We start from the raw sequence: 57377 nt of genomic DNA on the forward strand, positions 1-57377 counted from the left end.
CGGTCCAGGACTTTCCGGAGGGCGAGATCCGTCCCGCGACGATGCCCGATGGCACTAACCTTGCGGTCTACAATGTCGGCGGCACGATCTACGCCACGGCCGACCTCTGCACGCATGGCGAGGCTTCATTGTCCGAAGAAGGCATCCTGACCGGAAATATCGTCGAATGCCCTTGGCATTTTGGTACATTCGATGTCACCAGCGGCGCGCCGACCGGCATGCCGTGTACGGTTCCGTTGAAGACCTTCCCGGTCAAGGTGATAGAAGACAGCGTCTATGTCGAATTCTGACGAACCAAAGCCCTCCTCCCGCCGCAGCGCCCCGGCATCGCGCGGGCCCGCAACCCGACAGAAGCTGAGATCGCGCCGGGACAGCACGGCTGAGCCGAAATACGCGCCACGACGAACCCAGGCGGAGCGGAGTGAAACCACGCGCAAGCAACTGATGGACGCCGCGGTCAAGCTCATTCGCCGCAACGGCTATGTCGGGCTGCGGACGATCGAGGTCGCCGACCTCGCTGGCGTTTCGCGCGGCGCCTTGATGCATCATTTCCCGAGCAAGCATGAGCTTGTCGTGGCCGTGCTGGCCTATGTCAACGAGATCACCTTCACCCAGAGTATGCGCCGCGCGCAGTCGGCGCGGCATGACGGCGGCGATCCGATCGACAGCATCATCAAAGACGCAGAGGACTTCTTCTTCGGCGACTATTTCTTCATCGAGCTCGCCATCGCGATGAGCGATGACAGCACCCGGCAGATCAAGCGCGAGACCCGGCAGTTCGCCCGGCAGACGCGCTTCTCGATCGAGGCGACCTGGCTCGACACGCTGATTTCGTCCGGAATTCCTGAACAGCTCGCCAAGGATGTGCTCGCTTTGACGCTGAGTGTGGTCCGCGGCTTCTCGGTCAGAATGCTGATCGAGAACGATCCCGAGCACTTTTCGCGGCTGCTCGGTGTCTGGCGCCAGATCGTGCGGCAGCACATCGAGAGTTCGATGCCCAAGCAGTCGAGAAAGCGGACATGACGGGCCAAAGTTCATCCGAGAGGGTGCTACAACGCTCCCTGATCGGGCTCTGCTACGTTAGATTGGCCGTCCGCGAGCCGCAACCGGCAGCGGCGTTCGCCACCGACATTCTGGGCTTGCAACCAGTACCTGACAAACAGGCTCTACTCTTTCGATCGGACGATCGCTATCACACGCTGTCGCTGATACCGGCAACAGACTCGTCCTCAATCGGCATCGAGGTTTCCGACGAAGCGGTACTCGAACGCGTCGAGCACGCGCTACGGAACGACGGATTCACCGCACGTCGAGGAAGCCCCGACGAGTGCAAGCAACGGTTCGTCCGAGATGCATTGATTGTGCAGGATGCCACCGGCAACGAGATCGACCTGGTGCTGCGGCCCTCGCAAAGCGGACGCCGCTATTTTCCTAGCCGCGACGCCGGCATCACCGGGCTGGAAGGCGTGGGACTACGCAGCGTCAAGCCGAAGGACGACCAGAAATTATGGACCTCGATTCTCGGTGCACGCATCAGCGATTGGGCCGGCGACGTCGCTTATCTCGGGATCGACCGGAAGCATCACCGCATTGCGCTCTATCCATCCGACCGGCCCGGCATCCTCTATGTCAGCTACGGCGTCGAGAGCCTGGATTCGATCATGCAGGGCCATTATTTCGTGCAGGAGCGCCAGATCAAGATCCTGCATGGCCCCGGACGCGAGCCCGCGTCCGGGCAGATCTTCCTGAGGTTCGAAGGGCCTGAAGGATACGTCTTTTGCTATACGCACGGCCTCAACGACATCGATCCCGATCATCACCCCCGGCAGTTCGCTGCCCATCCCTCCTCGCTCTGCGAGTGGGGCAGTCAGTGCCACGGCATTCCCGAACTGCAGCCGGCCGGCGACTAACGAGTACCGAAGCAATGGAGGCGCCACATGATTGAATTGCGGGATCTCGCTTATGTGCGGCTGGGCGCTTCCAATCTTGAGGACGCGCAGAGCTTTGCCACCAAAAGCCTCGGCCTGCAGGTCGGCGAGCAGGCGAAGCAAGCGCTCTATCTGCGCTCCGACGACCGCGCGCACACGCTCTGCTATTTCGAGGGCGATCCGCGGGACCAAACCGTCGCCTTCGAAGTCGACGATGCGGACAAGCTCGATGCCGCCGGCGCAACGCTCGATGCGCTCGGCCATGCCGTCCACGCCGGCACGCCGGGCGAATGCGCGCTCCGCAAGGTCAAGGCTTTCATCGCTTTCAAGGATCCGACCGGCAACCAGATCGAACTCGTCGTGCGGCCCGAGCGCAGCGGCAGGCGATATTTTGCCACCCGCGATGCCGGGATCACCGGTTTCAGCCACGTCGGCCTGTTTACGACCGATCCAGTACGGGACGAGCAATTCTGGACCCAGGTCTGCAACGCCCGCGTCAGCGATCGCATCGGGGACATCGCGCTGATGCGGGTCAACACGATCCATCACACCGTGGCGCTGGCCCCCGGCCGCCGACCCGGCGTGCATCACATCAACCACCAGGTCGAGAGCAACGACGACGTGCTGCGCTCGTACTATCATTTGTCGGGCCAGCGCGTTCCGATCGTCTTCGGCCCAGGCCGTCATCCGACGTCAGGCGCTCGCTTTCTCTATTTTCAGGGTCCAGACGGCATGGTGTTCGAATATTCCGTCGGCGTCGACGAAATCGAGGATGAGCAAACCCATAGACCCCGACAGTTCGGCTTTGAGCCATCAAGCCTCTGCATGTGGGGCGCGAAATCAGCACGTCCGCGTTAGCTCGTCCGGAGTTTGAACGCCCCTACTCACCTCTGAAGGCCCGCTCAAGTTGGCTGCAGCGAGATTTTCTCGGCTTTTCCGGTGCACACGTCGTGCACACGCGGCCTTCTAATTCATTGAAAAAATTGAACTCTCGTTCCAATCCATCATGGGCAAGTTTGAGCTAGCTCCAGCGATCGATGTCGGAATTGCGCCAGTTTGCGCAAGATATGCCACGCGAAGTCAGTCTTTGCGTGGCGGCTAGTTTAAGGGACGAAGAGTGCGGGCGGAGAGAGTGCCCGTCGACCCACCTTGACGTACAAACTGTTTTTCATTTCAGCGCGGGAACCTACGGTCCCGCCCACCAGCCGTTTGGCCCATTCCGTGCGCCTACCACGCCCCAAGCCTCGGCGCCATCTTCCTTCCCGCTGTGTCCATCTTGGTCTCGGGCACCTGCTCATCTTCGAGTCCGAACGGAAGATTCAGCTCCGCAACCGTGGCACACGATTGCGCCGTAGCACCGGACGAGAGCCTCGACCGGCGGCCTGGCGATCAACTCAGCGACGCATTGGGCGTTGCTGCTAACCGCAGCCGAGCGCCGTTCCATAGACGGTCAACAGGCCGATGCCCACGGCTACGCTCCCGATGGCAAGTTGCAAGGCTCGATTGGCCCACGTCAGCATGCGTGCCGACATGACCAGCGGGACGGCGATCACCGACGACAATGCGGCCATGCCAATCATTGAGCCCACCCCGAACAGAAGCACGTATAGCAGGCCATCGCGATGGCTCGGAGCCTGGGCGACGGTCAGAACCAGCAGCGCCGCCGAGCCCGCCATTCCATGCATGAGGCCAACGGCAAGCGTCCGCCATCGCACACCATGGCTGTGATCGTGCGAGCTCGCGCCGTGGCTCAGCGACTCGCTCGCGTGGCTGTGAAGATGAAGATGAGTAACACCACCGCCATGTCGATGATCGTGGAAATGGACGCGATCGCGCCATAGACGCCACAACACGTTACCCCCCAGGACCACCACCATAACGCCTACGGCTGTCTCGAGCGGCTGAGTTAGACGCGCCGGAATTGCATACCCAAGAATCAACGCTGCGCCTGAGAACAGGAACAGGGTTGTCGTGTGACCTAGTCCCCAGGTCAGACCATGCTTGACGATTTCGGCAGCGTTCGTACGCCGCGCGGCGATGCTCGACACCGCTGCAATGTGATCGGCCTCGAGCGCGTGCTGCATGCCCAGCAGCAGTCCCAGCCCCAATATTCCGAACATGGCAATGTCCAATCGTCACGAAGCAAAGACGGTCTCTTTCACCAGCTGGCTTTGCCGCCGAATCCAACTGTACCACTCCTCAAATCCCGCACCGCTTCTGGCCGAGAGCTGCAGGACCTCGATGTCCGGATTGACCTGTCTGGCGTGAGCCAGCGCACGGTCGACATCGAAATCCAGATGCGGCAGCAGATCGATCTTGTTCAGGATCATGAGATTGGCTGACCGGAACATGTGCGGATATTTGAGCGGCTTGTCCTCGCCTTCGGTTACGGAGAGGATGACGACCCTGGCACGCTCGCCGAGGTCGAACATTGCGGGGCAGACCAGGTTGCCGACGTTCTCGATCATGACGACCGCTCCGGGAGGCGGACGCAGTTCTGAAACGCCGCGGGCGATCATGTCGGCCTCCAGATGACAGCCCGTTCCCGTATTCACCTGCACGGCCGGAGCGCCGGCGAGCCGGATTCGTTCGCCATCGTTGGCCGTGGCCTGGTCCCCTTCGATGACGAAGATATTGGCGTCGTGATGCAGGTCGCGGATGGTCCGTTCCAGAAGCGTTGTCTTGCCCGCTCCCGGCGAGCTGACCAGGTTCAGAGCAAGGATCTCGCGGCCTGCAAACCAAGCCCTGTTCTTGGCCGCCAGCGCGTCATTCTTGGCAAGAATTCGCTCCTCGAGGTCTACCACCGTGCTCGGAGCATGCGCGCTGTGATGTTCGGCATGCAGGTGCTCGTGAGCATGATCATGATCGTGATGGTGATGGTGATGGTCATGATGGTGATGGTGATCATCATGGTGGTGGTGATGATGGCCCGGGTCGGCCTCAAGGAAGTGCCCGTGATGGTGCTCATGCGAATGGGTGTGCGCGACGCCATCAGCGTGGACATGGTCGTGATCATGCGAGTGTTCGCCGGCCTCCGGCCGGCCAAGGCTGGTCTCACGCCCCGTCTGGAGGTTGAGAACCGTGGCGCCTGCCTTGGCGCCGCAACCGCAGTGTCCGCACATCAAGCAGCCTCCTCTTCAATCTCCATGCTTCTGATGCTCAGTTCCTCGCCCTGCAGGCGCGTAAACTGCCCCGATCCGCAGGGACACGGCGCAAACAGGCTCGCCTGATCGAACTCCGACCGGCACGAAGCGCAAAGGGCCCGTCCAGCAACGCGCCTGATGTCGAGTGCCGCGCCGTCAAGCGGCGTCCCTTTCGCCACGGTCTCGAAGCAGAACGCGACCGCCTCTCCCATCACACCCGAGAGCTCTCCGATATCGACGGTAACGCGGCGCACCTTGCGCCCCCTGGCGGCATCGCTGACGATCGCCACGATATTCCGGGTAATGCCGAGTTCGTGCATGGGGCCTCTCAGCAGATTCGCGGCAGCTGTTCGCCGACAAGCATGTCGACGATCCGGCGGCCGCCGAATGTGGTTCGCATCGTCACGCGGCAGTCCTGCCCGGAGATCATTCGGCCGATACAGGCAGCGTCCGCGCCCAATGGATGTCCACGCATGGCCGCCAGCGCGCCTTCGGCTTCGTCGGGAGGGACGATCACGACGATCTTGCCCTCGTTGGCGAGGTAGAGCGGATCGAGCCCGAGAACCTCGCAGAACGCCTTCACTTCCTCGCGGATCGGCGTCATACCCTCCTCGATCTCGATCGCAACTTGCGAGCCCTCCGCAATCTCGTTGAGCACCGTCGCGATCCCGCCGCGGGTCGCGTCGCGAATGAAGCGCGTTCCGGGTGCGGCGGCGAGGATCGAGGCAATCAGCTCGTGCAAACACGCGCAATCGCTCGCAATCGGCGTGTCGAGCGCCATGTCGCCGCGCGCACAAAGGATCGCGGCGCCGTGATCGCCTAACAGGCCATTCACAAGCACAACATCACCTGCGCGAGCCTTGTCCACACCAAGCGCATATGAAGCAGGAATGATCCCGATGCCGGTCGTGGTGACGAACATCTTGTCGCACGCGCCGCGAGGTACGACCTTGGTATCACCCGTGACAATCCGCACGCCGGCTTCCGATGCCGTTCGCGCCATGGAACGCGCGACCTGGCGCAACAGATCGATCGAGACGCCCTCCTCGACAATGACCGCGCAGGAAAGGAACATCGGCACCGCCCCGCCGACGGCGAGGTCGTTGACGGTGCCGCAAACCGCAAGCTTTCCGATATCGCCGCCGGGAAAGAACAAGGGATCGACGACGAAGGAATCGGTCGTGAAGGCGAGGCGGTCGCCATGCGCCTCGAAGCTGGCAAGTTCAAACCGCGCCTGATCCTCGAGCGGTTCGGCAGCGTCGCCGAACGCCGCCACAAACACGTCGTCAATCAAATCCTTCATCGCCTTGCCGCCGCCGCCATGAGCGAGCGTCACGGCACTGACGTTGACCTTGCCGAGCGTGCGAGCCTTGACGAACGGGACGATATTCATACGACCTCCGCTTGCCGCTTCAGGCCGCCATATTGGTAATAGGCCGCACAAGCGCCTTCCGAGGACACCATCAGCGCTCCAAGGGGGGTTTCGGGGGTACAGGAGGTGCCGAACACCTTGCACTGCCAGGGCTTGAGCGCGCCTTTGAGCACCTCACCGCACTGGCACGACTTCGGATCAGCGATCCTGACGTTCGGGATCGCAAATTTTCGCTCGGCGTCGAAATGCGCATAAGCATCGCGCAAGCGGACGCCGGAATGATCGATCGATCCGAGGCCGCGCCATTCGAAGAACTCGCGCAGTTCATAAACCTGGGCCACCGCATGTAGCGCGGCGTTGTTGCCCTCGTTCGGCACCACACGGGCATACTGGTTCTCGACCTCGATACGCCCCTCCCGGATCTGCTTCAAAAGCATCCAGATGGATTGCAGGATGTCGAGCGGCTCGAACCCGGCGATCACCATCGGCTTGCGATAGAAATTGGCGATGAATTCATATGGCGCGGTGCCGATGACCATGGACACATGGCCCGGCCCCAGAAAGCCGTCGAGCTGCAGGCCGGGACTATCGAGGATCGCCTTGATGGTCGGAACGATCGTGATGTGATTGCAGAAGACGGAGAAGTTCCGGATCTCCTCGCTTTCCGCCTGCAGGATCGTCAATGCGGTCGACGGCATCGTGGTCTCGAACCCGAGGCCAAAGAACACGATCTCGCGGTCGGGATTGCGTCGGGCGAGCTCAAGCGCATCCATCGGCGAATAGACCATGCGCACGTCGGCGCCTTCGGCCTTGGCCTGCAAAAGGCTCTTCTTCGAACCGGGAACGCGCATCGCGTCCCCAAAGGTGGTGAAGATGACTTTCGGGTCCTCCGCGATTGCGACGCAGTCATCGACCCTGCCCATCGGCAGAACGCACACCGGGCAACCAGGGCCATGAACCAGCTCGATCGCCTTCGGCAACATGCCTTCAAGCCCATAGCGGAAGATCGAATGGGTGTGTCCGCCGCAGACCTCCATGAGATAGAGCGGCCGGTCCGCCGGCAGCGTCATGCTCGAAACCAGCGCCTCGATTTCGCTGAGCAGAACGCGCGCTTTTTCGCCGTCGCGAAACTCGTCGACATACTTCATGCTGCGGCCCCCCTCGTACGTGCCGATCCCCGGTCATCGGCCAGCAGCGTGTGAACGAGATCCCAAAGGATGTGGTAGGCGGTCACATGGCATTCCTGCGTGCGATGGATCGACGTCGTCGGAACGACCAGGCAATAGTCCACAACACCCGCGGTTTTCATCTTCCCGCCATCGCCACCGGCGAGGCCTATGGTCACAATGCCCATCTCCCTCGCCTGGGCGAAGGCGGCCATCAGGTTCGACGAATTGCCGCTGGTGGAGATGCCGATCAGCGCGTCGCCCTTCCGCCCCTGGGCCACGATCTGTCGAACGAAGACGTGCTCGAAGCCAAGGTCGTTTCCGACAGCGGAGATCATCGCAAGATCCGCGACAAGATTGGTCGCAGCCAGCGCCGGCCGGCCCGCGGTGATTGGATGGACGAACTCGACGGCGACATGGGAGGCGTCGCAGCTCGACCCACCATTGCCCATGGAAAACAGCCGCCCGCCGTTTCGGTAGACATCCGCGATGGCCTTCGCCGCCGCGACCAGCACTTGCGCGTTTTCGGCGAAGAAGCGCGCATTGGTCTCGCGCGAATCGCGCGCTTTCTCCTCGACCGAAAGCATGAGAGCGGCATCCAGCCGCGCCGGCTCCTGCTGCCCGCCATGCAAGAACGGATAGAGTGCCTTGAGATCGCTGTTGCCTGACATGGCGTTACCCTCCTGGTTGGGCTGCCGAACGCCTCATGGCTTCGATTTCAGCCTGGGCTTCACCTAACTCGGTGAGAATCTTCAGGGTTTGCGCGGCCTCCTCTTCGTCGATACGGCTCATCGCAAACCCGACATGCACGAGCACCCAATCGCCGAGGCAGGCCGCGGGGGGATGATCCTCGTTGACGATGCAGGCGATATTGACCTGCCGCCTGACGCCGCTGATGTCGACGGTTGCAAGCTTGCGCGTCTCGTCGTCGATCCTTACGATCCGCCCGGGAATACCGAGACACATGACTGGTTTCCTTCCCTCGAGTTCTTGTTCGATTCCATAAGACGTGCGGCGCCGATTACCGCCTGGCCCAGGGCCAGCCCGCCGTCGTTGGCAGGGACACGAGCATGCGACAGCACGCTGAACTGCTCTCGCTCCAGCCGACGCACGACGTCATCGAAGAGAATGCGGTTCTGAAAGCAACCGCCGGTCAGCGCGACGGTGGAGAAGCTCCGCTCGCCGTCCTCTGAGTGGCCTGCGAGCCTGCACGTCATCGCGACGATGGCCTTCGCCAGCCCCTTGTGGAACCGCATCGCCATGATCGGAGCCGGCGTCTTCAGGATCAGGTCGCCGAGGACGGCATGCCACATCGCGAGCGGCTCGATGTAGGGCATTCCGGACCCGGCAAGATTTGGGATCGTCAGCGGATAAGCGAGCGCCTCGTCCTCTTCGGCAAGAAGCTCCTCGTCGACCAGGGCCTCCAGCCGGGCGGCGGCCTCGCCTTCATAGGTCTGCTTATCCCGGCAAATACCGACCGCTGCGGCCATTGCGTCGAACAGGCGTCCGCAGGACGACGCCAGTGGCGCGCTGATCCGGTTACGCGCCATCGCATCCAGCATCGCGCGCGGCTTCGCCTCCAGATACGAATAGAGTTCAAGCTCGCTGAAGTTCATCGTCAGCTCGTACCAGCTCATCTCCGCCATGAGGTGCGCATAGAGATTACGCCACGGCTCACGCGCCGCCTGGGCGGCGCCCAGCATCGCGACGGGCTTGAATGTTCCTCCGCGCTGATACGAGCGGTAGTTCGCGAGCATGAACTCGCCGCCCCAGAGCGCGCCATCTTCGCCCCATCCGAGGCCATCCAGGACCACGCCGAGGACGGGAGGCCCGTCGAGCGGATATCCGTTCTCGGCAAGACAGCCGGCCACATGAGCGTGATGATGCTGCACTTCCATCAAGGGGAGAGCGCCGCCGGCTGCGCGCTCGCGGGCGAGCTTCGAGGACAGATATTCCGGGTGCATGTCGGCGATCACTGCCGCAGGCTGGTGCTCGAACAGCGAGGCGTAGAGCGAGAGGTTCTTTCGGTAGTCATCGAATGTCGACGCATCCTCCAGGTCGCCCTGGTGCTGCGACAGGACTGCAGCTCCATCCTTGAGGAGACAGAATGCGGCTTTCAGCTCTCCACCCATCGCGAGCAGATCGGGCGCTGCCTCGAAGCCCTTGGGTAACGATATCGGCGCCGGCGCATATCCCCTGGCCCGGCGCAACAGCCGCGGCTTGCCGTCGACGACCCGGACCACGGAATCGTCGACGCGGTTGGCGATCCGCCGATCGTGCGTGAGCGCGAAGGTTGCAATTCCGACGAGGCGCTCCGTCATCTCCGCATCGGCCGTCACCTGCGGCTCGTTCGACAGATTGCCGCTGGTCATCACGACCGGCCGATCCATCCGCCGCAGCAGCAACAGATGCAGCGGCGTCGTCGGGAGCATGAACCCGAGCGTGCGCAGTCCGGGTGCGATCTCGTCAGGCAGACGCTGCGGCCCATCCGCACGCAACAGGACGATGGGAGCCGCCGGACTGGTCAATTCGGCCAGTTCGTGTTCGTCGAGGCTGCAGAATCGGCTGACGATGGCGCCGTCCCTGGCCATCAGGGCAAACGGTTTGCCATCCCGCCGCTTCAGCTTTCGCAGCAGCCTCACAGTGTCCGCTCGCGTCGCGTCGCAAGCGATCTGATAGCCGCCGAGCCCCTTGATCGCGACAATCTCGCCCTTCTGAATCAGGCTGCATGCCGCGTCCACGTCGTCGAGCATGGAAAACTGCTCGAAAGTGAAGCTGCGCCCATCAAGGCGAACCAGCTTCGCCCTGGGGCCGCAGACGTGACAGGCTACCGGCTCGGCATGAAACCGCCGATCGGTGGGATCGCGATATTCGTGCGCACAATCGGCGCACATCGCAAACGGCGCCATCGCGGTCTTGGCGCGATCGTACGGGATGCCCTCGACGATGCTCAGACGCGGTCCGCAGTTGGTGCAGTTGGTGAAGGGATATCGGAAGCGGCGCGCGAACGGGTCGGTCGTCTCGCGCGCACAGTCGGCGCACAGTGCCGCGTCCGGCGAGATCTCGGTGTGCGCGGCACCCTGCATGCTCTCGGCAATGACGAAATCGTCACGCAACACTCCCGGATAAGGCCGCATCTCGACGCCGTCGATCCGGCTCAAGGCTGGAGGGTCGCCGACGACGCGGTCCACGAGCATGTCGATGATCGATCGCTCGCCTCGTGCGCGAACCAGCACGCCCTCTCCGTCATTCAATACTTCCCCGCCAAGCCCGAGCTGCTGCGCATGGCGCCAGACCGTCGGCCGGAATCCCACACCCTGCACGCGGCCTCGGAACCGGATTTCGATCGCCTCCACAACCGCCTGCCGTGTGACCGGGTTCAGCCTGCTCATGGCGCTTTCTCCCAGAGCAGGATTCGGTTGTTGCCGGTGTCGGCGATCGCAAGGGTTCGGCCGCAAGCCGATGCATCGTAAGGCCAGCAAAGGCTATCGCGACAGGCCGCGCGCCAGCGATTATCGCCCTTGTCGGCAAAGCCGTGCTGGGCTGCAAGGCCCGTTGCCGGAGCATCCATGGCGAGCTCTTCGAGATCAAAACCAAGCAGCCTCGAATTTGCGGTGTCGCAGACCACAAGCTGGTCGTCCCAGACGGCAAGACCATATGGCATGCTCATCGCGCTCGACGACGGATCGTATGCGCTCCGATTGTGATCGATGCTGACGAAATCATCCTGGCCGAGCACAAAATCACAGGGCGTGCCATTGACCGCGGGGAAATGCCGCCACGCCATGACGCGATTGTTGCCGGCGTCCGAGATCGCGAGCACGCCGTTGTGGGACGCAATTCCGTGCGGCCATCGCATGCCGATCGCGCCGGCATCACGGCCCGCATTATCGTCGCGGGTCACAAAATCGCTCTGACCAAGAACCAGGTCGGCCGGCACGCCATTGGTTTCCGGAATCTCGTTCCACACCAGAACACGACGATTGCCGGTGTCGCAGACGACCAGCCGCCGCTCGCAAATGGCGATGCCATAAGGCCAGTTCAACGTGTCGGCGCGCGGCGCCGCGCTGCCGCGATTGGCAAGGCCGCACGCGAAGTCCGCCTGGCCGAGCACCACGTCTGCGGGCTGGTTTGAGCGCGACGGATAGCCATGCCAGATCAGGACACGGTGATTCCAGGCGTCGGCCACAACCAGGATATTGTCCGCGGCGGCGACGCCGGTCGGGAAATTGAGCGTCTCGGCGCCGACATCGCGCTTGGCGTTTCGGCCCTCGCGCGAGAAGTCGTCTTGTCCGATCAGAAGATCGGCCGCCGCCTGATCCTCGGACGGACAGCGGCTCCAGATCAGGAGGCGGTGATGGCCGCTGTCGCAGACAAACAGGGGGCCATCCTTCGCGACAAGACAGACCCCGCGCGGGCCAAACAGCGTATGCGCCGATGGAACGATCGATCGTGCAAGTCCGTCCGGCGTCATATCTCCGCCGAGCGTCACGCGGGCACCGTTCGCCGACAGGAACCGGCGCGGCACATGGTTGTCGCGCATCTCGGCACGTGGCCGGTTCAAGCGAATGGTCGTGGCTGACGTGACCATGGCTATGCCGTTATCCTCACCTCGACCTTCGTCCCGACGATCCTGACGGCATGCGGCTGCAATTGCACTTCAGGCGCCGTCAGGCATTCGCCACTGGCGAGGTCGTATCTGAAACCATGATAGGGACAGGTGATAATGCCGCCCTCCACCTCGCCGTCATGGATCGGAAATCCGAGATGCGCGCAGGCATTTTCAAAACAGGTGACTGACGCGCCGTTGCGCGTGACAATGACCTTTCGTCCGCCCAATTCCATTGCGCGGACCACGCCGTCCGGAAAATCCGACAACGTCCCTGCCGGTATCCAGTTTCCCTGTGCATTCAGCGCAAACGGGCTGATGAATCGAACCGCGCCTTCGCCGGTGTCAGCGCCCAGTCCCCTGACCTGAACGACGTCGGTGATTTCGGGGCAGACGTCCTGAAGCGCCTTCTTCACGCCGGCGTGGAACGTCAGCGTCGAGGCCGGGCAACCGTCGCACGCCCCCTTGAATCGAACCTCCACCGCCGGCGGGCGCACGGTGACGAGTTCGACATCACCTCCGTGCGATTTCAACATCGGGCGGACGCCTTCGAGCGCCTGCTCGACGCGCTCGTTGAGGCTCGCCTTCAACAGGTTGTAGCGCCGCAGCACCGCGTAGACGAGTTCGTCTGAAGCCGCATTCTTCATGGCGGCGAATGCAGCCGGATCGGCCTTCAAGGCCCGTATCAGACGCCGGAACGCTTCGGCATTGAGCGCTTCGATCGCAACCTTGTGGGCGGCAACCACCGATCGCGGCGTATCATCCCAGGTCGCAACGATCGACTCCAGCCGCTCGATATCGCCGATGAACTCGGCGAGATCGGTTCGTACCGTGGGCGTCAATTCGTGAGCGTTCATGGGATCTCGCCAGCCAGCGTCTCTTTAGCGATAGCGCAGATTACGGAAGAGATAGGGTTGCAGGCTTCCGCCAATTGCGGCCGCCAGTAGTGAGGCGACCCACACCGGCGCGCCAATCAATGCGAGAAGCACGAGCAGTATTGCGGTCACCGCCACTCCGATCGCGATTTGCCGATACGCCTTGGCCGGTTCGGCGAAGAGCTTTCCGCGAAAGAACAGGGAGATCGAGCTCTGCGTCATTGCCCACATGGCCCGCTCCTTAACCGATGATTGAAAGGACGATGAGCCCGACGAGAACGCCGCCGACCCCGGCCAGCGGGCCGTAGAAGCCGCCGAGCAACGCTGCCAGCTCTCTGCCGAGCACTTTACCGCCGACGACGAGGCCGCCGACCATTCCACCGGCGATGGAGGCGATCGCCCCCAGACACAGGCTCAAGGCGAGGATCGCCGGAGAGAGAGAGACGCTCATGTGCAAGAAGCTCCTTTGGCTGGACGGACTAGGAATGCAGGACGGAAGGGCGATCGAGGACGGCCGACAACTCCATAAGCTCGCGCTCGATCTGCATCAGGGCCTCGCCGACGATCTGGGCTCTTCCCACGTCTCCATGGGCGGCGAAGATCTCGCGCGCTTCCCGGTAGTACACGAGCGCCATCGAGAGATTCATGCCCCTGCCGGTTTCCGAGGTCGCCACATGGCCAGGCAGATTCCAGAGGCAGTTCGCCTTGTTGGAAATCGTGTTGGCGTATTCGATCGGCATCGTCTCGCGAGTGCGGACCTTGAGTGCTTCGTCATAGGCCTCGATCGCGCGAAGATTGTTCTCGAGCACGTGACTGGACGAGACGTATTGCAGCGCATTGCCGAGGTTGTTCTGCAACATCGCGTATTCGATCGGATCGTCGACGATCGTGACGACCTTGAGCGCTTCTTCGAACGCCTGCACGGCGAGAGCTTCCCGCATCTTGCCGCGCTCGTCCGTCATCGGCATCGACAGAAAGGCCGTCGCCAGATTGTTCTGGAGGATGACGAACTCCTTTGGGTGAGCGCTGCGGGTGAAGGTGCGAAGCGCACGCTGATAGGCGGCAATCGCATCCGGAATCTTCGCGCGGCCGGCACCGACAAGGCTCTGCAGGCACAGGCCGAGGTTCATCTCGGCTTCCGCAACCTCCTCCGGCGCGCCGATTTCACCGAGCACGGGAATGACGTCTTCGAAGAGACCACGCGCATTCTCGAGGGACTTCGTGCCTTGCTCCGGCATGGCCTGCAGCGCAGTTGCCTTGCGCGCGAGAATGCGCGCTCGCAGCAAGCGCATCTCCTGCGGACAGATCGTCAGTGCCTTGTCGTAGAGCTCGATCGCGGAGTTGATCTCATCCGCCGATTTGGGGCGCGTCTGCAGCCCCATCGCGATTTCCATGAGCATCTCGGCGCGGTCGGCAGGGGATGCCGCTTCGGCTTCCGCCGCTTGCAGGGCTGCACGTACCTGGTCGCTGGTGAGACCTGCTGCCACGGCGTCCTCCCGGACTGAGCGCATGCGTTGAATTTCGAGCGCGTCTTTGATGCGGATCGATCTTGCAGCGATTTTTGCGATCTGTCTACTGAATAAGCTAATTGCAAACTTAGTTTACATGTAGAACGCCCGGGGGATGATGAGCGCGCCGTGCATGTCCGACCATTCGGCCGAGAATTCGGTTCGGACATGCGCGGGAAAATCGCTTTCCCGGAAGAAGTCGGGAGCGTGAACGACGCGATCTCCGGCCATGTTGCGCAGCTTCAGCAGATATCCGCCGGCAGCCGCGTGCCGGACTGGAAGGATGCACAGGTCCTCGCCTCGTCGCAGCAGAACGACGGAGTGAAGGTCATCGAAAAAGCGCTTGCAGACGTCACTGGAGAGATACAGTGAACCGTCCTGGATGATGACCGTGCAGTCGGACATCAGACCCTCCACGCCGCGAAGAGCCGCATCCGAATGAGCTCCTCGATCCGATCAGCCACCTTCGGCACTGCCCCGGACACGGCTTCGGAAAGCGAAAGACCAAGGCCGAGCTGCTGCGCCTCGATCAGAAAAACCACCACGTCGTCTGGAAACGCATCGCGAAAGATCGCCTTTCCGGAGAACAGCGCGTGATCCCAGCGAAAGTCGTGAAGGTTGAGTCCCGGCTGATACCGCAGCGTCAGCTCGCTTCCAGGCACCTCGAAGATCGCACCAGGCTCCGAGCCTGACTGGCAGGCATCGACGATAACAAGCGTTCGGCAGCCGCGAGCCGCAAACATCGCCGCCATTCCATCGGTGCCCGCATCGAGCAGACGCACGCCAGATTCTTGATTGAGATCACGAGCCCTGAGCAGCTGGAGAACGGCGAGTCCCGCTCCATCGTCCGAGCGATTGGGATTTCCACACGCGACGACGGCTATCATGATACGGCGCCTTTACGGGGCCTGTTGCCCGGCCATGCCGAAGGACAATCCTGCCCGCATCCGACGAGCATGACAGCTTTGCCGATCGAATGCGATAAGGTCAGGGCATTCAGATCCGCCAAAGCCTGCACGACCAATCCGGCTCGACGGGCAGATTAAGCTCGGGCAATTCGCAGAAGCGCCGATGCACCTTGTAATACATGCACGTTTCGCAAAGCTGGCAGATGTCGTGTTGCATGATCGGATAAGACGTAAATCCTGCGATCCTGAGCTTTGATTTCAGATCATCACCTGCAAGGCGCAGGTCGGACACAAGTTGCTGCACCCGCTCATGGCTGTCCGCCCGGGGGAATACGTCGGTGACGAATCCGGAGGTCAGGAGGTGAGCGATTTCGCTGCGTAGTCCATCATCGCTGACGGCAGCCATCATACGTGCCTCGGGGGTCGTTCAGATACGCCATAATCGGCACCACCAGTCCGGTTCGACCGGCACCGAAAGTTCGGGCAAATCGCACCATTTCCGGTGCACGAGATAGTACATGCACTCCAGGCAGCGCTGCCTGTCAGGGCCGTAGGGGTGATCGACGAAGCCGGAGATCACCAGCCTGGCCTTGAGGTCCTTCGGATCGAGCTGGCGCAGCTGCAGCAATATCTCTGCAAATTCCTTATCCGTCTCAGGAAAGGGCTCAACCTGAGTCTCGAGCCCGCCCGCGAGCATATCCGCGATAGCTTTCAGGATAGCCCCGTTATCGGACGCCATGTGCGACCCCGCCTTTCGACGTAGTGATCCACCTTGCTTCGTCGGCCCATGATATTGGCCGAACGAAGCCCGCTGATGCAATCCAGTACTGAAGGGAGTGTGATCAGGCGGTTCTGAAGCGCGCCAGCTCCTCTCCTGTCTTGGCATCGTGAGCATGCACGGTGCAGACCAGGCAGGAATCATAGGAGCGGCAGACATGCCCGACCTCGACCGGATCGCTGGGATCCTTGATGGGCGAGCCGATCAAGGCCTGCTCCATCGGTCCTCGCGTGCCGTCGGCCGCCCTTGGTCCGACGTTCCAGGTGGTCGGCGCAATAATCTGGTAATTCTTGATCTTGCCGTCCTTGACCTCGATCCAGTGGCAAAGCGCTCCGCGGATCGCCTCGGTCGCCCCCCAGCCGCGCCCATCGCGTTCGCTCGGCTTGATGTACCAGGGATCATTCAGGCGAAACTCGCGAAGCGCGTGTTCGGCCTGCCGATACAGCTTGACGCCTTCATGCATGCGGGCGAAGTGCCGCAACATGACGCTAGCGCCGCCCAGCCTCTTGTACATGTCGAGCACCAGCGGATCATAATGCTGCCAGGACTCGCCATGCTTGCCGCCGGCGATCAGCTGGCGTGACAATGGTCCGGCTTCAAGCCGGCCATTTTCGTCGTGGCGCACGGCCGTTGCCCAGGAATACTTGCCGCCCATGTCGACGGCGTTCTTCAGGGTCGGCACGGTCTTGCGATCGAAGGGATGCAGGCCACCCGGCTCATCGTACCAGGCGTGCGCGGTGTCCTCCCGCGTGAATTTCTGGTCCATCAGCTTAAACGTATCGGTATGACCGTCGTACACTCCGCTCTTCATGATCACAGCGGCATTCCGGCCATCGATCGTCGGCTTCTGGTACTTGTCTTCGTGAGGGAGATATCCCCAGGACACGAAACGTCCGTGGCCCTGACCAAACTTATCCATGCCGCAGTCGAGGCTCATCCGCCAGAACATGCCAAGGTCGGAATTGGCATGTTGCGGCTTCTCGTCGAGCCAGGCCATGAAGTCGTCATAGCTCTGGATCTGCTCGTATCGCTCGAGCGAACAGCCGAGCCAGACCTTCTCCATCCACTCCCGGCGGAAGTATTCGAGGATCGACCAGGCCCGCGTCACATCGGTGAGCGTCGGCGCGCACATCACGCCGCCCGGCACCATGTAGCTCGAGTGAGGCCATTGACCGCCGAGGAGTGCATAGATCTCGACAGGCTTGCCGGAAATGGTCACGCCGATTTCGTAGTTGGTGCCGGTGAATGGCGCGTAGCGCCGGACGGCTTCCTCGTAATATTTCGAGCCCGAATAGTTCTTGTGGGTGTAGTCGATCATGAAGAGCCCGTAGTGGTGACGCGGAAGGCTCTGCAAGCTCTCGACCAACTGGCCGAGATTTCGTGCCAGGATCGCATTGCGCGGCACTTCGGTCTGCCAGGCAGTGTCGAGAGCCCACGCGGCGCATGTCAGATGCGAGGCGCCACAGATGCCGCAAGCCCGCGGCGTGACCACAAGACCGGCTTGAGGATCCTTGTCGCGCAGGATGATCTCGAAGCCGCGAAACAGTTCGGCTTGCGTCCAGGCGTCGACGACGACGCCATCTTGAATATTGACGCGGACGTCGAGGTCGCCTTCGACGCGACCGACCGGTGAAATGTCGAGGGTTTGCACTGCTGTTGGCATGAGAGTCCGTCCCTAAAAAACCAAAAACTGGAGCGATGAGCCTGCGGGCAAGCGGGAGACATCCTCGTCAAACGACGAAGATGTCCTCCTCGGCCCATGCAGGAGACGCCGCCTTCGCGGCCGCGGTCAGCTTGATGTAACCGGACTTGTCGACGCCTGACGGAAGGTCCTTCGGCACGCCCATCAGAGTCTGGGTCTTGAACACCGTGCCCGGCGCGAGCTCAAAGAACGGAAACTCCGGCTCGGTGCAGCCCATGCACGGCATGCCGGCGCGCGTCTTGGACGATTGACGATTCCACAGGATGCGGTTGCAGGGCGAGTGCGTCATCGGACCCCGGCAACCGAGGTCGTAGAACAGGCACCCCTTCCGTTGCCCGTATTCCGTGGCCGAGACCTTGTAGGCAAAATGCATGTTGCGGGTACAGCCGGTCTGAGTGAAGCTCGTGAAGAAAGTCTTCGGACGCTGGAATTCGTCGAGAGAAAGGTCGCCGCCTCGACCCGTGGCCACGGCGACCACGATCTGCGTAATCCAGTCGGGATGCGCCGGACATCCCGGCACGTTGATCACGGGCAGGCCTGCCTTCGACCTGTAACTTGCGCCGAGAAATCCGCCGTGCTGGCGCTTGAGGAATTGCAAACCCTGGCTCTCTGACGGATTCGGCGCCGTCGCCGGAATGCCGCCCCATGTCGCACAGTCACCGATCGCGACGGTGTAGCCAGCCACCTTCGCAAGATCGCTCACCCAATCCTTCATCGGCCGGCCAGCAAAACGATTCCACTCGCCGGTGCCGTTTGGCGCGTTGACCACCGTGCCCTCGAAAACGAAAATGTCGAGCGGCATCTGTCCTGACTTCAGCGCATGCAAGAGCTTCTGCAGATTTTCGCCGAGCTCAAGTCCAAGCGACGGATGCCACAGGACGTTGATGCCGAAATCAGTCACGAGATCGCAGGCGCTTGGCTCCTCGGCGTTGAGAAACGACATCGTGTTGCCGGAGCACGCTCCCCCCTGGAGCCAAAGAAGATTAGCCATCATTTCCTCCACCAAATAAGACGCACTGGGCGGCATCTTGGTGAAGGAGTAGCAAGTCCCGTGCCGAACGCTTCGCGCGCCAAAAACACGCGCAGATTCAGCAATATTCGGATCAGGCCTTGTTCAAGCAGCAATTCACGCCTGATGAGACGTGCATACTAACTTTGCTATGCATAGATGGTTTTCAAATTGAGAGCTGCGGACGAAAGCCGCCTTGCTCTGCAGCATGCGAACGGCAGAAACTGCGAATCTGCCGCGCGAGTTGTCGGCAACGCTTTCGGAATCGATGTCGCTCGATGGCGAGCGCAACCTTGATGCCGTGCGAGTCTAGCCGTGGCGATTCCCGCACGCAGGACAGTCGACCTCGAGCAGGTATCCGTACCAGATCCCCTCGCAGCGGCTGCACCAATGCCCCGTCATTTGGCGTTCCGGCAAGCCAAGGTCTTTTGACAGTCTGCTCAACCCAAGCTTCCGCGCTGGCACCCTGGCGCCAGGTGGCGAAACCCGCGATTGGGGGAATGGCAAGAGGTTGATCGACTGGTCTGGCTCGGACGGGTCCTGGCTATCCGGCATCGTCGCCTCTCATTCAGCCTCATCGAGGCTATATCGTTTGATCTTGTTCGCAAGCCCAACGCGCGACAGGCCGAGTTCGTTCGCCGCCTTGCTCTGATTCCATCGATGGCGCGAAAGAACCTCGCTGACGACCTGCTTTTCCAGGCATTCGACCTTTTCCTTCAACGTGCCGCCCTTCACGACGTAACCACCCGCGGGATTAAAGCGAGCGCGGGGCGGGGCAGCCAGGATGGCCGGCGACATATGCTTGGTGGTCAGGTATTCCCCTTCGTCCGTGAGCGACACCATGCGGCGGATCTCATTCTCCAGCTCGCGGACGTTCCCTGGAAAGCCGTAGGCGACCAGCTTCTCGAGCACGGCGGCCGAGATGCCGAGAATCTTCCGTCCCATCGCGTCACTGTGCTTGGCCGCAAAGAACTCGGCCAGCACTGGAATATCGTCGGGCCGATCGCAGAGTGACGGCACCTCCAGCTCGAATCCGCGCAGGCGGAAATAGAGGTCCTGCCGAAACTCGCCCGCGGCGACCAGCGCCCGAAGCGGCCGGTTGGAAGCAGCGATGACGCGAACGTTGCTGGTCACGATCTTGTCCGAACCGAGCGGCTTCACCTCCCCTTCCTGCAGGAAGCGAAGCAGGCTCACCTGAAACGATTGCGACACCTCGGATATCTCGTCGAGAAAGACCGTGCCCCTGTCCGCGGCTCGAAACAAACCGAGCCGATCCGAGACCGCACCGGTAAACGCGCCGCGCTTGTGACCGAACAGCTCTGACTGCAACAGCTCATCGGACATGCCGCCGCAGTTTTGAACCAGCAAGGGGCTATCGCGACGCATCGAGTTGTAGTGGATGGCGCGCGCAAGCAGCTCCTTGCCGGTCCCTGTCGCTCCCTGGATCAGGATCGGCAGCTCCGTCTTTGCTGCCTTCCGCGCGACTTCGCACAGATCGTGCAGCTTCTCGCTGACGTAAACCAGCTTTTCGAACCGACGGCTTTCGGGGGGCAATGGCAGAGTTTGCCGGGCGTGAATCCCAACTGCATTGGCCGGAAATTTGAATTCGCGCGTGAGGAGACGATGGCGTCGAGCGAGCTCGCGGGCCTCGAGACCACGTTCGACCATCAATCCGATCTGCTTGGCATCGAGCGGCTTTCGGATGAGCTGATAGATGCCAGCCGACGCCATCTCCCGTTGACCGACCTCCGTCTTCGCGTCGAGCGCGAGAATCCGGATCACGTCGGGATGCGAAATCCGCAGTTCAACCAGGAATTTGAGCCCCCTTCCCTCGGCGCCATATTCGACGAGGGTGATGTCGACATGGGCGTCGGCGAGCGCGGCCAATGCGCCGTCCACCGAGTCAACCGTCAGGACCCGGTAGTCATATTCATCGGACAACGTCTCGGCGATGGCAGCCCATTCCGGGCCGCTCCGCGCGACGATCAGCACTGTTCCGAGTTCGCGCATGCAACATTCTTTTCAAATTGAAAACTAGGTTAGCTATGCCGGCAGAATAAATCAATGCCGGCTCGACAGGCCGGTGGCTCCGCATGGACAACTTGTCGGAGCAGAAGCGACTGCTCGGTCGGCGGAGGGAGCCGATGATCCGCAATCGGCCGAGACTTCGACGAATCAGAACTGGCCCGCCACCGTTACGCGAAAGCTGAGCGGCTCCACCGGATGCACGATGTAGTCCATTACGCCGTTCTGGCATACGGCAGCCGGCACCGTCTGGACCGGATAGCAGAGATTGTAGAGCGTGTCGGTCTTCAGCAGCGAACCATAGGCATAGCTGATCTGGTTCGCCCTGGTGTTGGACAGGTTCAGGACGTCGAGTTGAATGCGCCAGCCATTGTCGGTGCGGTAACCGACGCGCCCGTTGAAAATGCTGGTCGGCTGTGAACGAAACGCGTTGTCTTCGGTGAGCGGGCTGGCGGCAAGATAGCGCCAGCGCAGGGCGCCGAACCAGCCGGTCTTCTCGCCCAGCGTGACGCCGGCCGAAGCCACCATCGGCGGCGCGTTGGGAATGGAGTTGCCGGGTGCGTTGCCGATCTGGGCCTCCGGAAATCCGGCAAGCGAGGCGTAGGTCGCGGCCTGGTCGCTGTCATCGCCGCGAAACCGCGCATGCGTCATCGCAAGATTGGCGTCGATATCAATCCAGGATTTCGGACGATAATGGCTGGTCCACTCGAAGCCGTAGCGGCGGCTCGGCCGGCTTGCCGAGGTGTCACCGGCATCGCCGTTGAAGACGATTTCCGAGTCCTGATCCAGAATGAAGGCGCTGAGCGACGTGTCGAGGTCAGCGACGATCTTGCTGCGGACGCCGACCTCCGCGCCCCTGGTGCGCACGAGGAGCGGCGACGGCGTGAGCCTCGTGGTGGGATCGACCGGGTCTTCCGTCGTGGTCGCGCCGCGCGCGTCGTTGGAGTGCATGCCGTAGCCCGCGCCGAGGAAGAATTCGGTCTTGTTGAAGGGCCCGAGCACCATCCTGAATTTGGGGCTGCCGATCGCAGCATCGACATGACCGGAATTGCTGGCGTTGAACAGCGAGGTGACGTCGGCCGCATAATAGTCGCCGCGCCAGCCCACCGTGGTCCTGAGCCAGTCGGTCCAGCGTACGGTGTTCTCGGCATAGAGGCCGACGCTGCCTTCGCCGACCTTGTCGCTGCGGACGTTGGCGAGGAATGAGCGCTGGAACGTGTCGGTCAGCGCAAGGTCGATGGCGTCGTAGCGCGATTGCAGGCCGACGATCGTCTCTATCGGCAGCCCCGCGAACGAGCCCGTCAGCGTCCGCGCGACATTGGCGCCCGCCATCAGCCGGTCGTCATGCTGGTGAAACTGATCGCCGAGCACGGGATCGCGCAGGAAGTAGGTGAAATTGTTGAAGAGATCGAGCTGGCTCTTCACGACATAGGCGTTCGCCTTCCACGTGCCGGCATCATCGCTCTGCGCCATCCGCGCCGAGAGCGCAAAGCGATTGGTATTGCCGCCGTCGCTTGGATCCTCCGACCCGAACCGGTCGAGCGCACCGCTCGTGATCGCGCGCTGCGGCACCTGGTCAGTCGAATTCCATCTGTTGACATAGGCCATGCCGGTCATCGACAGTCCATCGGTCGCCGTGCCCTGGCTGTAGCGGACGAGGCCGTTCAGCTTCCGCACATTGTCCGGATTGTCCCAGGGGCCGTTGTAGGTACCGGCCTCGCCGGCGACGAGCAGCGCGCCCTCGCCGAACTTGAACGAATCCATCCCGAGCAGCCGGCGATAGCCGAAGCTGCCGACGGTCACCTGCGCGAGCCCCTTGGTCACGCGATCGATCAGGCCAATATGCGCGCTGCCGACCGAAGAAAAATCGCCCTCATCGGCGAAGTAGGGGCCCTTGCGCACGTCCATCGCGGACACTGTTTCCGGGATCAGCCAGTTGAGATCGGCATAGCCCTGGCCGTGCGCATGTGTGCGCATATTGACCGGGACGTCGTCGACATAGATCGCAAGGTCGGTGCCGTGATCGAGATTGTAGCCACGCAGAAAATACTGGTTGGCTTTGCCTTCGCCGGAGTGCTGGGTCACGATCAACCCGGGGATAGCTTCGAGCAATTCACCCGGCCGCGCCACCGGGCGCGTCCGCAGATCCGCGCCCGACACCCTGATCTCGCTCGCCATGCTCGTCGGCACCGTCGGGCCGGCGGCCACGCTGCCCGCCTCGGCGCCCGCAGCCGGTACAGAATGCATCACGGCGGACGTATTGGCTGCGGTGGGCTTTCTGGTGCGATGGAGCGCGCGATCCAGCGGATGCCGCGCAACCTCTCTACGGGTCACTCGGATTGCCGGCAATTCGTGGACAGCGATACCTAGCTCGGCCAAAGCCCTGTCCGCATTCGTCAGCGCGATGAACGCTCCCAGCAGCATCGGTGCGCAGCATCCGCATGCACAGGCCATGTGATTGGCTCGATGAAGCCGCCGCAGCGCGGGCTGCCGCGTCGCCTCTTGAAGATCGAAGTCTGTTCGCTGGGACATGAATACTCAGCGCGTCTGGAGCCAGGAAGCAGTCCAACAAGCAGTGCAAACTTGATGAGCAGAGGCTCGTTACCCGCGCAAACTCACAGCCTCACTCCGTCATGCTGAACCAGACGGTATGACGGCGTCAATGAATCCTCATATCCTGTCCGCTCATCTATGCGAGGTGCAAACTCGGTTTGCAGCCTGGACTGACGAGATCTGTAAACCTGCTTAGCTAATTCCATAACTGTCCGCAGGTGATGTTGTCGCGCGCGTCCTCGTCGACAGGATTCCCGACGAGTACAAGAGCTCCGGAATACGTCGAAGCCCCTCTTCCGTGTCGTCGGATTGAACCAACTGCCAGCCCCCTGCAGCACTTTCGCTGCCACTCTCGGCTTTCGCCCATGGATCGGCGAGCGATTGAGCGTACGAGATCGCACAAAATCGTGGTCAGGCGTGGAGGATCGTGCAAATGGCGGAGAGAGTGAGAGTCAAACCCACGAATATCGATCGTTCCACATCGAACAACTGAGACTGCTCGTAAGCACTCGCCCGCCTCCGGCCCTCGGAAATTCAGACTCTGCACATGCACTACAAGGCTGCTCACGTTGGCTGTGACAAGATTTTTCTTGATCTCCCGGTGCACACGTCATGCACACGGCGTCATCTAACCAATTGAAAGACTTGAACTCTCGCTCCAATCCATCATGGGCAAGTTTGGGCTAGCTCCAGCAACTGTTGTCCAATTAGATCCAATCAGAGACAGTGCGCGGCGGAGAGAGCGTCAGTCAATCTCCATTGAAAACAAATTGGACTTTCGACCTTTCCTCACCAAAACCTACCGTCCTAGCTACGGCCAAAAATGGGGGTTTCGCTTCCGACAAAGCCAATTCGCTGATCGTGGCGCTCGGCAGTCGGACTGCGACAGCCTCACTGATCAAAAACTCAATTGTACCTTCATCGACCGGCTGCGGTCTCCGGCAAGTTCAAAGGCCGTCTGGACCTCATCGAGGCCATAGCAGCCCGTCAGCAACGGCTTGAGATCGACGGCGCGCCGATTGATGAGATCGACGGCGAGGCCGAACTCCTCGTGGAAGCGGAAGGTGCCGCGAACCTCGATCTCCTTGGCGACCACCGTGTTCTGGGGAATAGAGACGTCGCCGCCAAGTCCGAGCTGCACCAGCACGCCGCGCGGCTTCAGGACGTCGAGACCCGATCGGATCGCCCGCTCGTTTCCAGATGCCTCGAAGTGCACGTCGAAAGTGCCCTTGTTGGCCGCGTATCCGGCAAGCCGTTCCGGCTCGCTCGCAACATTGATGGTGCGATCGGCTCCGATTGCTTCCGCCTTCTTCAGTACGGCATCCATCACGTCGGTCGCGACGATCTCACGGGCGCCGTGCACGCGCGCGGCGATGATCGTCAGTGCGCCGATCGGACCGCAGCCGGTGACGAGAATACGTTTTCCGAGCAGCGATCCCGCGCGCGCGACCGCGTGCAGGGTGACAGCGAACGGCTCGGCGAAGGCAGCCTCGTTGATCGAGATGCCGGACTTGACCTCATGGCATTGCCAGTTCTCGACGACCAGGCGCTGGCGAAAGGCGCCCTGAATATGCGGCATCGGCATGGCACTGCCGTAGAAGCGCATGTTCAGGCAATGGTTTTGCTGGCCCTGCAGGCAGTAATCGCAGGCGTTGCAGGGCCGGCTCGGGGAAATGGCGACCCGGTTGCCGACGGTGAATTTCGACACGCCGGCGCCGACCGCCTTGATCGTGCCCGCGATTTCGTGGCCCAGAATCATCGGCTCCCGAATCCGCACCGTCCCGAAACCGCCATGGTTGTAGTAATGCAGGTCGGAGCCGCAGATGCCGCCCGCCTCGATCGCCACCTCGACCTGGCCCGGCCCTGGCGTCTCCGGCTCGCGTTCCTCGACCCGCAGATCCCGGGCGGCGTGAATGACGACTGCTTTCATGGCTTTCTCCTCAGACCGCGGGAGCTACAGAGAGGTCGTGATACCACCATCGACATAGAGCGTATGCCCGTTAACGAAGGACGAAGCATCGCCCGATAGAAAAACGGCGGCACCGATCAGTTCGTCGACATTGCCCCAGCGCGAAGCCGGCGTCCGCTTTTCGAGCCAGGCCGAGAAGGCAGGATCTTCGACCAGCGCCTGGTTCAGCGGAGTCTTGAAATAGCCGGGCGCGATTGCGTTGATCTGCAGGCCGTGCCTCGCCCAGTCGGTACACATGCCGCGCGTAAGATTGCGGATCGCGCCCTTGGTTGCGGTGTAAGGCGCAATGCCGGGACGCGCCAGCTCGCTCTGCACCGAGGCGATGTTGATGATTTTGCCTTTGCCGCGCGGAATCATGTGCTTCGCGACGGCCTGCCCGACATAGAACGCGCTGGAAACATTGGTCCTGAGCAGCAGCTCCCACTTCTCCGCCGGAAAATCCTCAAGCGGGCCGCGGAACTGCATGCCGGCATTATTGACCAGAATGTCGATCGCGCCCATCGTTCGTTCGATGCTGGCAACGCCCTCGCGAACGGCATCCGCGACGGTCACATCGAATCCCGCGACGGCAATCCTGTGCCCTGCTCTCGTCAAATCGGCCGCTGCTGCGTCCAGCTTGGCGCCGTCGCGTCCGTTCAGGACGACCGAGGCGCCATGCTCGGCAAGCCCCTTCGCAATGGCAAGACCGATGCCCTGGGACGATCCCGTGACGAGCGCGCGCCTGCCTGCCAGATTGAATAGTTCAAATGCCACGGGCGAACTTTCCTTTTTGCCGGAGCTGATTTGATTGCCGCCCGAACATCTTCCTGACATTTGCCAGTCCAACGCGAAGGGACGGATCCGAATGGACGTAGAAATGCCGCACCCCGTGCTCCAACCAGGACGGCAATTCGTCAGATGTAACAAGCGTACCAGCGATCTTGAGGGCAACCTCCAGCGTAGGGAAGTGCGGAAGATCGTAGGCCGTCGCAGAAAATCGTGCAAATGGTGGAGAGAGGTGTCAGTCAACCCTCTTTGAACGAATGAGCATTTTTGGCTTTCCGAGGCCAAAACCCACCAATTGAGCTACGGTGAAAACTGCCGGTTCACCGCTAAGTCACCGTGGCAACTCTGCCGTAATCATTCGCTCAAGCACCGCCGAAAGCCAAGTCATCCCCCTCTCGAGGTCTTCCTGCGATGTCCATTCATCGGGATGGTGGCATAGGCCCGCCCGGCTCGGCACCGTCAGCATGACGGTTGGACAAACGGCGGCCATCATGATCGCGTCGTGGCCCCCCAACGTGTCAACCGCCACGGCCTCTTCTCCGTTGCATTTCGCAACCTCGAAAGCCAATTGACTCAGTCCTTCATGGAATTTTCCCGGTTCTCGCAAATCATCTCGCGTGATCGCGTACTTGACTCGGGCCGTCGTCGCCGCGAACGACGCGCACGCGAGCAGATGATCATAAGATCGTTTGATGACCTCCGGATCCAACGACCGAAGCTCGACACAGGCGGTTGCGCCGCACGGAACGACATTGGGTGAATTTGGGACTACTTCGAGTTTGGCAACTGACGTATGTAGGCTTCCGATCTCGGCACTGTCACCAAGCGCGCGCATCGCAACGATCACCTGCGCAGCCGCGTAGAGCGCGTCTTGACGCGCCCGCATTGGCGTGGGGCCGGTGTGGGCCGTCTTGCCTTCGAACGTAAGGTCAACCTTGTGGGCGCCCCACCACCGGGTAAAGACACCAAGTGACTTTTTGCGAACTTCGAGCTGCGAGCCGCATTCAACGTGCAGTTCGACATAAGCCACGGGCAGCTTGGGGGCGGTGTCCGTCCCAAGAAAGCCAATACCAGCGAGCGCCTCGCGCGCACTGATCCCCTGCATGTCCTTGCCGTCGAGCGCAGATTGAAGCGTCCTGGCGCCGGTGTAGACTCTCGATCCCATCAGTGGTCGAAAACGAGCACCTTCTTCACCCATCCAAGCGACGACGCCCAGATTGGCTGAGCTTGGTTTGGATTGTTTGGCTAGCCGGTCGCGAACGGCGACTGCAGCGTCCAAGCCTGCAATCACGCCGTATGCGCCGTCGAAGCATCCACCACGCGGCTGGCTATCAATGTGCGAGCCGGTCAATACAAGTGGGGCGCTCTCTCCAGCCACGTTCAGTAGTCCAAAGATATTGCCGATTTCATCGACAGATACGTTAAACCCCAACTCTTTCATCCATCGAACAAGCTGCCGACGCGCCTCTCCATTCGCTTGGCTTCCTTCGACACGGTCTACGCCACCGTCACCGGTAGATCCAATACGCGAGAAGTGTGCAAAGCGATCCAAGAACGTCTCAGCATAACCCACGGCATCCACCTTTTCAGACGGGCTCAGCGACAGGCATAGAAAGCCTCGCAACGCGGCTCCGTAAAAGCAGCCCCGCCGTCGTGAGACGGCAGGGCTGTGGCCGCGAGCGTGCGCCGCGGCCAAGTCTAGGGAGGAACGGCAACCGGAGCACCACGATCGATGCTCGCTGTCGCCTAGTCACCGTTCGACCACTTTGAAAGCCGAACGGATTTCGCCGTGATGCCTGATCGAAGTCGTGCGCGATTCGCCTAGCCGGCGGTGTTGCCGCCATCAATGGTCAAGACCGAGCCATTGCAATACGACGCTTCATCGGACGCCAGGTACAGGCATCCGTTTGCAATCTCCAACGCCGTTCCGGGGCGCAGCATCGGAGAAAGGGATTTGGCGACCTGAGGATCGTCGAACATGTGCATCACGTCCTGGATCATGTCAGTCGCGGTCCAACCAGGAGCAACGCAATTGGCGCGAATGCCTTGTGCGGCCCAAGCCATGCAGAGTGAGCGCGTCAGGTTTTCTACACCGGCTTTGGTGGCGCAATAGGTGTGCCCGTCTGCCAGCCCCTTGACGGCCAGAATGCTGGAGATGTTGATAATCGATCCGCCACCGGTGGCCAGCATTTTTGGAATTGCCAACTTGCACATGTAGAATATCGAGTCCAAGTTGATGGCCATGACTTCGCGCCATTTGTCCACGGGCGTATCAACCACGTTGGCCATCGAGCCTGCGCTGACTTTCGCCCAGCTGTAGCCAACGCCTGCGCTGTTGAGCAACACATCAACGCGTCCATGCGCTTTGAACGCGGCGTTGAACGCTTCACTGGCACCTTCCCAGGTTGAAACGTCCCCGCCAACGATATGACATTTCAGCCCCTTGTCCTGGAGCTGCGCTTTGGTCTGTTCGAGTTTTTCATAGGTTCTGCCGATGCCCACGACAAGCGCGCCTTCCTCTGCAAAGCGCTCCATGCTGGCGCGACCGATTCCCGCGCCAGCACCGGTGATGATGGCTACTTTCCCCTCTAAACGGCTCATGGTCTCTCCGATCATTTCAACGGATTGGATGCTGACAGCGGGTGCTGAAACTACGCCGCCACGGTCGTTTCTTCTTGATCAAGCAGGTGACAGGCAGCGAGCCTTCCAGGTTTGTGCTCGCGCAGCAGAGGCGTCTCGATCCGGCAGCGCGCAAACGCATGCGGGCACCGCGAGGCGAAACTGCAACCCGGCGGAATGTCGATCGGGCTCGGCGGCTCCCCGTCAAGCAGGCACTCCTCCGGCTTATACGGATTGGCGTCCAGCGTCGGCACGGCGGACAGCAGCGCCCGGGTATAGGGATGTGCGGGATCGTAGAACGTTCCGCTGGTATCGGCGACCTCGACCATTTTGCCGAGATACATGACGGCGATGCGCGTGCACACGCGCCGGACCATGGCGAGATCGTGCGAGATGTAGAGATATGTCAGTCCGTGCTTGGCCTGCAATTGCTCGAAAAGGGCCAGCAGGCGCGACTGCTCCACGGGGTCGACCGCCGAAAGTGTCTCATCGAGGATCACCAGGCGCGGCTCGAGCACCAGCGCGCGCGCGATGTTCACGCGCTGGCGCTGTCCGGCGCTCATGCCCACGGGCAGTGAATGCAGATCGTCCGCCGACAGCCCGACCTCCCGCATCACGTCGCGCACGCGTGAGGCGATCTCCTTGCGGCCGACGCCGTGAACCTCGAGTCCGAGCCCGATCGAGCGGCCGACCGGCAGATGCGGCGGCAGGCAGTTGTAGGGGTCTTGCAGCAGGAGCTGGAATCCGTTGCGCATCGCTAGACGCTCCCGCCCGCTCATGGTCGCAATGTCGCGACCTTCGAACATGATCGAGCCCTGATCCGGCTCCTCCACCCACGAGAGGAGCCGCGACAGCGTCGACTTTCCGCAGCCGGATTCGCCCACCAGACCAAAATTGTCGCCGCGGAACACATCGAAGCTGACGCCACGGACGGCCTGCACATTCTGATAGCCGAAGAACTTGAGCCGGTCCTTCTTGAGATATGTCTTCGTGACATCCTGCACCTGCAGGATCGGCCGTTCGTGGTTGTGGCGGGGTTCGTCGGCGGTCTGGTCGCCGGTCCAGATGCGCGGTGTGCGGGCCACGAGTTGGCGTGTTATCGGGTTCTTGGGGCTATGGGCGATCTCCATCGGCTCGCCCTTTTCGACGATCCGGCCACCGGCGAGCACCAAGGTCTCGTCCGCCACTTCGGCGACCGACGGCACCGAGGTGCTGATGAAGACGATACCGGCCGATATCCGTCCGCGCAGTTCGCGCAGCAGCCGAACGATCTGCGCCGCGACCGTCACGTCGAGCGACTGGATCATGTTATCGCAGATCAACAGTTCAGGCTCGGCAATGAGCGCGTCGACGATGACGGCGCGTTGCAGCATGCCGCCGGAGTACTGGTTCGGAAACTCGGAATAACGGCTCTTCGCCGAGGGGATGCGGACGGCGTCGAGCAGTTCGACGACGCGTTTCTGCGCCTCGGAATTGCCGATGTCGGGGCGAACCACCCTGAGCTTCTCCGCGATCTGGTTGCCGACGGGCAGCGTCGGGTCAAATGCGTTTCCGGGATCGGCGCCGATGAAGCCAATCTTCGCCCGTACCTCGCGCTGGACTCGAACGTCACGGAGATCGCGGCCGCGATAGAGAACCTCGCCGCCGGTAACGTGCAACGGCTCGCTCACCCAGCCGACCATGGCCTTGGCCAGCGTCGTCTTGCCCGAACCGCTTTCACCGAGAATACCGAGGACACGATCGCGGGTGACGTCGATGTCGATGCCGTCGAGGATCCGGCGGCGATCACTGCCGCGAACGAACTCGATCGAAAGGCCTCGCAGCGAGAGCAGCGTCTCACCCATCAGACAATCCCTCCAAGCACCTTATTGCGCGCCTGTTCGATCGACGTGCCGATGAGGTTGATGCCGAGCAGGGAAGCGAACAGGAAGGCACCGGGCATCGTCGCGACCCACCAGGCGTTGATGATGTATTTCTGGCCGTCGGCAATGATGTTGCCAAAAGTCGGTGTCGGCGGCTGGACACCGATGCCGATGAAGCCGAGGATCGCCTCGAATATCATCATCCGGGCGATGTCGAGCACGGCGACGAAGGCGATCGGCGGCAGCACATTGGGCGCGATCAGCTGGAAGATGATCCGCAAGTCCGAAGCGCCCAGGATCTTGGCCCCCCGGACATATTCACGCTGGCGCTCCGAAAGCGTGACGGAACGGGTCACGCGCGCATAGGCGGGCCAGCCCGACAGGGCGAGCACCAGCGTGACCGTCTCCACGTTCGGTCGCTGCACCGTGAGGATCGTGATGGCGAGCACGATCACCGGGACGGCAAGCTGCGCGTCCGTGACACGCATCAGCACCGTGTCGATCCAGCCGCCATAATAGCCGGAAAAAAGCCCGAGCACCGCGCCGAAGACGAACATGATGATGACGGCGGTCACGCTGATAACCAGCGCGTTCTGCAGGCCAATCAGCGAACGCAGGAACATATCGCGGCCGAGTTGATCGGTTCCCAGCGGATGCAGCCATGTGCCCCCGGACAGGAAGACCGGAGGCTTGAAGCGGTCGAGCACTGCGATCTTGGTCGCTGACAGCGACGTCAGATGCGGGTAGATCAGGGCCGCCCCGATCAGGAGAATGAGGAGTGCGAGGCCGACGCGAAACTGCGGTTCGGCATAAACCGTCCGCCAAATGCGCCGTCCGGGACTGACGGCAGTGGTCCGGGTCGCGGGCGTCTCGGTGGACACAGCTTCAAGCGACATCAGAAATCAAGCCTCGGATCTATCCAGGTGGAAGCCAGATCAACAAGGATATTGATCAGGACGAAGAGTACCGCGGAAAACACCGCGATGCCCTGTATCACCGGAAAGTCGCGCTGAAGCACAGCCTGAACGGTCAGCAGACCGATCCCGGGGTAGTTGAAGATGAACTCGACGACCAGGATGCCACCGAGCAGAGCGCCGATCTGAACGCCGAACAGGTTCAGGACGGGTACGGCTGCATTGCGCAGGACGTGGCCGAAGAAAATGCGCCGGCGCGACAATCCGCGGATCTCGGCCAGGCTCACGAAACTCTGCCGCCGTGCACCGGCCACCGACGTTGACAGGCTGCGCATGAAAATCGGCGACATTTCTATCGCGATCACGAACGCAGGCAGGATCGTATAGGAAAAGCCCTGATAGCCGATCGACGGGATCAGATGGAGCTGGGCGGTAACGACCAGCGCCAACACGATCGCCAGCCAGAAGTTCGGGATCGAGACGAAGGCCGAACCGAGATAGAGGACAACCTTGTCGGGCCATTTTCCCGAACGCATCCCGCCGGCAATGCCGAGCGGGACAGCGATGATCACGGCGAAGAGCAGCGCCAGCGCCGCCAGTTGCAAGGTATAGGGCAAGGCGCTGCCGATCAGATTCAGCACGTGAGCCTTCTCGGCCTGGGCGACCCCGCCCTGCGATTCCGCGATCTGCGAGCCGTTGAGCGCGCGGATATAGGACTGGCCCAGATTGCCCTGCAGAGCCGCACCGAGCCAACGTACATATTGGATCGGTATCGGATCGCGCAGGCCCATCTCCCTGGCTGTCGCCTCCACGACCTTGTCGGTGGCCATGGGGCCGAGGATCAGCCGGGCGGGATCCCCCGGCACCATTCGCAGAACCGCGAAGATGCCGAAGGACACCAGGAGAATGATGAGCACACCCTGGAGGATGCGCCGGACGAGGAAGCTGACAAGCGAAACCACTGCCGGAAGCCCTCAAGCGTCTTTGTAGTAGGCGCGCGTCGCGTCCATTTGGCCGTTGGGGTAGACGTACAAATCCGTCAGCCCGGCCCGGCAGGCATTGAGATTGACCGAGGTGAACAGAGATAGCGACGGCACTTTGGCGGCGATCACCTCGGTTGCCTTGCCAACCGCGACCTTGCGCTTGGCCGGATCACCTTCCGCACGCTCGTTGTCGAGCGCCGCATCGATGTCCTTGTCCTGGATGCCGTTGATCAGACCACCGCCGGAGCCGGCCTTCGAATAGAACATCGCGCGCAGCACGATGTCCGGCTCCGGCGAGCCCGACATCCAGCCGCAGTCGATCATGTGACCTTCGGCCACGCTGCCGGCTTTCTGGTAGAGGCGGGCCTCCCATGCCGCGGGATCCATCACGGTCAGTTTGACGTTGAAGCCCTGCTCCTGCATCAAACTCGTAATGACCTCGCCGTACTCCTTGGTCTTCGGATAGAAGCCCGTCGAGGTGAGGTATTCGATCTCGGGGAGCCCCTTCCCCTTGGGGAAGCCGGCCTTGGCCAGCAGCTGCTGGCACTTCTCGGGGCTGTATTCGGGATAGCCGGGCACGTCCTCGTAGCCGAATTTCAGCTTGCTGATATAGTCGTTGTTGGCCGCGCCGGCGACGTCGAGGACCGCTAGGATCTGCGAGCGGTCTATCGCGTGCGCCGCCGCCTGCCTGACCAGCGGATTGTCGAAAGGCGGCTTGTTGCAGCGGAAGTGCAGGTACTTGTTTTCCGTCGACAGCGCTTCCCAGCAGTGCAAGGCCTTGTTCTTCTTGACCGTCGCATACTGCTCCGGTTCGAGACGCTGGAGAAGATCGATGTTGCCGGACATCAGCCCGAGAACGCGGGCCGTGGCGTCGGCGACGTAGTTGAACTCGACATTCTCGATCTTCGGCTTGCCGCGGAAGTACTTGTCGTTGGCGACGAGATAGCTCGTGTCGCCTTCCTGCTTGACGAACTTGAAGGGCCCTGCCCCGTTCGGCCGCTGCGAGAGACCCTTGGGGTTCTTGACGTCGTCCTTCGACATGATCGCCATGAGGGCGCCGGTGAACTGGAAGGCCGACGCCGGGTATCCGAACTTCTTCGTGTGCACGCGGGCTGTCAGCCGGTCCACGACTTCCACCTCGCACTGACCGGGATACAACGCACTCGCGGGCCTGTCGGGGTGCGTGGAGTATTCGAACGTCGCCTTGACGTCCTCGGCCGAGAACGACGCGCCGTTGTGGAACGTCACGCCGTCGCGAAGCGTGTATTCCATCGTGTGCTCGTCGATCAGCTTTTGCCCCGTCGCGAGCTCCCAGACGATCTGCGAGGGATCCTCCTCACGCATCGGCGTGCGGAACAGATATCCGAAGACGAACCCCTCGAAATTGATCTGGGCCAGCTGCGTGTGACTGGTCGGATCCCAGTTGCCGGTCAAGGCTTGGGCCGAGCCGTATATCAGGGAGTTGCGTCCGGCGGCGGACGCGCGCCGAACGAAGGGAGCAGGCAAGGCTGTCGAAACGGCGCCACCCGCCACTGCTGTCAAAAGAGAACGCCTGGAGACTTTGAGCATACGACCGACTCCTCCGTTACCACTGGTTTTCGTGCAGTTTTCCTTGCCATTCAGCGCATTTGACAAATTTGTTGCACAGTAAATTGTGACTTGCAACATATTTTAGTGGCATGTCAGTCAAAATTTGGCAGCGACGGCCTCCGCAGCCCGCAACTTCTCGGGTCATGGCGATCCTGAATGCGGGAAACAGGTCGCATCCGGCCAATGCCAGGCACCGCAACGCGCGTTGTCAGAGATGCTTTGGATGATTTCCGCTTGGTGCCGGCCTATTCGAGACAGGGCTTGCAACCCGTGTCGCGCCGAGCATCCCTAATTTCCGGAGGCGACAATCACCTTCGTGCCGCCACGATCAAGCGCAGTCCTGAGCGCGCCCTGTGGGGCGACATCAGTTACAAGCGTCGTCGCTGCATTCCAGTCGGTCAGCAGGACGAGGGCACGTTTGTCGAACTTGTCCGAGTCCGCGAGCACCACAGACTGCTCCGACCTCTCCACCATCGCTCCATACACTTCCCCGGCCCGCAACAGCGCCTCGCTCACACCCTCAGCGTTGAGACCTGACGCACCGATGATGGCGGTGCGCACCTTATAGCGATCCATGGCGCGCAGGGTGTCCGGCCCCACCGTTATATGCTCCTGGGGCTCGAAAATTCCCGGCAGCATGATGATCTCGATCATCGGGTTGACGGCAAGCTCGACAGCAATCGGATATGCTGGAGTTACGACGGTGATCCGCCGCGGCACCTCGCGGAGCGCTCGCGCAAAATGGATCATCGTTGAGCCCCCACCCAGAAGCAAGGCTTCTTCCGTTGCAAAGCGGGAGACCGCCTCCAGGGCGATCGCGCGCCGCTCCGAAATCTTCAGCGACAGGCGCTCGTTGAGCGCAGGTTCGAAACGATTTGTGTTCTTGACCGCCCCCCCATAGGTACGACTGAGCCTCCCCGAGCTCTCAAGTTCGGTCAGATCGCGACGCACCGTCTCGGTGGAGACATCGAGTTCTTCAGCGATCTGAAGCACCCGCAACGCCGGATTTCGCTCCAGAGCGGCGAGAATATTGTCCTGGCGGACGCCCTTGCGCGACTTCGTACTCATCTGGCCGACTTCCCAATGTCTGATGCGACAGAGTTACTGATGGTGCCCCCGGAAAGCAAATCGATATTGACCGACATAACTCAAAAATATGTTGTAAGTTACAATTCCACATGCGAATAGAAGGGACCGACGGGAGGAACTTCATTGTTCGATTACGGGTTCTTCAAATTCGAGTCCAAGGCCGAACTGCTCGATAAAGCCATCCGGTACTGGAACCCTGGCAAGACGAAGTTCTGGCAGGACGCTGGCATCGACCTCGTGATCGATCGCCGCGAAGGGTATTTCCTCTACGATATGTCGGGCAGGCGCCTGATCGACCTCCACTTGAATGGCGGCACATATAATTTCGGCCACCGCCATCCCGAACTTGTCGCCACGCTGAAGTCGGCGCTGGACTATTTCGACATGGGAAACCATTGGTTCCCATCCGTTGCACGAGCCGCGTTCGCAGAGAAGCTGGTCGGGACCGCACCCGGAATGACGTACGCGATCTTCGGCGCCGGCGGCGCCGAGGCCGTCGAGATCGCGCTCAAGACCGCCCGATACGCCACAAAGCGGCGCAAGATCGTATCGATCGTCAAAGGCTACCACGGTCATTCCGGGTTGTCCGTCGCGACGGGTGACGATCGCTTCTCGAAGATATTCCTGGCGGATCGTCCGGACGAATTCTTCCAAGTCCCCTTCAATGACGTCGACGCCCTGGACCGCGCATTGCGCGGTCGCGACGTGGCGGCATTCATTATCGAAACGATCCCCGCGACCTATGGCTTCCCGCTTCCCGATGAAGGCTACCTGAAGGCTTGCCAGGACCTCTGCCGCCGCTACGGCACGCTCTACATCGCCGACGAAGTCCAGACTGGTCTGATGCGCACCGGCGTCATGTGGGGATGGCAATCGTATGGATTGCAACCGGATATGTTCGTCACGGGGAAAGGGCTCGGGGGCGGCATCTATCCCGTTTCGGCTTGCGTGGTGACGGAGGAATGCGGCGGCTGGCTTCACGAAGACGGCGCGGCGCACATCTCCACTGCTGGCGGCTCCGAGGTGGGTTGCGTGGTTGGCCACCAGGTCATCGAAATACTGCAGCGCCCCGAAGTCATTGCGAACGTCCGCTCGGTTGCGGAATTCTTCCGCCGCAGCCTTTCCGCACTTATGGCAGCCAACAGCGATATTTTCGTCGGCATTCGCCAGCGTGGCATCATTCTCGGACTGGAGTTCGATCATCCCGAAGGGGCGGTCGCGGTCTCCCGCGCGCTGTACGAGAACGGAGTGTGGGCGATCTTCTCGTCACTCGACAAGCGCGTCCTGCAGTTCAAGCCGGGCGTGCTCCTCGATGCGGCGACCTGTCAGGAAATCGTGGACCGTATGGAAGCGGTGATGCCTCGCGTCCGCGAACTGCTGCGCAAGACACGACGGGTGGCCTGAACGATGGGTACGCAGATGCACGGTCGAGAAGATGCGCCTCGCCTGGTCGTACCCGATCAGGCCCAGGCGATCGCGGCGATGAGGATCGAACGTGCCGGCTGGGCAGTTCGCGCATTCGCCCGCTTTGACCGGGCAGCAGTCATGAAAGTCACCCGAGTCGTTGCCGAGGTCGCATACTCCCATGCACAGCACTATGCGGCATGGGCAGTTCGTGAGACGGGGATGGGCGTCGTCGAGCACAAGAAGCTCAAGAACGAACTCTCCTCCCACGCTCTGGTCGACTTTTACGAGAACACGGATCTCGTGAACCCGCGGGTGGATGAAGCCCGCAAGATGATCGAAATTCCGAAGCCGGCAGGGATCGTCCTGGCGCTGACGCCCGCGACCAATCCCGTATCCACGCTCTACTACAAGACGATCATTGCGCTGCTAAGCCGTAACGCCATCGTTTTCAGTCCTCACCCGCTGGCGAGCGACTGCTGTTGCGACGCGGCCGCTAAACTCGAAGCAGCGGCAGTCGCAGCAGGAGCCCCGGCGGGCTTGATCCAATGTATCGAGCAGCCATCCGTGCCGTTGGTGCAGGCGTTGATGGCTTCGCCGAAAATCCAGGTCATCCTCGCGACCGGGGGTGGTGCGATGGTTCGTGCAGCTTACTCGTCCGGGAATCCGGCTATCGGCGTCGGTCCAGGCAATGCCCCCGCGTATGTCGATCCGAGCGCGGACTTCAACGCCGCTGCGCGGCGTATCGTCGACAGCAAGGCTTTCGACAACTCCGTCCTGTGCACCAACGAGAGCGTCCTCATCACGCTGGAAAAAAGCAGGCAGCAGCTTGAGCGGGCGCTGCGCTCAGCAGGCGCTCACATCTGCAGCGAAGCCGAAACATCGAAGCTCAGGGACTGGCTGTTCCCGGAAGGCCATCTCAATACTGCGGCGGTCGGCAAAAGCGCTGAATGGATCGCGCGACAGGCGGGCTTTCGCGTGGTCGGCTCCATTCGCACGCTGGTCGCACCAGTCAGCCATCTCGGTATCGAGGAGCCTCTCACCAAGGAGAAACTCTGCCCGGTTCTGGCGTTTGCCAGCGCTGTGAGCTTCGAAGGCGCCACAAGCATGGCGCAGATGGTGCTGAGAGTGACCGGGTCGGGACATTCGGCAGCGTTCCACGGCGAAGATGCGCAACGTGCGATGCTGTTCGCCGATGCCCTTCCGGTCTACCGAGTGGTCGTCAATGCACCCTGTTCACAAGGAGCGGCCGGTTTCGCGACACATCTCGCACCCTCCTTCATGATCGGCACGGGCTATTTCGGACGGTCATCCGTCGGCGAAAACATTGGGCCGCAGCATCTCGTGCACTGGACGCGATTGGCATGGAACAGCGATTCGTTCGTGCCCTTTGGCGATTTCAGCCAGGTACGCGCACCTTTCGATAATGGTGAAGAATCGCTTGCGTCGGCCTCGGCGGCGTCCGCGCGTCCTTCGACGGCGGCCTCCTCGGACGGGAATGGCGTAGATCGCGATCTGCTGCGCCAGCTGATCCTCCAGGAACTTCGCCAACTGACCGGAGCGAACCGTGACTGATCTTCGCGCCTTCATCTTCATCGATCAGTTGCAGCCGCAGACGCTCGCCTACACGGCGACCTGGATGCGGGGCACGCTGCCGCGCGCCAGAATGGCGGCTCAGATCATCGAGATCGCGCCGGGTCTCGACATCGAAGCGCTGACCGACACGGTACTGAAGAGCGCTGCAGTGAGAGCCGGCTTTCTGGTTGTCGAACGCCAGTTCGGCACGCTTCAGTTTCACGCCTACTCCACGTCTGAAGTCCAGGCAGGAGCGGACGCCGCGCTGGCGACGATGGGCAAGCGCCCCGACCAGGCCGAGAAGCCGAAGATCATGGCGTCGAAAATCGTGACCCGGGTCGACGCGCAGCACGCTTTCCTCATGAACCGCAACAAGACAGGTTCGATGGTCCTTGGCGGAGAGAGCACCTATCTGCTCGAGTGTCAGCCGGCGGCGTACGCGATTCTTGCCTGCAACGAAGCGGAAAAAGCGGCTGACATCAAGGTTGTCGACATGCGCATGATTGGTGCGAATGGCCGGCTTTACCTTGCCGGAACGGAAGCAGATGTCCGTAACGCCCGCGATGCAGCCGAACGTGCGCTTCGTGACGCCGGAGCGGATTGATGGGAGACCTCCGCGCCCTCATCAAGGAGCTTCTTGCCGAGGAACTGGCTTCGATGCGAGCTGAACTCGCCTGCGATGCAACAATCGAGCGGGTGAACGTCAGCACATCGGCGGACTTGAACAGATTTGCCTCTTCCATTCTCGACCGTGCGACCGATCCGAGGTTCGTGGCGGCGCTGCGGAACGGCCGCCTCCACTTCGAGCCGGTTTGGAATGTCGAAACTCGCGAGCGCGTGGAGCAGCTTCCGCCAAGCGTCATGCGGCCTGTTGCCGAGCGACCCGAAACCCTCGTGACGACGGTTCCCCCAAGGATTCCGGAGCTCCGCAAGGGCCTGATTACGGAGCGCGATCTTGCAGCGGTTGCGAACGGCGAAACCCGGCTGCGCATCACCAAGACGGCGCGCCTCACTCCGCTTGCCAACGACGAAGCCCGTCGCCGAGGCATCAGGATCGAAAGGACAATCGAATGATTAGAGCGCGCGTCAGCGGCAGGCTCTGGTCCAGCCGCCGCCTGAATACATTGCCAGCGGGCGCTTTGCTCGAGGTCGAAACGGAGACCGGCGCCAAGTTGATCGCATTCGATCCGCTCGGCTGCGCCGACGGCGAAAGCGTGCTGGTCACGCAAGGCTCGGTAGCAGCGGGATGGTTCACGGAACGATCCGCGCCAATCGACGCACTGATCATCGGCTCAATCGACGAACAAGACACGAAACGCAAATAACGGAGTACCTGAAATGGCAAATCTTGCAATTGGAATGATCGAAACCAAGGGATACGTACCCGCACTCTCCGCCGCGGACGCGATGGTCAAGGCGGCTAACGTCGAAATTATCGCGCGCAAGGAAGTTGGCGGCGGATTGGTGTCTGTCGTCGTCCGCGGTGATGTCGGCGCCGTCAAGGCCGCGACCGAAGCGGGAGCCGAAGCCGCCTCGCAGGTCGGCGAAGTAACCGCGGTCCACGTCATTCCGAGACCGCACCCGGATCTTTCCGCGCACTTTGAATCGGTCAAGAGCTGAGGCCGGCACGAAAAGTTCGGAAGAGGGACAAGGGCATGACGGAGCTGCGCGTCTATTTGCCGATTGAAGATCTGCGGCCGCAGTTCGCGGCGTATTTGTCCTCACCGACGCGTGCGAGGGGCTACCCACCCTTCGAAGGTCAGCATTCGCTGATCATCGAGGTTGCCCCTGCCCTCGCGATCCACCGCATCACGGACCTGGCCCTCAAATCCAATCCAGCGATGGAGCCCGGAATCCTTTACACCGAACGCCAGTTCGGCCTGCTCGAACTCCATTCCAACAAGATGGAGGAATTGGAGGCCGCGGGTGGTGCGATCCTCCAAGGCATAGGGGCCAAGCCGCAGGACCAGCTCCGCCCGCAGATTCTCTACCACGACATCATTGAAGACCTTTCGGACCAGCATGCGGTCATCCTCAATCGGTCACGCGATGCTTCGCTCCTGGTTCCGGGCGTCGCATTGCTGATCTACGAAATGGCGCCGGCACTGTTCGCTTGCGTCGCTGCAAATGAGGCGGAAAGGGCCGCGCCTAACGCCGTCATCAACGATGTTCAGATGATGGGCGCGTCGGGGCGGATATTCATGTCGGGAAAACCGGGGGATCTCGCCGTCGCTCGCGACACGATCACCCGCAAGCTGGAGAGCATCAAGGGCCGTTAGCAACGCCTGCTCGCCATGGTTTGCTGGCTGGCCCATGCCGGCACATTCGGCAGTTTCGCATCGGAAGGAGAACCAATGGACGTTCTTGATTTGTCGAAGCTCTCGCTTGCCGAACTGCAGGCCGGCTACAACGATCTTAGGATCGATCCCGTCGAGGTCATGGAGATTACCTTCGACCAGATCGAGCGGGTAAACGAGGAACTGACGGCGCTTTACGATCTGCGTCGCGACGCCAGCCTCGCAGCGGCGAAGGAGGCCGCCAGGCGGTTTCGCGACGGTGCACCCAAAGGGCCTCTCGACGGCGTCCCGGTCTCCATCAAGGATTCGGTGAATGCGTCGGGCATGGTCTGGCGCCATGGTTCGAAGATTCATGGCGATGGCATCGTCGCCACGGTGGATTCGCCGCCGGTCGCGAAACTGAAGGCGGCAGGCGCCATTATTTTCGGCAAAGGCACGATGCCCGATTTCGGACTGAGCGGTTCGGGCGTCAGTTCCTGTTACGGCATCGTGCGCAATCCCTGGGGCAAGAGCTGGAATCCCGGCGGCTCCAGCGCCGGAGCCGGAGCATCGCTGGCTGCGGGCATCGGAATGATGTCGGTGGGGACCGACATCGCCGGCTCGGTGCGCCTACCTTCCTCTCATTGCGGGCTCGCGACGATCAAGCCGACCCAGGGTATGATCGCGCACACGCCGGCGTCGGACGTGCGCTCCCCGGGTCCAATGGTCAGGCATGCCGCCGACCTGGAGGCGTACCTGCGCATTCTCGGCGGCGTGCAGGCTGCGGACCGCTTCTCGGTACCGGTCACGGAGCCTGAACGCGGCTTCGGGGAGGCGACGGTGGCCGTCTACGGCGAATTCGGTTTCGGTCCCAGCGTCGAACCTGCTGTCCGGCAGACACTCGAGTCTGCCGAAGCCACAATGGCCCGCCTGGTTCGTCGCGTCGTGAAAGGCTCCAACCATTTCGACTTCGACGCGATCCTGCCGATGGAGGACTCCTTCAAGCTGCGCGGTTGGCGCGAATATGCCTCGGTGCCCCAGGCAATGCGCGCAAACACGCCGGCGGAAATCCTGGCCTGGTTCACCGAGGCGGAAGGCTGGGACGGCGATCGTATCGCTCGTTTCGAGGCGGGAATTGCGCAGGGCGTTGCACAGGCGAACGCGCTGTTTGTCGATGCCGACTTCCTGTTGACGCCGGTGATGCCGGTCGTCAACTTTCCTGTGACGGAGCGTGGGCCAGATCCACTGAATCCACTGCGCCACTGCACGTTCACGGCGCCCTTCAACCAGTCCGGCCACCCCGCCGCCGCCATTTGCGCCGGCTTCGATGCGCGCGGACTGCCAGTCGGGGTCCAGATCGTAGGCAAGCGCTTTGACGACATCCGGCTCTGCCGGCTAGCCGCCGCGCTGGAGACCGAGATCCGGGGCGATGGGTGGCAACTCCGCGACTGGCCGCTGGTGCCACGCGAGTAAAGGGGGAGCGATGAGCGAGGATAGGAGCAAGCCGGTCCGGAACATTGCCGCGCGGCGCCTGGGCGGGCAACCCGAAACATTCGAGAGTCCGCTGACCGTTCTGGCCTCGCCCGCATGGCGCGGTGTCGAAGCCGATATCTGGTTGGCGCGTCGGGGCACAGCGGCGGAAATCTACAAACACTATCACGATGACACGAGCGCCTATGTCGATGTCACCGCGGCTTTGTCTTCGGCGACGATCGCGGGCGATCTGGGCGTGGGCCCGAGCGTTCTCGAGACGATGCCGGAAGGCGGACTGGTCGTCATGGAGCATCTGGGCGAGGGCTGGCGCGCCGGCGGGCTTCATGACTGCGTGAACAGCGACCTGCGCAGCCGCGTGATTGCAGCCAAAAAGGCCCTTCACACGGGGCCAAGGTTTCTGCGCGATGGCGACATTTTCACCGAGATCGATCGCCTGAACCGCGCCTGTGTTTCCTCCCATGCGCGTCTGCCGCTCAACATTCGCGCCTATCACGCATTTGCGGAGCAGGCCCGCCAGGCGATCACGGCGCTCGGCGTCGAGCAGGTCCCCTGCCATCGCGACGGCAACACGGCAAATCTGATGATCGGCCCGGATGGCCAAGTGAAATTGATCGATTTCGATCTCTCGGCAAACGCCGACCGGTTCGAAGACGCCGGATGTTATCTGCAGGAGTTTTTCGAATGCGAACCCGAGGCACGCCGGGGCTTCGAAGAATGGTTCGGCCGCTTCCACGAAGGGCATTTCCAGCGTGCGATGATCTACGGCATCCTCGACGACCTGCGTTGGGGACTCATCGGCGCCTTGATGGCGGCGACCTCGCCCCGCCGGAGCCTCGAATTCGCCAAGTACGCCTCATGGCGGTTCATGCGCTTCAATGAACTGGCACAGCGCTCGCACGCCGCAGACCGGCTTCGCAGCGCGGCGTAGGGGGAAACCGATGGACGAACAGATCGAACACGAAGTCGTCGCCGCGATCTCGGCCATTCCGGGGTGGGATCATGAGAAGGTCATCCGGCGCCCCCTGACCGGCGGGCTCATGAACTCGAACTGGCTGCTCACCTATGAGGGCGTCACCTACTTCCTCAAGGTGTTCGGCAAGGGATCGGAAAACTTCGTCGACCGACGGTTGTCCAACGAGGCAGCCGTCAAGGCTAACGCCCTCGGGATTTCGCCACGCGTTGAATTGTTCGATCCTGAAGCCAACATCGAACTCTTCGAATTCCTGGATGGTTATCGACCATCGACCGCAGCCGATTTCATGCGGAAGGATTTCCTCGAGGCGGTCGTAGATCTTTTCCAGAAATTCAATTCCTGCGAACGGCTGCCGGTCACCAAGGATGTTTTCGCCATGACCGACGAACATATCGAGCAGGGACACGAATTGGGCGCGATCCGGCCCGCGGACTTCGACTGGCTGCTCTACCAGTATGGTCGGGCGAGGAGCGCGTTCATGGCATCTGGACTGGATATCGTCCCCTGTCACAACGACTGCATGGCAGGCAATTTCATGGTGACGATGTCCGGAGACGCGATTCGCGACATGAAGCTCATCGACTTCGAGTTCGCGTCGAACAACGAGCGCGCCTACGAGATCGGTGCTCTTCTTGGCGAGACCTTCACAGACGAAGCCACGACGGTTGAGATGATCGAGCGATACTATGGAGAGATCCGTCAAGAACTGATAGCCCGCGTGTGGGTGGCACGCGCGGTCTCGGATATGAAGTGGGGATCCTGGGCGGTGCAGCAGCGGAAGCTGTCCAGCTGGGATTTCGACTACCAGAAATACGGGATCTGGAAATATGCCAGGGCCAGGACGCTGTTCAACGATCCGCGCTGGAATGACTGGTTGCGGCAGATCTGAATGTCAGCGGCAGGAAATTCCGCCCGGTGCCGGACGCGGGGCTGACTGTGCAAATCGGAAGGTGATACCCAGAGCTTTCTGCAGCCCGTCGGGTGCAGCAAGCGCGTCCCTTCTGCGACCGCTCGAGGGAAGCGGCGGCCAGGACGTCTAAACCTCCGTGCGATCTCCCGTCGGCATCGACTGGGCCGCATCTCCGCCCCGGCGCCGCGCGGCGTGGGATTTCGGAGCAGATCGCAGGCTGTCGCAGAAAATCGTGCAAATGGCGGAGAGAGTGGGAGTCAAACCCACGAATTTCGATCATTCCACCTCGAACAACTGAGGTTGCTCGTAAGCACCCGCCCGCCTCCTGCCCTCGGAAATTCAGGCCGTGCACATGCGCCACAAGGCTGCTTACGTTGGCCGTGACAAGATTTCTGTTGATCTCCCGGTGCACACGTCGTGCACACGTGTCCTTCTAACCAACTGAAAAACTTGAACTCTCGCTCCAATCCATCATGGGGGCAACGGAAAAGAGATAGCCTCTATATTTCAATAAGTTGTCCTCTTACCATCTGATGGGACAGGCATGACATGTCCCTTCACGGCCGATCATCTCATGTGGGCCCATGCTTCGCCCGAAATGGGTGCCGCGTTCAACTAGAAAAAAATCGCGTCGGACAAGTGAGAGCAATGCCGATCACCTGTGCGATAACGAGATGTGCCTGGATCCATCTTCCGCGCGGGTAGTCCAACGCCTCAATAAACGGTGAACGACGGGCTCAAACCGGATCTTCGGATGGACGAGACCGGCAAGAACCGCGAACTGGAATACCGAAGCCAGGGTAGTCGCGCGTCGACTTGCGTCGGGGGCGCGGCCGGCCAACGCAAGAAGGACATCAATCCTTCAACGAATGCAAATCAGCCATTGCCGTTGACATCCGTTCGATCATTGCTATCCGCAATGAGCCGTTTTGTGTAAGCTCACGAAATCCCGGTTTTTTGGGAGAACGGCGATGAAGTCCTTCTTGCTCGCCTGCGCGGCCGCCATTGTTCTGGCAGCAATTGGGGCCGCGGTTTTAAACCGCGTGCAGGAGCCGGTGCAACAGGCCTTTGCAACGACGGGCGTGCGCCTTTAGTGGGACGCGCTAAACGTCTGGGGCTGCGTGCGCCACCTACTCCGCGGCAGTGGGCTGTGTTCGCGCGTCGTTTGCACCGGTCCGCGCGTTCTCCTGTTCGAGCCAGAGACTATGGTGCTCCTTCGCCCAGTTGACGTCGACGGTGCCGCTACCCATCGCCTCGAACGCCCCTTCCATGCCTATCGTACCGATATAGATGTGGGCCAGCATCACCGCCATGAACAGCATCGCCACGGTGGCGTGGACGACCTGCGCGAGCTGCATCCCTTCGATACCTGATAGATAGAACGGGAACATCAGCTCATATCCGGTGGCTGCCACCAGGCCCCCGCCAATCACAACGATCCAATAGATTGCCTTCTGGCCGGCGTTGAAACGATAGGCCGGCGGATGGTCGTGACCCACGATGCCGCCGCCGCGCTTGAGCCAAGCGGCATCCACCTTATTCGGGATATTGCCGGCGAGCCACATCAGGAAGATCAGAACGACGCCAATCGTGAACGGGAAGCTCAGGTAGTTGTGCGCATATTTCGCCCATTGCGACCATTCGGAAAACGCTTCGTGACCCATCAAGGGCAAAAGCAGCGTACGACCGAAAGTGACGTTCAATCCCGAAAGCGCGAGAATGATGAAGCAGGTCGCCGTCATCCAATGCACGAAGCGTTCGAATGAGCTAAAGCGCACGAGGGTCCGGCCTGAACGACCGCTCTGAAGCCGCACCATGCCCCGGGTCAGATAGAAAATGATCAACGCCGCAAGCATGCCAAGAATGGCGATACCGCCTATCCAGTGCAGCGTCACGTTCCGGAACTCACGCCATTCACGGCCTGCCGGCTGCTCAAGCACGCCGGAGCGCTGGTCGGGAATGCTGACGCGTCCCTGGACCCGGTTCAGTTCCTGGAGAAGCTGCTGCTCCTTGACTGAGCTCGCCGTCGGGTTGACCTGCTGGGCGACGGACGGTGAAGCCGCGGAGATGAGCAGCAGCAGCAGCAGCACGCCCGTGCCAATCACGAGACGGGCAAATCGCGCAAGACACACCATCAATTCCTCCCGATACTGGGTGATCGCTGGCGATGCGGTTTTTCAAGACTCGATCGTCTCGCGATACGCGGTCTTCCAGCCCCAGGCGCCAGAGCCGTAACCGCGCTTCATCACACGCTCCTTGTAGATCTGGGCAATGATTTCGCCGTCGCCAGCAAGCAACGACTTGGTCGAGCACATCTCGGCGCAGAGCGGCAACTTGCCTTCGGCGAGACGGTTTGCGCCGTATTTCTCGTACTCCGCCTTGCTGCCGTCGGCTTCTGGGCCTCCGGCGCAGAACGTGCACTTGTCCATCTTGCCGCGCGAGCCGAAATTGCCGACCTTCGGATATTGCGGCGCTCCGAACGGACAGGCGTAGAAGCAATATCCGCAGCCGATGCAAAGGTCCTTGGAATGAAGCACGACACCGTCGGCCGTCGTGTAGATGCAATTCACCGGGCATACCGCCGCGCATGGGGCGTCGGTGCAATGCATGCAGGCCATCGAGACGGAACGCTCGCCCGGTTTGCCGTCATTGATGGTGACGACGCGGCGCCGGTTGATGCCCCAAGGCACCTCGTGCTCGTTCTTGCAGGCGGTGACGCAGGCATTGCATTCGATGCAACGGTCGGCGTCGCAGAGGAATTTCATACGTGCCATGGTCGTTGCTCCTTATGCCGCTGCGATCTGGCAGAGGGTGACTTTGGGCTCCTGCATGCCGGTCGCCGGATCGTATCCGTAGGTGGTGATCGTGTTCGCGCTTTCGCCGAGCACGATCGGATCGGTGCCCTTCGGATAATTGCCGCGCAGATCCTTGCCTGCGAACCAGCCGCCGAAGTGGAAGGGCATCCAGGCGACCCCCTTGCCGACGCGTTCGGTCACCAGCGCCTTCATCCTGGCGCGCGAATTGTTTTCGGCGCCAGTCACCCAGACCCAGCCGCCATCCTTGATGCCGCGATCGGCGGCATCAGCCGGGCTGATCTCGATGAACATGTCTTGCTGCAATTCGGCAAGCCACGGGTTGGTGCGTGTTTCTTCGCCACCCCCCTCATATTCGACGAGACGCCCCGACGACAGGATGAGCGGGAATTGCTTCGCGATCCCCTTCTCCACCGCGGCCTTCTGCACGGAGAAGCCGATGTTCGGCAGGCGGAATTGCTTGGCATCGGGCAGCGTTGGATATTTCGCGACCAGATCGACGCGCGGCGTGTAGATCGGTTCGCGATGAACCGGAATCGGATCGGGCAAGCCGAACGCGTTCATGCGCGCCTTGCCGTTGCCGTAGGGCACACAGCCATGTTTGAGCGCCACGCGCTGGATGCCGCCGGACAGGTCGAGCGACCATGACACCGCATCCGGATTGGCGGAGTTGATCTTGGTGATGGTGGCCATCTCCGCCTCGCTGAGATCCTTGTCCCAGCCGAGCTTCTTCAGGCTCGCCAGCGTGAATTCCGGATAACCGTCCTTGATCTCCGAGTCCTTGGAGTAAGAACCGTCCGCAAGCAGGCTCACCTTGCGCGTGGTGCCGTCGGGCAGCTTCTCCTCGCGCTCGATGCCGAAGCGCGGACGGAACGTGCCGCCGCCATCCATCACACTCAGGTTGGTATTGTAGAGCAGCGGAGTGCCGGGATGGCGCACCTCGGGCGAGCCCCAGCACGGCCACGGCAGACCGTAATAATCGCCGCCGACTTCCGGATCGTCCTTGGGCGCCCGCATGGTCAGGAAGTCGAACTTGGCTTGGTTCTTCATGTGCGCCTTGAGACGCTCGGGCGACTGTCCGCAATAGCCGGTCGACCAGCTGCCGCGATTCATCTCGCGCAGGATATCTTCGGCCTCCGGCAGGTTGTTCTCGACCTTGATATTTTTGAACATTTTGTCGACGAAGCCGAGTTTCTTCGCCACGAGGTACATGACTTCGAGGTCATCCTTCGATTCGAAGATCGGCTTCACGATCTGCTCGCCCCACTGCAGCGAGCGGTTCGAAGCCACGCGCGATCCCTTGCACTCGAATTGCGTGGCAACCGGAAGAATGTAGACGCCGTCCTTGCGTCCCGCCTCGACCGACAGCGATGCCCAGGTGGTTGGATGCGGGTCGGCGATGACGAGCAGCTCGAGCGCCTTCAGACCATTAAGGGATTCCGGAACGCGCGTAATGCTGTTGCTGGCATGTCCCTGCACGAACACCGCCCGCACGTTGTCCTTCTGCGCGACCTGCTCTTTCGGCAGGGTCGCCGCGTCGAACCAGCGGGTCAGCGGGATGCCAGGGGTTTCCATGATCTGCTTGGAGTCGAAGCGCGACTTCAGGAAGTCGTAGTCGACCTCCCAAACCCGTGCCCAGTGCTTCCAGGCACCTTCGGCAAGGCCGTAGTAGAACGGCAGCGTGACGATATCGAGCCCGACGTCGGTCGCTCCCTGCACATTGTCATGGCCGCGGAAGATGTTGGCGCCCATGCCCGGTCCACCGACATTTCCAGTCATCAGCAGCAGGATGCAACTCGCCCGCACATTGGCGGTGCCGACTGTTTTCTGGGTCTGCCCCATGGCCCAGATCAGCGTCGACGGCTTTTCCGTCGCGAACATCTTGGCGACACGCTTGAGCTGTTCGCCAGGAATGCCGCTGACGCGCTCGACTTCCTCCGGATTCCATTTCTCCACCTCTTTACGGAGATCGTCGAACCCGTAGACCCGTTGCCTGATGAACTCCTTGTCCTCCCAGCCGTTCTGCAGGATGTGCCACATGATGCCATAGAGCACCGGGATGTCGGTACCTGGCCGCATCCGGACATACTCGGTCGCGTGGGCCGCGGTCCGTGTCAGGCGCGGATCGATGACGATGAAGTTTGCCTTTTGAAGCTCCTTGCCCTCGAGCAGATGCTGTAACGAGACCGGATGCGCCTCGGCCGGATTCCCGCCCATGATCATCTGGGTCTTGGCGTTGCGGATATCGTTGTAGCTGTTCGTCATCGCACCGTAGCCCCAGGTATTGGCCACGCCGGTGACGGTTGTCGAATGGCAGATGCGTGCCTGATGGTCGGTGTTGTTGGTGCCCCAGAATGCGCCGAGCTTGCGGAAAAGATAGGAGCCTTCGTTGGTCATCTTGGCCGATCCGAGCCAGTAAACGGAATCAGGACCGGACTTTTCGCGAATTTCGAACAGCTTGTCGCCGATTTCGTTGACCGCGGTGTCCCAGGAAACGCGTGTCCACTGTCCGCCCACAAGCTTCATCGGATAGCGCAGCCGACGCTCGCTGTGCACGAGCTCGCGCACCGATGCGCCCTTCGCACAATGCGATCCGCGATTGATCGGAGAATCCCAGCTCGGCTCCTGACCGATCCAGACGCCGTTCAGTACCTCCGCGGTCACGGTGCATCCCACGGAGCAGTGCGTGCAAATGCTCTTGCGAACCGCCGCCCCGGATGTGAGCGGACCTGCTATCGCCGCTTTCGCCGTCCGCACGCTGCCGGGCGGCAGCGTGGTCAATGCGGCGAGCGCCCCCCCGGCAAGGCCCGATCGGCGCAGGAAAGCGCGGCGGTCGAGACCACTCCGTTGTCCGGACAAGCCTGCCGCGATGGATCCGCTTGAGGTGATTGCGGAACGCTGTTGTGTTCTCTTGATCAGCACGGCCGCCTCCTCAGCCAGGATAGCGATTGACGCGGTAATAGGCCTTCACGTGGTCGGTTTCCTTGTAGCGCGCCTTGCGTTTCTCATCGTCGGTCTCGCTGTCGGCTTGTGCGGGCGCAATCAGGGGTGTCGCCAGTGTCGCTCCCGCGCCGATGGCGCCGATTCCGGCCTTGCGAAGAAAGTCGCGGCGGCCGGCTGTCGTTTTCCTCTCGTCTCTCATCGCATTACTCCTGGACCAGCGGAGCCGGTCAGTTGGCGAACGTGAAAGCTTCGGCTTCTATTTCCAGAAAGACCCGTCCGAGTGTCCCGACCGATCGGTAGAATCCGGCGTTTTCCGCCTTCTCCATGTCGGCGAACAAGCGTCCCATCCAGAGCGAGACGTGCTTCTCGAAGAAAACGCGTTGTGCGTCCGGCGATGGCGAAGGGCCTGCCGCCGCAAGCTCCGCCATGATCTCGCACAACGTCCCCGCGTGATCCTCGGGCTCGAAATTGTTCTCCACCCTCTCGATACCGAGCAGAGCCAGATCGTCGCGCAGGCGCGACAACGGACGTTCGTTGAGAAAGCCGGTCAGGTAATAGGATGCGTAAGGCAGCAACTCGCCACGGCCGAGACCGACGAACAGATCGAAATATTCGTGCTCGACCTCGGACACGACGGCGGCCGATGCAGCGTCGGCAAGAGCTGCATGGGCGCGCCCCAGCGGGGTCGCATCGCCCTTCAGCTGCGCGATCTGCTCAAGCAATGCTGCCGACGGCGCGGACCAAAGCAAGTTTGCAAGCAGCGCATATTCCCGGGCGCGCGCGGCATCGATCGGATCAACCGCGTCGCCCACCACGACAGGCTCGCTGTAGAGATCGGGGCGAAGCAGCTTGCGCGGGACGCCCGTTACGGCCTCGACCGCGATCACGCGTTGCGCAGGCACCCTGTTCCAATTCGACACTGAAGGCTGGGCAATACCGATCTTACGGGCAAGCTCGGCCACGCCGCCCGCCGCATCAATTGCCCGTTCAAGTCCCACATCGCGCACGCCGACCTCCTATCCCAGGGGCCAATTGCGTTTGCGGACGAAAGATTACGGCGCGCGCCGCGAAGCGGTCAATCAACAGCCATAGCTTGAGGCTATCGCATTTAGTCGCAGCCTACCGGGGCAGCGCCCCGCCATGTGTGCGGCGCGGAACGGCAGCCTCATCGCTCGCAGCAACCGGTTGCGGTGCAGCAGAATCCGGCGGCAATTCCTTCACCGCGCGGTCCCCGAGCCGATGAGGATCCGAGACTGTCTTCACCGGGTTGGATGACGGCGCAAGATCGGGCGGCAGATGAGCCGATTGCGCTCCCGCTTCGGCGGCCTCCGTTTGCGGGTTGGCGAGGCTTTTGGCAGCCTCTGCCACATCCCCGACGATGCGACGGACAAGCGCGCCAACCTGCTCGGCCGAATAGTCTAATGGGCCGAAACCCGCCATGGCGTTCGGGTCGTTGAAGTCCCAGGCGTTCTCCGCCAACCCGACGAAATCGCGGATGGCGGGATCGGCACTCCAGGCACGACGAAGCGCCGCCCGGCTCAACTCCTGCGGAATGCCCTTGCGCAGGAAGGCCGTGATGTCAGTGGCGGCATCAATCGATTCAATGGGAGGCAAGGTCGAAAGATCCGGCTGGGGGAGAGCCGGCACCGCCGGCGCAGGGTCTGCCGGCGCCGGCGCGTGCGCCTCGACCACTTGTTCCGGCGCCGGTTCGACGTGATCGGGCTTCGCCTCCTGCTTGCGACGCGACCAGCGCGCCAGGAAATGCTCGTCACTCATTCGTGCCCACCTTCGTGGTGACGCCGCGCAAGCGCCTCCGGATCGGCGCGTCGCCGCTCGCGCTTGACGAACTCCGTCTCGACGTGGTGCTGCGTGATGAAATTTTCAATCGCCTGACGTAGCACCTCCGGCATCGGCACCGCCTCGACCAGATTGGCACCGGCTTCGGTGAATGCCTCCCCTTCCGCGGGATCCGCGGTGACCGCCGAAACGACATAGGGCCAGGCGCCCTCGGAAGGAGTCAGTATAATCCAGACACTGGGATCACCGCTGGCGAGATTGTCGCGGTAGCGCGCGGCTTCTGAACGATAGAGATCGACTATCGCGCTCCCGGCATAAAACAGCGTCGTTCCCCCCTGCTCCCGTAGGACGGTCCACGGCGTCATGTCAGGCTCATCTGGCAACACGCCCGTGCCACGCCAGACGAAATCCGTCCACGGGGATTGCGCGCTTACCCGCTCAACCACGACGCCGAGCGGAATGCGCAACAACGGCAGGGCGGCGGAACTCACGTCATGGCCTCCAGGTGCTTGATCGGCAGCCCCGTCAACAGATTTTGCGGTTTCATCCGCACAAGCTGATCGGGGCTCATTGCCAGTATCAGATAGACGCCCTCGCGCCCGACGGCGTCGACGACCAGATGTGCATCGGCGAAAGTCACCCGGAACAACGCCAGCACGCGTGCCATCGTTCGGTCGTCGAGCGTCTCGCCATGCCACAGCCGGTCGCCGATCCCTGTGGCTTCGGTATCGAGCCCGACATACCAGGCGAACTTCGCATCGCGCAGGGCGGTGAGCGGCTCAATTGCGACGTCGACCCCGAGCAAATGAGAAATCCAGAGTTTCATGACGTCCGCCAGGGCAGCCGGCCCTCGCGTTCCGTTGCTGAAATCGAGCGCAAGATCGAACTGATCGCTGCGATGCCAGTAGCTGTCGGCATTCGCATCGCCCAGGACGTCGACCCCCGCTCCGGTCGCGCCCCCCAACATGGAGATCAGCGACAACACCGGCGTGGGACTTGGTCCGCTGGTGACTTCCTCGTCAGCCAGCAGCAACGAATGCTCGTGCGGAATAATGCGCTGAGACCTGAAGAGCAATTCGGCCGCGCGCAGCACGAACGGATCCTCGCAGCCATCGAGTGCGTTGCGCAGGATGACGTGCACGAGCTGGTTCAGGAACAGGGGTGGCAGGTTGATTGATCCTGACCGAGCGAGCGCAAGATAGGCCGCCTCCAACGTGGGTTCGCGCAGCAAGAGGTCGCGGAACGCCAGCACGAAGCGCCAATTCTCCCGGGCATCCGCATCGACGATCGCGGCAACCTCTTCCCCGGCAACCGCCCGACGCGGATCGGCGAGCAGCTCCCGATGCAGCCTGCGTTCGATCTCGCAGGCATCGCCCGGCGGCATCAACTCGGGACGAGCGAAATAGGCCTTCAGCAACTGTTCGGTCGCCACGAGCCTGCCGCCCGCATCTCGATCGAGCAAGTGATGGCCGCAAGCGATCCAGAAGTCCCTCATCGCCGTGACGGCTCCGCGCTGATATCCGCAAGATCGAGATCGCTGTCCGGCTCGATGTCATCCTCGACTTCCATGAACGAGAACGCATTGCCGTGACGCTGCCCCTCCCGCAGTTGCAGCCTGCGGAATGACTCGCGCACCTCGCCATCGTTTGCCGAGCGGTGGACGGCGATCAGCGTGCTGACGGGATGGGTGCAGAGCGACTGCGCAAAGGCGACCTCTTCGGCCGCGGCAAGGTGCGCAGCAGCAAGATCCGGCGCGCCGAACTGTTCTACCAACTGTTTTGCAAGAAGCTCCACCAACGCGCGGCGGTCGTCCTCTGTCGCAGGGACGATTTGCGCCAGCGTCGACCAGCCCCAGGACTGCACGCCAAGAAAGCCGCTGCGAAACGCTGAACGGGCCTTGCCGCCGAGCTTCGCGGGATCCTGATCGCAAAAGCGGAACGCGCCTGAAACCGCCCAATCTCCCGGCTCCGCGGCCACGTCGAATACGAACCTGTCGGACGGATCGAGCGCGATGGTGCGCAAGAGTTTCACAGACGCGGCCCTCCAAGGTTTGGATCGAGCCATGAGGGCGACAGCAAGCCTTTTCTCAGGTCCTGCCGCACGGTCACTTCTGACCCGATCCGGCGCGTGATGAGGTCGCCATTGTCAGCTATCGCATGCGCGACCTGCGGCTCACGCGACAGCCGACCCAGGAATTCGCGTGCGATACCGTCGAATCCATCGGTTTGCCAGCCGTCCAGCGCGCGCATCAGATGCCGCGCAAAGCTTTCCGTGACCTGAACCGCGCCGGTCTCGCCGAACCCCTCCTGATCCAGCGCGGTAGCGAGCGGATACAGGCCAGCGTCCGTGTCGGTCATCGCAACAGTCCGGATCATGGCGCCGAACACCAGCCAGCGCGGAGGCGTGTCCTCCTTCGCTGATGCCGGCCAGCCGAGCCGTCCGCCGCCAACAAGGCCACCGTCGACACGGACCGTGTCGGGCCATTCGATCGCGATCGCCTTGTTCGGCGGTGCGTAGCCACGCAAGGCATCGGTCAGCGCCACCATCCCCGCGTAGAAGGCGCGGCGCGCGGTGTGCAATGGCTCGCTCGGTTCGAGCACGACGGCGAACTCGGCAAGATCGAACCGCCCCACATAGGTCAGTGTACCTGCCCCACTCGCCTTTGCGATATCGATTGCGTGGGCAAAGGCGTCACGACTTTCGCGCAGCCTCACCAGCGTGAATGGCGGAGGCAGATTGATGGGCTCCGAAACCGCAGAGCGCATGGGGGCTGTCGGTGTCAATCGGACCTCCAGCTTCCTTTTCCTTTCTCGTGAGAATAACTTAATCGAGCAGAAGGATTGACGCGAGTCTGCTCGCGATCGTTCCCTGCCTCTCGGTGAGGTAAGCGGCTGCGCATGTCCGAACCGCCAAAAGCAATCCTGATCTGCTCGTGCGAGGACACGATGCGTCTCGACACGGGCGCGATCAGGCGTGGATGCCGCAAAAGCGAAATCGCCGGATTCCGTCAGCTCTGCCGCGCTGAGCTCGATGATTTTCGCAACGCGGCGAAGGCGGATGGACCACTCATCGTCGGCTGCACCCAGGAGGCGGCGCTGTTTACCGAGGAAGTGAAGGAGCGTGCCGGGGCGATGGAATTCGTCAACCTTCGGGAGACGGCCGGCTGGTCGGCCGAGGGTGCGAAGGCGGGCCCAAAAATGGCAGCTCTGCTTGCAGCGGCGTCGGAGGCTATGCCGGATTTTCCGTTTGTCACCCTGTCGAGCGGAGGGGTGGTCCTGATCTACGGCCGCGACGAGGTGGCGATTGAAGCTGGCCGACTGCTTGCCGAGCATCTCGACGTGACGGTCATGATCGCAGGGCCAGCGCAAATCATGCCGCCGGCAACGACGTTGTTCCCTATCGTCAAGGGAACGATCCGCAACGCCCGGGGCTATCTGGGAGCGTTCGAGCTGACGGTCGACGACTATGCGGCCCCGCGCCCCTCCTCGCGCAACGCGCTCGTCTTCGAAGCTCCGCGCAACGACCTGACATCGCGCTGCGACATCGTCCTTGATCTCTCCGGCGGAACGCCGCTTTTCTCCGCCCATGAGCTGCGCGACGGCTATCTCCGCGCCGACCCGCGAGATCCGGCTGCGATGCTGCGTGCCGTGCTGAGGGCGCGCGACCTCGTCGGCAGCTTCGACAAGCCCAAATACGTCAATTTCACCCCCGAGATTTGCGTCCATTCGCGCTCGAAATTGACGGGTTGCCATCGATGCCTCGATCTCTGCCCGACCGGAGCGATCAGCCCGGATGGCGATCATGTCAGGATCAATGCGGAGGTCTGCGCCGGTTGCGGGCAGTGCGCCGCGGCCTGTCCGACGGGCGCAGCGACCTATGCCTTGCCGCCGGCCGACGCCCTGCTTCACAAATTGCGCGCGACGCTGCTGACCTATCGTGAAGCCGGCGGCTCGAATGCGGTTATGCTGTTTCACGATGGCCAACAAGGCACTGCGCTGATCGATGCTCTCGCCCGCCACGGCGACGGGCTTCCTGCCAACGTGCTGCCGTTCACCGTCAACGAGGTGACGCAGGTCGGCCTCGAAGCGATTGCAGCCTGCTTTGCCTATGGCACGGCGGCAATCCGGTTCCTGCTACGGGCCAAACCGCGTCACGACGTCGCCGGTCTTCGCCGAACCATAGCAATGGCTGATGCGATTGTTGTCGGGCTTGGATTTTCCGGCCAACGTGTCTCAACGATCGAAACGGATGATCCTGATGTGCTGGGAGACGTGCTGCGGGCCATCGAGCCCGCGCCGGCCGCAGAGACTCCCGCAACCTTCAAGACGGTAGGCAAGCGGCGCGACCTGCTTCGTTTCGCTCTTCGCGAGTTGCACCGCGTTGCGCCTGCACCGACTGACGTGATTGCTTTGCCGGAAGGCGCGCCGCTCGGAGCGATCAGTGTCAACGTGGACGGCTGCACCCTGTGCCTCGCCTGCGTTTCGGCCTGCCCCACCGGCGCCCTCCGCGACGATCCCGAGCGTCCCGTGCTCAAATTCGTCGAAGATGCATGCGTGCAGTGCGGATTGTGCCAGAGCACCTGCCCGGAAAAGGTCATCACCTTGAAGCCGCAGATCGACTTCCGCGCCGCCACCGCTCCAGCCCGCATCATCAGGGAAGAAGAGCCAGCGCTTTGCATCCGGTGCGGCACGCCCTTCGGCGTGAAGAGCACGATCGAGAAGATCGCGGCGAAGCTCGAGGGCCGGCACTGGATGTATCCCGCGGGCGACAAGCGGCTGGACGTGGTCAGGATGTGCGCCGACTGCCGCGTCGTCGTCATGAGCGAGCAGCAGTTCGATCCGTTCAACGACATTCCGGAACGCGCTCCGCCCCGGACGACGGATGATTATTTGCGCCAGCGAGAAAACAAGGATTAGCCGGAGATCACGAACAAGTAATCAATCGATTAGCAACAATGGGGAGTGCGTTATGTTTCGTTGTACGAACGCAAGATTCTTCGTGACCGCGTTGTTTGTTGGTACCATTGCAATGCAGGCTGTGCCGGCCGAGGCTGCCGTATCAAAGGCCGACAAGGCCGTCCTCAAGCGGGCGATCGTGGCCTGCAAGGCGGAAGCGAAGGGCAAGAAGATCAAGTGGCTCTCACGCCGGAAATACGTCAACAATTGCGTCACGGAGGCAATGAAGGACCATCCCAACATGGACGTCTCCGCCATGCTCAAGAACCGTCCGAATCTAACGGATCTCCCGGTCGAGCAATGGCCCGGGTATTAGACCTTCACCAAGGTGCGTCATTTCGATGTCGCGCGCCCGAGAAAATCGGTTAGCGCCTTGCGATCCTCCGCAGATCCAATCCGCTGCTCCGGCATTTTTGTGCCGGGCGTATAGGTGTTCGGACCGAGTTCGAACAATTTCGACACCGTCTCGGGCGTCCATACGAGGTTCATGCTCTTGAGAGGGTCCGAGAAGCGATAGCCCGGCAACGACGCAATCCTGCGCCCATAGAGGCCCGCAAGCGTGGGGCCAGCCCGTTGCGCGTCCTTCTCCGACAGAGTGTGACAGGCAACGCACGCCCTAAACACCTCGGCGCCGTGATCTCCGGTATAGGCGGCAAGCGGATCGCTCGGCGCGGCTTGCGACGGGCCGACGGCAGCTCCGGTCCGCGCGTTCCAACGCCAGACCTTGCCGTCGGCGCCACCGGTCAGCAATGTCGCGCTGTCCGGCAAGAACGCGACCGACCATACGGGCGAACCGGAATCGGCCAGCGTTTGCGCGATGGTCCGCGCTTTGCGATCAATCAAGGCAACGCTGCCGCCAATTCCCGCAGC

58 protein-coding genes (1 of these 58 running past the window's edge) are annotated in these 57377 nt (G+C 61.8%); 17 read left to right on the forward strand and 41 right to left on the reverse strand.

All coding sequences use genetic code 11. The annotated features are described in order from the left end of the window. The 4 genes from QMZ05_RS03590 to QMZ05_RS03605 form a co-directional block, all read left to right on the forward strand. Nucleotides 1-290 (forward strand): non-heme iron oxygenase ferredoxin subunit (locus tag QMZ05_RS03590; protein ID WP_353699518.1); only part of this gene is annotated, 290 nt, incomplete at its 5' end. A gap of 154 nt (nucleotides 291-444) precedes the next feature. Next, complete coding sequence (locus QMZ05_RS03595; RefSeq protein WP_167528887.1) at nucleotides 445-1023, forward strand: TetR/AcrR family transcriptional regulator; 579 nt, start codon at nucleotides 445-447, stop codon at nucleotides 1021-1023. A 62-nt stretch (nucleotides 1024-1085) separates the two neighbouring features. Then, complete coding sequence (locus QMZ05_RS03600; RefSeq protein ID WP_353699519.1) at nucleotides 1086-1910, forward strand: oxidoreductase; 825 nt, start codon at nucleotides 1086-1088, stop codon at nucleotides 1908-1910. 27 nt (nucleotides 1911-1937) lie between these two features. Then, nucleotides 1938-2786 carry a VOC family protein gene (locus tag QMZ05_RS03605; protein WP_353699520.1) on the forward strand — a complete coding sequence of 283 codons (849 nt, stop codon included), beginning with the start codon at nucleotides 1938-1940 and terminating at the stop codon, nucleotides 2784-2786. Nucleotides 2787-3346: 560 nt separating this feature from the next. Here the strand turns inward: QMZ05_RS03605 and QMZ05_RS03610 are convergent. From QMZ05_RS03610 to QMZ05_RS03755, 30 genes are all read right to left on the reverse strand, one after another. Continuing rightward, on the reverse strand, nucleotides 3347-4048 hold the full coding sequence (locus QMZ05_RS03610) for an urease accessory protein (RefSeq protein ID WP_353699521.1): 702 nt from the start codon (nucleotides 4046-4048) through the stop codon (nucleotides 3347-3349). Between the two features lie 15 nt (nucleotides 4049-4063). Then, on the reverse strand, nucleotides 4064-5050 hold the full coding sequence (gene hypB / locus QMZ05_RS03615) for a hydrogenase nickel incorporation protein HypB (protein ID WP_353699522.1): 987 nt from the start codon (nucleotides 5048-5050) through the stop codon (nucleotides 4064-4066). Then, nucleotides 5050-5391: a hydrogenase maturation nickel metallochaperone HypA gene (locus tag QMZ05_RS03620; protein ID WP_353699523.1), complete on the reverse strand. Its 342-nt coding sequence runs from the start codon at nucleotides 5389-5391 to the stop codon at nucleotides 5050-5052. Before QMZ05_RS03620 ends, hypB begins: the two co-directional genes overlap by 1 nt. An 8-nt stretch (nucleotides 5392-5399) precedes the next feature. Then, complete coding sequence (hypE, locus tag QMZ05_RS03625; RefSeq protein ID WP_353699524.1) at nucleotides 5400-6464, reverse strand: hydrogenase expression/formation protein HypE; 1065 nt, start codon at nucleotides 6462-6464, stop codon at nucleotides 5400-5402. Continuing rightward, complete coding sequence (gene hypD, locus QMZ05_RS03630; RefSeq protein WP_353699525.1) at nucleotides 6461-7591, reverse strand: hydrogenase formation protein HypD; 1131 nt, start codon at nucleotides 7589-7591, stop codon at nucleotides 6461-6463. Before hypD ends, hypE begins: the two co-directional genes overlap by 4 nt. Next, a complete protein-coding gene (locus QMZ05_RS03635) occupies nucleotides 7588-8280 on the reverse strand; it encodes an SIS domain-containing protein (protein ID WP_353699526.1) in 693 nt (230 codons plus the stop codon). Before QMZ05_RS03635 ends, hypD begins: the two co-directional genes overlap by 4 nt. A gap of 4 nt (nucleotides 8281-8284) precedes the next feature. Beyond that, the gene (hypC, locus tag QMZ05_RS03640; RefSeq protein ID WP_353699527.1) at nucleotides 8285-8575 is read right to left on the reverse strand and encodes a HypC/HybG/HupF family hydrogenase formation chaperone; all 291 of its coding nucleotides are present in this window, start codon (nucleotides 8573-8575) and stop codon (nucleotides 8285-8287) included. Beyond that, nucleotides 8545-11001, reverse strand: a complete 2457-nt coding sequence (hypF, locus tag QMZ05_RS03645) for a carbamoyltransferase HypF (protein WP_353699528.1) — start codon at nucleotides 10999-11001, stop codon at nucleotides 8545-8547. Before hypF ends, hypC begins: the two co-directional genes overlap by 31 nt. Next, on the reverse strand, nucleotides 10998-12200 hold the full coding sequence (locus tag QMZ05_RS03650) for an NHL repeat-containing protein (protein WP_353699529.1): 1203 nt from the start codon (nucleotides 12198-12200) through the stop codon (nucleotides 10998-11000). The genes hypF and QMZ05_RS03650 overlap by 4 nt, the downstream gene beginning before the upstream one ends. Before the next feature lie 2 nt (nucleotides 12201-12202). Then, nucleotides 12203-12895: a NifU family protein gene (locus QMZ05_RS03655; RefSeq protein WP_353699530.1), complete on the reverse strand. Its 693-nt coding sequence runs from the start codon at nucleotides 12893-12895 to the stop codon at nucleotides 12203-12205. Nucleotides 12896-13099: 204 nt separating this feature from the next. Further along, nucleotides 13100-13324, reverse strand: a complete 225-nt coding sequence (locus tag QMZ05_RS03660) for a hypothetical protein (protein WP_353699531.1) — start codon at nucleotides 13322-13324, stop codon at nucleotides 13100-13102. Between the two features lie 10 nt (nucleotides 13325-13334). After that, on the reverse strand, nucleotides 13335-13544 hold the full coding sequence (locus tag QMZ05_RS03665; RefSeq protein WP_353699532.1) for a hypothetical protein: 210 nt from the start codon (nucleotides 13542-13544) through the stop codon (nucleotides 13335-13337). A gap of 28 nt (nucleotides 13545-13572) precedes the next feature. Further along, nucleotides 13573-14580 carry a hypothetical protein gene (locus QMZ05_RS03670; RefSeq protein WP_353699533.1) on the reverse strand — a complete coding sequence of 336 codons (1008 nt, stop codon included), beginning with the start codon at nucleotides 14578-14580 and terminating at the stop codon, nucleotides 13573-13575. A gap of 114 nt (nucleotides 14581-14694) precedes the next feature. Further along, nucleotides 14695-15006, reverse strand: a complete 312-nt coding sequence (locus tag QMZ05_RS03675) for a hypothetical protein (protein ID WP_353699534.1) — start codon at nucleotides 15004-15006, stop codon at nucleotides 14695-14697. Continuing rightward, on the reverse strand, nucleotides 15006-15488 hold the full coding sequence (locus QMZ05_RS03680) for a hydrogenase maturation protease (protein WP_353699535.1): 483 nt from the start codon (nucleotides 15486-15488) through the stop codon (nucleotides 15006-15008). Before QMZ05_RS03680 ends, QMZ05_RS03675 begins: the two co-directional genes overlap by 1 nt. A gap of 109 nt (nucleotides 15489-15597) precedes the next feature. Continuing rightward, nucleotides 15598-15918 (reverse strand): hypothetical protein, encoded by a 321-nt coding sequence (locus QMZ05_RS03685; RefSeq protein WP_353699536.1) that lies wholly within the window; start codon nucleotides 15916-15918, stop codon nucleotides 15598-15600. An 18-nt stretch (nucleotides 15919-15936) separates the two neighbouring features. After that, complete coding sequence (locus tag QMZ05_RS03690) at nucleotides 15937-16248, reverse strand: hypothetical protein (protein WP_353699537.1); 312 nt, start codon at nucleotides 16246-16248, stop codon at nucleotides 15937-15939. 103 nt (nucleotides 16249-16351) lie between these two features. Continuing rightward, complete coding sequence (locus QMZ05_RS03695) at nucleotides 16352-17950, reverse strand: nickel-dependent hydrogenase large subunit (protein WP_353699538.1); 1599 nt, start codon at nucleotides 17948-17950, stop codon at nucleotides 16352-16354. A 67-nt stretch (nucleotides 17951-18017) separates the two neighbouring features. Beyond that, nucleotides 18018-18980: a hydrogenase gene (locus QMZ05_RS03700; RefSeq protein WP_353699539.1), complete on the reverse strand. Its 963-nt coding sequence runs from the start codon at nucleotides 18978-18980 to the stop codon at nucleotides 18018-18020. A gap of 582 nt (nucleotides 18981-19562) precedes the next feature. Continuing rightward, nucleotides 19563-21008, reverse strand: coding sequence for a sigma-54 dependent transcriptional regulator (locus QMZ05_RS03705; RefSeq protein WP_353699540.1), 1446 nt, complete (start codon nucleotides 21006-21008; stop codon nucleotides 19563-19565). Between the two features lie 165 nt (nucleotides 21009-21173). Then, nucleotides 21174-23201 carry a TonB-dependent receptor gene (locus QMZ05_RS03710; protein ID WP_353699633.1) on the reverse strand — a complete coding sequence of 676 codons (2028 nt, stop codon included), beginning with the start codon at nucleotides 23199-23201 and terminating at the stop codon, nucleotides 21174-21176. Nucleotides 23202-24474: 1273 nt separating this feature from the next. Further along, nucleotides 24475-25506, reverse strand: coding sequence for an L-idonate 5-dehydrogenase (locus QMZ05_RS03715; protein ID WP_353699541.1), 1032 nt, complete (start codon nucleotides 25504-25506; stop codon nucleotides 24475-24477). A gap of 24 nt (nucleotides 25507-25530) precedes the next feature. Continuing rightward, nucleotides 25531-26298: an SDR family oxidoreductase gene (locus QMZ05_RS03720; protein WP_353699634.1), complete on the reverse strand. Its 768-nt coding sequence runs from the start codon at nucleotides 26296-26298 to the stop codon at nucleotides 25531-25533. Nucleotides 26299-26641: 343 nt separating this feature from the next. Then, entirely contained in the window at nucleotides 26642-27883 is a 1242-nt protein-coding gene (locus QMZ05_RS03725) for a Zn-dependent hydrolase (protein ID WP_353699542.1), read from the reverse strand. Nucleotides 27884-28131: 248 nt separating this feature from the next. Beyond that, nucleotides 28132-28911, reverse strand: coding sequence for an SDR family oxidoreductase (locus QMZ05_RS03730; protein ID WP_353699543.1), 780 nt, complete (start codon nucleotides 28909-28911; stop codon nucleotides 28132-28134). Nucleotides 28912-28961: 50 nt separating this feature from the next. Further along, nucleotides 28962-30773 carry an ABC transporter ATP-binding protein gene (locus QMZ05_RS03735; protein ID WP_353699544.1) on the reverse strand — a complete coding sequence of 604 codons (1812 nt, stop codon included), beginning with the start codon at nucleotides 30771-30773 and terminating at the stop codon, nucleotides 28962-28964. Continuing rightward, nucleotides 30773-31672, reverse strand: a complete 900-nt coding sequence (locus tag QMZ05_RS03740; protein ID WP_353699545.1) for an ABC transporter permease — start codon at nucleotides 31670-31672, stop codon at nucleotides 30773-30775. Before QMZ05_RS03740 ends, QMZ05_RS03735 begins: the two co-directional genes overlap by 1 nt. A 14-nt stretch (nucleotides 31673-31686) precedes the next feature. After that, nucleotides 31687-32667: an ABC transporter permease gene (locus QMZ05_RS03745; RefSeq protein WP_353699546.1), complete on the reverse strand. Its 981-nt coding sequence runs from the start codon at nucleotides 32665-32667 to the stop codon at nucleotides 31687-31689. Between the two features lie 12 nt (nucleotides 32668-32679). After that, nucleotides 32680-34323: an ABC transporter substrate-binding protein gene (locus tag QMZ05_RS03750; protein ID WP_353699547.1), complete on the reverse strand. Its 1644-nt coding sequence runs from the start codon at nucleotides 34321-34323 to the stop codon at nucleotides 32680-32682. Between the two features lie 243 nt (nucleotides 34324-34566). After that, on the reverse strand, nucleotides 34567-35346 hold the full coding sequence (locus QMZ05_RS03755) for a DeoR/GlpR family DNA-binding transcription regulator (RefSeq protein ID WP_353699548.1): 780 nt from the start codon (nucleotides 35344-35346) through the stop codon (nucleotides 34567-34569). A gap of 144 nt (nucleotides 35347-35490) precedes the next feature. Here QMZ05_RS03755 and QMZ05_RS03760 point away from each other — a divergent pair, with 144 nt between their 5' ends. From QMZ05_RS03760 to QMZ05_RS03810, 11 genes are all read left to right on the forward strand, one after another. Then, on the forward strand, nucleotides 35491-36771 hold the full coding sequence (locus tag QMZ05_RS03760; protein WP_353699549.1) for an aminotransferase class III-fold pyridoxal phosphate-dependent enzyme: 1281 nt from the start codon (nucleotides 35491-35493) through the stop codon (nucleotides 36769-36771). Nucleotides 36772-36774: 3 nt separating this feature from the next. Next, a complete protein-coding gene (locus QMZ05_RS03765) occupies nucleotides 36775-38346 on the forward strand; it encodes an aldehyde dehydrogenase family protein (RefSeq protein ID WP_353699550.1) in 1572 nt (523 codons plus the stop codon). Further along, nucleotides 38339-38950 carry a BMC domain-containing protein gene (locus QMZ05_RS03770; RefSeq protein WP_353699551.1) on the forward strand — a complete coding sequence of 204 codons (612 nt, stop codon included), beginning with the start codon at nucleotides 38339-38341 and terminating at the stop codon, nucleotides 38948-38950. Before QMZ05_RS03765 ends, QMZ05_RS03770 begins: the two co-directional genes overlap by 8 nt. Then, entirely contained in the window at nucleotides 38950-39420 is a 471-nt protein-coding gene (locus QMZ05_RS03775; RefSeq protein ID WP_353699552.1) for a hypothetical protein, read from the forward strand. Before QMZ05_RS03770 ends, QMZ05_RS03775 begins: the two co-directional genes overlap by 1 nt. Then, nucleotides 39417-39671 carry a EutN/CcmL family microcompartment protein gene (locus QMZ05_RS03780; protein WP_353699553.1) on the forward strand — a complete coding sequence of 85 codons (255 nt, stop codon included), beginning with the start codon at nucleotides 39417-39419 and terminating at the stop codon, nucleotides 39669-39671. The genes QMZ05_RS03775 and QMZ05_RS03780 overlap by 4 nt, the downstream gene beginning before the upstream one ends. 13 nt (nucleotides 39672-39684) lie before the next feature. Continuing rightward, complete coding sequence (locus tag QMZ05_RS03785; RefSeq protein WP_353699554.1) at nucleotides 39685-39966, forward strand: BMC domain-containing protein; 282 nt, start codon at nucleotides 39685-39687, stop codon at nucleotides 39964-39966. 35 nt (nucleotides 39967-40001) lie between these two features. Further along, a complete protein-coding gene (locus QMZ05_RS03790; protein ID WP_353699555.1) occupies nucleotides 40002-40625 on the forward strand; it encodes a microcompartment protein in 624 nt (207 codons plus the stop codon). Nucleotides 40626-40700: 75 nt separating this feature from the next. Further along, on the forward strand, nucleotides 40701-42095 hold the full coding sequence (locus QMZ05_RS03795; protein ID WP_353699556.1) for an amidase family protein: 1395 nt from the start codon (nucleotides 40701-40703) through the stop codon (nucleotides 42093-42095). A gap of 10 nt (nucleotides 42096-42105) precedes the next feature. After that, nucleotides 42106-43044: a phosphotransferase gene (locus QMZ05_RS03800; protein WP_353699557.1), complete on the forward strand. Its 939-nt coding sequence runs from the start codon at nucleotides 42106-42108 to the stop codon at nucleotides 43042-43044. 10 nt (nucleotides 43045-43054) lie between these two features. Further along, nucleotides 43055-43978 (forward strand): choline kinase family protein, encoded by a 924-nt coding sequence (locus QMZ05_RS03805; RefSeq protein ID WP_353699558.1) that lies wholly within the window; start codon nucleotides 43055-43057, stop codon nucleotides 43976-43978. A 992-nt stretch (nucleotides 43979-44970) separates the two neighbouring features. Next, nucleotides 44971-45093, forward strand: a complete 123-nt coding sequence (locus tag QMZ05_RS03810) for a hypothetical protein (RefSeq protein ID WP_283806591.1) — start codon at nucleotides 44971-44973, stop codon at nucleotides 45091-45093. Nucleotides 45094-45129: 36 nt separating this feature from the next. On the opposite strand, the gene QMZ05_RS03815 is transcribed toward QMZ05_RS03810, so the two are convergent. The 10 genes from QMZ05_RS03815 to QMZ05_RS03860 form a co-directional block, all read right to left on the reverse strand. After that, the gene (locus QMZ05_RS03815) at nucleotides 45130-46134 is read right to left on the reverse strand and encodes a formate dehydrogenase subunit gamma (RefSeq protein WP_353699559.1); all 1005 of its coding nucleotides are present in this window, start codon (nucleotides 46132-46134) and stop codon (nucleotides 45130-45132) included. 42 nt (nucleotides 46135-46176) lie between these two features. Beyond that, nucleotides 46177-46773 carry a formate dehydrogenase FDH3 subunit beta gene (gene fdh3B, locus QMZ05_RS03820; RefSeq protein WP_066511431.1) on the reverse strand — a complete coding sequence of 199 codons (597 nt, stop codon included), beginning with the start codon at nucleotides 46771-46773 and terminating at the stop codon, nucleotides 46177-46179. 12 nt (nucleotides 46774-46785) lie between these two features. Then, entirely contained in the window at nucleotides 46786-49734 is a 2949-nt protein-coding gene (locus QMZ05_RS03825; protein WP_353699560.1) for a formate dehydrogenase subunit alpha, read from the reverse strand. A 10-nt stretch (nucleotides 49735-49744) separates the two neighbouring features. Further along, a complete protein-coding gene (locus QMZ05_RS03830) occupies nucleotides 49745-49954 on the reverse strand; it encodes a twin-arginine translocation signal domain-containing protein (protein WP_074128267.1) in 210 nt (69 codons plus the stop codon). A 28-nt stretch (nucleotides 49955-49982) separates the two neighbouring features. After that, on the reverse strand, nucleotides 49983-50762 hold the full coding sequence (locus QMZ05_RS03835) for a molecular chaperone TorD family protein (protein ID WP_353699561.1): 780 nt from the start codon (nucleotides 50760-50762) through the stop codon (nucleotides 49983-49985). Nucleotides 50763-50874: 112 nt separating this feature from the next. Then, nucleotides 50875-51531, reverse strand: a complete 657-nt coding sequence (locus QMZ05_RS03840; protein ID WP_353699562.1) for a DUF3306 domain-containing protein — start codon at nucleotides 51529-51531, stop codon at nucleotides 50875-50877. Further along, on the reverse strand, nucleotides 51528-52043 hold the full coding sequence (locus tag QMZ05_RS03845; protein WP_353699563.1) for a DUF3305 domain-containing protein: 516 nt from the start codon (nucleotides 52041-52043) through the stop codon (nucleotides 51528-51530). The genes QMZ05_RS03840 and QMZ05_RS03845 overlap by 4 nt, the downstream gene beginning before the upstream one ends. Next, entirely contained in the window at nucleotides 52040-53047 is a 1008-nt protein-coding gene (locus QMZ05_RS03850) for a DUF6352 family protein (RefSeq protein ID WP_353699564.1), read from the reverse strand. The genes QMZ05_RS03845 and QMZ05_RS03850 overlap by 4 nt, the downstream gene beginning before the upstream one ends. After that, nucleotides 53044-53583, reverse strand: a complete 540-nt coding sequence (locus tag QMZ05_RS03855; protein WP_353699565.1) for a DUF6505 family protein — start codon at nucleotides 53581-53583, stop codon at nucleotides 53044-53046. Before QMZ05_RS03855 ends, QMZ05_RS03850 begins: the two co-directional genes overlap by 4 nt. After that, a complete protein-coding gene (locus QMZ05_RS03860) occupies nucleotides 53580-54317 on the reverse strand; it encodes a biotin/lipoate--protein ligase family protein (protein WP_353699566.1) in 738 nt (245 codons plus the stop codon). Before QMZ05_RS03860 ends, QMZ05_RS03855 begins: the two co-directional genes overlap by 4 nt. Before the next feature lie 180 nt (nucleotides 54318-54497). On the opposite strand from QMZ05_RS03860, the gene QMZ05_RS03865 reads away from it, so the two are divergent. Further along, nucleotides 54498-56468, forward strand: coding sequence for a 4Fe-4S binding protein (locus QMZ05_RS03865; RefSeq protein ID WP_353699635.1), 1971 nt, complete (start codon nucleotides 54498-54500; stop codon nucleotides 56466-56468). A gap of 82 nt (nucleotides 56469-56550) precedes the next feature. Further along, the gene (locus tag QMZ05_RS03870; protein WP_353699567.1) at nucleotides 56551-56823 is read left to right on the forward strand and encodes a hypothetical protein; all 273 of its coding nucleotides are present in this window, start codon (nucleotides 56551-56553) and stop codon (nucleotides 56821-56823) included. Between the two features lie 17 nt (nucleotides 56824-56840). On the opposite strand, the gene QMZ05_RS03875 is transcribed toward QMZ05_RS03870, so the two are convergent. Beyond that, nucleotides 56841-57377: the 3' end of a c-type cytochrome gene (locus QMZ05_RS03875; RefSeq protein ID WP_353699568.1), read on the reverse strand. 723 nt of this gene lie beyond the right edge of the window; 537 of the gene's 1260 nt are visible here — the last part of the coding sequence; its start codon lies beyond the right edge, outside the window; it ends in the stop codon at nucleotides 56841-56843.

This window comes from Bradyrhizobium sp. INPA03-11B (genome assembly GCF_040446015.1).
Lineage (GTDB): Bacteria > Pseudomonadota > Alphaproteobacteria > Rhizobiales > Xanthobacteraceae > Bradyrhizobium > Bradyrhizobium macuxiense_A.

What these genes read in the sequence shown, in the direction of transcription:
- QMZ05_RS03595 (WP_167528887.1), top strand. Translation starts at nt 445, where the DNA reads ATGGACGCCGCGGTCAAGCTCATTCGCCGCAACGGCTATGTCGGGCTG.
- QMZ05_RS03605 (WP_353699520.1), top strand. Translation starts at nt 1,938, where the DNA reads ATGATTGAATTGCGGGATCTCGCTTATGTGCGGCTGGGCGCTTCCAAT.
- QMZ05_RS03610 (WP_353699521.1), bottom strand. Translation starts at nt 4,048, where the DNA reads ATGTTCGGAATATTGGGGCTGGGACTGCTGCTGGGCATGCAGCACGCG.
- hypB (WP_353699522.1), bottom strand. Translation starts at nt 5,050, where the DNA reads ATGTGCGGACACTGCGGTTGCGGCGCCAAGGCAGGCGCCACGGTTCTC.
- QMZ05_RS03620 (WP_353699523.1), bottom strand. Translation starts at nt 5,391, where the DNA reads ATGCACGAACTCGGCATTACCCGGAATATCGTGGCGATCGTCAGCGAT.
- hypE (WP_353699524.1), bottom strand. Translation starts at nt 6,464, where the DNA reads ATGAATATCGTCCCGTTCGTCAAGGCTCGCACGCTCGGCAAGGTCAAC.
- hypD (WP_353699525.1), bottom strand. Translation starts at nt 7,591, where the DNA reads ATGAAGTATGTCGACGAGTTTCGCGACGGCGAAAAAGCGCGCGTTCTG.
- QMZ05_RS03635 (WP_353699526.1), bottom strand. Translation starts at nt 8,280, where the DNA reads ATGTCAGGCAACAGCGATCTCAAGGCACTCTATCCGTTCTTGCATGGC.
- hypC (WP_353699527.1), bottom strand. Translation starts at nt 8,575, where the DNA reads ATGTGTCTCGGTATTCCCGGGCGGATCGTAAGGATCGACGACGAGACG.
- hypF (WP_353699528.1), bottom strand. Translation starts at nt 11,001, where the DNA reads ATGAGCAGGCTGAACCCGGTCACACGGCAGGCGGTTGTGGAGGCGATC.
- QMZ05_RS03650 (WP_353699529.1), bottom strand. Translation starts at nt 12,200, where the DNA reads ATGGTCACGTCAGCCACGACCATTCGCTTGAACCGGCCACGTGCCGAG.
- QMZ05_RS03660 (WP_353699531.1), bottom strand. Translation starts at nt 13,324, where the DNA reads ATGTGGGCAATGACGCAGAGCTCGATCTCCCTGTTCTTTCGCGGAAAG.
- QMZ05_RS03665 (WP_353699532.1), bottom strand. Translation starts at nt 13,544, where the DNA reads ATGAGCGTCTCTCTCTCTCCGGCGATCCTCGCCTTGAGCCTGTGTCTG.
- QMZ05_RS03675 (WP_353699534.1), bottom strand. Translation starts at nt 15,006, where the DNA reads ATGTCCGACTGCACGGTCATCATCCAGGACGGTTCACTGTATCTCTCC.
- QMZ05_RS03680 (WP_353699535.1), bottom strand. Translation starts at nt 15,488, where the DNA reads ATGATAGCCGTCGTCGCGTGTGGAAATCCCAATCGCTCGGACGATGGA.
- QMZ05_RS03685 (WP_353699536.1), bottom strand. Translation starts at nt 15,918, where the DNA reads ATGATGGCTGCCGTCAGCGATGATGGACTACGCAGCGAAATCGCTCAC.
- QMZ05_RS03690 (WP_353699537.1), bottom strand. Translation starts at nt 16,248, where the DNA reads ATGGCGTCCGATAACGGGGCTATCCTGAAAGCTATCGCGGATATGCTC.
- QMZ05_RS03695 (WP_353699538.1), bottom strand. Translation starts at nt 17,950, where the DNA reads ATGCCAACAGCAGTGCAAACCCTCGACATTTCACCGGTCGGTCGCGTC.
- QMZ05_RS03700 (WP_353699539.1), bottom strand. Translation starts at nt 18,980, where the DNA reads ATGGCTAATCTTCTTTGGCTCCAGGGGGGAGCGTGCTCCGGCAACACG.
- QMZ05_RS03705 (WP_353699540.1), bottom strand. Translation starts at nt 21,008, where the DNA reads ATGCGCGAACTCGGAACAGTGCTGATCGTCGCGCGGAGCGGCCCGGAA.
- QMZ05_RS03710 (WP_353699633.1), bottom strand. Translation starts at nt 23,201, where the DNA reads ATGGCGAGCGAGATCAGGGTGTCGGGCGCGGATCTGCGGACGCGCCCG.
- QMZ05_RS03715 (WP_353699541.1), bottom strand. Translation starts at nt 25,506, where the DNA reads ATGAAAGCAGTCGTCATTCACGCCGCCCGGGATCTGCGGGTCGAGGAA.
- QMZ05_RS03730 (WP_353699543.1), bottom strand. Translation starts at nt 28,911, where the DNA reads ATGAGCCGTTTAGAGGGGAAAGTAGCCATCATCACCGGTGCTGGCGCG.
- QMZ05_RS03735 (WP_353699544.1), bottom strand. Translation starts at nt 30,773, where the DNA reads ATGGGTGAGACGCTGCTCTCGCTGCGAGGCCTTTCGATCGAGTTCGTT.
- QMZ05_RS03755 (WP_353699548.1), bottom strand. Translation starts at nt 35,346, where the DNA reads ATGAGTACGAAGTCGCGCAAGGGCGTCCGCCAGGACAATATTCTCGCC.
- QMZ05_RS03765 (WP_353699550.1), top strand. Translation starts at nt 36,775, where the DNA reads ATGGGTACGCAGATGCACGGTCGAGAAGATGCGCCTCGCCTGGTCGTA.
- QMZ05_RS03775 (WP_353699552.1), top strand. Translation starts at nt 38,950, where the DNA reads ATGGGAGACCTCCGCGCCCTCATCAAGGAGCTTCTTGCCGAGGAACTG.
- QMZ05_RS03780 (WP_353699553.1), top strand. Translation starts at nt 39,417, where the DNA reads ATGATTAGAGCGCGCGTCAGCGGCAGGCTCTGGTCCAGCCGCCGCCTG.
- QMZ05_RS03785 (WP_353699554.1), top strand. Translation starts at nt 39,685, where the DNA reads ATGGCAAATCTTGCAATTGGAATGATCGAAACCAAGGGATACGTACCC.
- QMZ05_RS03790 (WP_353699555.1), top strand. Translation starts at nt 40,002, where the DNA reads ATGACGGAGCTGCGCGTCTATTTGCCGATTGAAGATCTGCGGCCGCAG.
- QMZ05_RS03795 (WP_353699556.1), top strand. Translation starts at nt 40,701, where the DNA reads ATGGACGTTCTTGATTTGTCGAAGCTCTCGCTTGCCGAACTGCAGGCC.
- QMZ05_RS03800 (WP_353699557.1), top strand. Translation starts at nt 42,106, where the DNA reads ATGAGCGAGGATAGGAGCAAGCCGGTCCGGAACATTGCCGCGCGGCGC.
- QMZ05_RS03805 (WP_353699558.1), top strand. Translation starts at nt 43,055, where the DNA reads ATGGACGAACAGATCGAACACGAAGTCGTCGCCGCGATCTCGGCCATT.
- QMZ05_RS03810 (WP_283806591.1), top strand. Translation starts at nt 44,971, where the DNA reads ATGAAGTCCTTCTTGCTCGCCTGCGCGGCCGCCATTGTTCTGGCAGCA.
- QMZ05_RS03815 (WP_353699559.1), bottom strand. Translation starts at nt 46,134, where the DNA reads ATGGTGTGTCTTGCGCGATTTGCCCGTCTCGTGATTGGCACGGGCGTG.
- fdh3B (WP_066511431.1), bottom strand. Translation starts at nt 46,773, where the DNA reads ATGGCACGTATGAAATTCCTCTGCGACGCCGACCGTTGCATCGAATGC.
- QMZ05_RS03830 (WP_074128267.1), bottom strand. Translation starts at nt 49,954, where the DNA reads ATGAGAGACGAGAGGAAAACGACAGCCGGCCGCCGCGACTTTCTTCGC.
- QMZ05_RS03840 (WP_353699562.1), bottom strand. Translation starts at nt 51,531, where the DNA reads ATGAGTGACGAGCATTTCCTGGCGCGCTGGTCGCGTCGCAAGCAGGAG.
- QMZ05_RS03850 (WP_353699564.1), bottom strand. Translation starts at nt 53,047, where the DNA reads ATGAGGGACTTCTGGATCGCTTGCGGCCATCACTTGCTCGATCGAGAT.
- QMZ05_RS03860 (WP_353699566.1), bottom strand. Translation starts at nt 54,317, where the DNA reads ATGCGCTCTGCGGTTTCGGAGCCCATCAATCTGCCTCCGCCATTCACG.
- QMZ05_RS03865 (WP_353699635.1), top strand. Translation starts at nt 54,498, where the DNA reads ATGCGTCTCGACACGGGCGCGATCAGGCGTGGATGCCGCAAAAGCGAA.